Origin of the sequence: Mycobacterium sp. (assembly GCF_035697385.1) — a bacterium.
In the GTDB taxonomy this organism is placed as follows: domain Bacteria; phylum Actinomycetota; class Actinomycetes; order Mycobacteriales; family Mycobacteriaceae; genus Mycobacterium.
In genome coordinates this window covers 1-57671 of the sequence record NZ_DASSCY010000057.1, presented here as the reverse complement: position 1 = coordinate 57671, position 57671 = coordinate 1, and the positions used below count along the sequence as shown (strand labels likewise).

At 65.7% G+C, this 57671-nt stretch carries 52 protein-coding genes and 1 pseudogene (1 of these 53 running past the window's edge); 26 read left to right on the top strand and 27 right to left on the bottom strand.

Going from position 1 to position 57671, the window contains the following annotated elements:
- Window positions 1–92, top strand: the 3' end of a protein-coding gene (locus tag VFH65_RS05310) for an ATP-dependent Clp protease proteolytic subunit (RefSeq protein ID WP_353320103.1). The gene continues 556 nt to the left of window position 1, outside the view; 92 of the gene's 648 nt are visible here — the last part of the coding sequence; the start codon falls outside the window, past its left edge; it ends in the stop codon at window positions 90–92.
- A gap of 59 nt (window positions 93–151) precedes the next feature.
- On the opposite strand, the gene VFH65_RS05305 is transcribed toward VFH65_RS05310, so the two are convergent.
- Both VFH65_RS05305 and mmuM read right to left on the bottom strand, forming a co-directional pair.
- Entirely contained in the window at window positions 152–616 is a 465-nt protein-coding gene (locus VFH65_RS05305; protein ID WP_353320102.1) for a DUF4189 domain-containing protein, read from the bottom strand.
- Window positions 617–692: 76 nt separating this feature from the next.
- Window positions 693–1580, bottom strand: a complete 888-nt coding sequence (gene mmuM / locus VFH65_RS05300; RefSeq protein ID WP_353320101.1) for a homocysteine S-methyltransferase — start codon at window positions 1578–1580, stop codon at window positions 693–695.
- Window positions 1581–1843: 263 nt separating this feature from the next.
- Here mmuM and clpX point away from each other — a divergent pair, with 263 nt between their 5' ends.
- The gene (gene clpX / locus VFH65_RS05295) at window positions 1844–3124 is read left to right on the top strand and encodes an ATP-dependent Clp protease ATP-binding subunit ClpX (protein ID WP_353320100.1); all 1281 of its coding nucleotides are present in this window, start codon (window positions 1844–1846) and stop codon (window positions 3122–3124) included.
- A gap of 12 nt (window positions 3125–3136) precedes the next feature.
- Here the strand turns inward: clpX and VFH65_RS05290 are convergent, their stop codons facing one another.
- The 4 genes from VFH65_RS05290 to VFH65_RS05275 all read right to left on the bottom strand — a co-directional run bounded on the left by VFH65_RS05290 (window position 3137) and on the right by VFH65_RS05275 (window position 7027).
- Window positions 3137–3601: a DUF5994 family protein gene (locus VFH65_RS05290; protein ID WP_353320099.1), complete on the bottom strand. Its 465-nt coding sequence runs from the start codon at window positions 3599–3601 to the stop codon at window positions 3137–3139.
- 95 nt (window positions 3602–3696) lie between these two features.
- Window positions 3697–4956, bottom strand: coding sequence for a fatty acid desaturase family protein (locus VFH65_RS05285; RefSeq protein WP_353320098.1), 1260 nt, complete (start codon window positions 4954–4956; stop codon window positions 3697–3699).
- 228 nt (window positions 4957–5184) lie between these two features.
- The gene (locus VFH65_RS05280) at window positions 5185–5592 is read right to left on the bottom strand and encodes a hypothetical protein (protein ID WP_353320097.1); all 408 of its coding nucleotides are present in this window, start codon (window positions 5590–5592) and stop codon (window positions 5185–5187) included.
- Between the two features lie 133 nt (window positions 5593–5725).
- Window positions 5726–7027, bottom strand: coding sequence for a nucleotide disphospho-sugar-binding domain-containing protein (locus VFH65_RS05275; protein ID WP_353320096.1), 1302 nt, complete (start codon window positions 7025–7027; stop codon window positions 5726–5728).
- 177 nt (window positions 7028–7204) lie between these two features.
- On the opposite strand from VFH65_RS05275, the gene VFH65_RS05270 reads away from it, so the two are divergent.
- Window positions 7205–8164, top strand: a complete 960-nt coding sequence (locus VFH65_RS05270; RefSeq protein ID WP_353320095.1) for an alpha/beta fold hydrolase — start codon at window positions 7205–7207, stop codon at window positions 8162–8164.
- Window positions 8165–8171: 7 nt separating this feature from the next.
- On the opposite strand, the gene fdhD is transcribed toward VFH65_RS05270, so the two are convergent.
- Together fdhD and VFH65_RS05260 are read right to left on the bottom strand one after the other, a co-directional pair.
- Window positions 8172–8996 carry a formate dehydrogenase accessory sulfurtransferase FdhD gene (gene fdhD, locus VFH65_RS05265; protein ID WP_353320094.1) on the bottom strand — a complete coding sequence of 275 codons (825 nt, stop codon included), beginning with the start codon at window positions 8994–8996 and terminating at the stop codon, window positions 8172–8174.
- Window positions 8984–11317, bottom strand: a complete 2334-nt coding sequence (locus VFH65_RS05260) for an FdhF/YdeP family oxidoreductase (RefSeq protein WP_353320093.1) — start codon at window positions 11315–11317, stop codon at window positions 8984–8986. Before VFH65_RS05260 ends, fdhD begins: the two co-directional genes overlap by 13 nt.
- Window positions 11318–11461: 144 nt before the next feature.
- Here VFH65_RS05260 and VFH65_RS05255 point away from each other — a divergent pair, with 144 nt between their 5' ends.
- On the top strand, window positions 11462–13636 hold the full coding sequence (locus VFH65_RS05255) for a glutamine synthetase III (protein WP_353320092.1): 2175 nt from the start codon (window positions 11462–11464) through the stop codon (window positions 13634–13636).
- A gap of 90 nt (window positions 13637–13726) precedes the next feature.
- Here VFH65_RS05255 and VFH65_RS05250 read toward each other — a convergent pair whose 3' ends face one another.
- The 9 genes from VFH65_RS05250 to iolC form a co-directional block, all read right to left on the bottom strand.
- Window positions 13727–14818, bottom strand: a complete 1092-nt coding sequence (locus VFH65_RS05250) for a Gfo/Idh/MocA family protein (protein WP_353320091.1) — start codon at window positions 14816–14818, stop codon at window positions 13727–13729.
- Between the two features lie 97 nt (window positions 14819–14915).
- A complete protein-coding gene (locus VFH65_RS05245) occupies window positions 14916–16409 on the bottom strand; it encodes a CoA-acylating methylmalonate-semialdehyde dehydrogenase (protein WP_353320090.1) in 1494 nt (497 codons plus the stop codon).
- Window positions 16410–16420: 11 nt separating this feature from the next.
- Window positions 16421–17296: a sugar phosphate isomerase/epimerase family protein gene (locus VFH65_RS05240; RefSeq protein WP_353320089.1), complete on the bottom strand. Its 876-nt coding sequence runs from the start codon at window positions 17294–17296 to the stop codon at window positions 16421–16423.
- Entirely contained in the window at window positions 17296–18306 is a 1011-nt protein-coding gene (locus tag VFH65_RS05235) for a Gfo/Idh/MocA family protein (RefSeq protein ID WP_353320088.1), read from the bottom strand. Before VFH65_RS05235 ends, VFH65_RS05240 begins: the two co-directional genes overlap by 1 nt.
- 13 nt (window positions 18307–18319) lie before the next feature.
- Entirely contained in the window at window positions 18320–19237 is a 918-nt protein-coding gene (locus tag VFH65_RS05230; RefSeq protein ID WP_353320087.1) for a sugar phosphate isomerase/epimerase family protein, read from the bottom strand.
- Window positions 19234–21165, bottom strand: a complete 1932-nt coding sequence (iolD, locus tag VFH65_RS05225) for a 3D-(3,5/4)-trihydroxycyclohexane-1,2-dione acylhydrolase (decyclizing) (RefSeq protein ID WP_353320086.1) — start codon at window positions 21163–21165, stop codon at window positions 19234–19236. The genes VFH65_RS05230 and iolD overlap by 4 nt, the downstream gene beginning before the upstream one ends.
- A gap of 1 nt (window position 21166) precedes the next feature.
- On the bottom strand, window positions 21167–22057 hold the full coding sequence (gene iolB / locus VFH65_RS05220; RefSeq protein ID WP_353320105.1) for a 5-deoxy-glucuronate isomerase: 891 nt from the start codon (window positions 22055–22057) through the stop codon (window positions 21167–21169).
- Between the two features lie 2 nt (window positions 22058–22059).
- On the bottom strand, window positions 22060–22941 hold the full coding sequence (locus VFH65_RS05215; protein ID WP_353320085.1) for a Cgl0159 family (beta/alpha)8-fold protein: 882 nt from the start codon (window positions 22939–22941) through the stop codon (window positions 22060–22062).
- Window positions 22934–23905: a 5-dehydro-2-deoxygluconokinase gene (gene iolC / locus VFH65_RS05210; protein ID WP_353320084.1), complete on the bottom strand. Its 972-nt coding sequence runs from the start codon at window positions 23903–23905 to the stop codon at window positions 22934–22936. The genes VFH65_RS05215 and iolC overlap by 8 nt, the downstream gene beginning before the upstream one ends.
- A 154-nt stretch (window positions 23906–24059) precedes the next feature.
- Between iolC and VFH65_RS05205 the strand changes: the two genes are divergently transcribed.
- Window positions 24060–24791 carry a GntR family transcriptional regulator gene (locus VFH65_RS05205; RefSeq protein ID WP_353320083.1) on the top strand — a complete coding sequence of 244 codons (732 nt, stop codon included), beginning with the start codon at window positions 24060–24062 and terminating at the stop codon, window positions 24789–24791.
- Window positions 24792–24968: 177 nt separating this feature from the next.
- Here VFH65_RS05205 and VFH65_RS05200 read toward each other — a convergent pair whose 3' ends face one another.
- Window positions 24969–25745, bottom strand: a complete 777-nt coding sequence (locus tag VFH65_RS05200) for a TIM barrel protein (protein WP_353320082.1) — start codon at window positions 25743–25745, stop codon at window positions 24969–24971.
- 156 nt (window positions 25746–25901) lie between these two features.
- On the opposite strand from VFH65_RS05200, the gene VFH65_RS05195 reads away from it, so the two are divergent.
- From VFH65_RS05195 to VFH65_RS05180, 4 genes are all read left to right on the top strand, one after another.
- A complete protein-coding gene (locus tag VFH65_RS05195) occupies window positions 25902–26888 on the top strand; it encodes a substrate-binding domain-containing protein (protein WP_353320081.1) in 987 nt (328 codons plus the stop codon).
- 31 nt (window positions 26889–26919) lie between these two features.
- Window positions 26920–27972, top strand: coding sequence for an ABC transporter permease (locus VFH65_RS05190; protein ID WP_353320080.1), 1053 nt, complete (start codon window positions 26920–26922; stop codon window positions 27970–27972).
- Window positions 27973–27975: 3 nt separating this feature from the next.
- Window positions 27976–28800 carry an ATP-binding cassette domain-containing protein gene (locus VFH65_RS05185; RefSeq protein WP_353320079.1) on the top strand — a complete coding sequence of 275 codons (825 nt, stop codon included), beginning with the start codon at window positions 27976–27978 and terminating at the stop codon, window positions 28798–28800.
- Window positions 28801–28929: 129 nt separating this feature from the next.
- On the top strand, window positions 28930–29079 hold the full coding sequence (locus VFH65_RS05180) for a hypothetical protein (RefSeq protein WP_353320078.1): 150 nt from the start codon (window positions 28930–28932) through the stop codon (window positions 29077–29079).
- On the opposite strand, the gene VFH65_RS05175 is transcribed toward VFH65_RS05180, so the two are convergent.
- From VFH65_RS05175 to VFH65_RS05160, 4 genes are read right to left on the bottom strand one after another with little or no spacing between them, the layout of a single operon-like run.
- A complete protein-coding gene (locus VFH65_RS05175; protein ID WP_353320077.1) occupies window positions 29076–30038 on the bottom strand; it encodes a Gfo/Idh/MocA family protein in 963 nt (320 codons plus the stop codon). The genes VFH65_RS05180 and VFH65_RS05175 overlap by 4 nt on opposite strands.
- Window positions 30035–30910, bottom strand: a complete 876-nt coding sequence (locus tag VFH65_RS05170) for a sugar phosphate isomerase/epimerase family protein (RefSeq protein ID WP_353320076.1) — start codon at window positions 30908–30910, stop codon at window positions 30035–30037. The genes VFH65_RS05175 and VFH65_RS05170 overlap by 4 nt, the downstream gene beginning before the upstream one ends.
- Complete coding sequence (locus tag VFH65_RS05165; protein ID WP_353320075.1) at window positions 30907–31914, bottom strand: Gfo/Idh/MocA family protein; 1008 nt, start codon at window positions 31912–31914, stop codon at window positions 30907–30909. The genes VFH65_RS05170 and VFH65_RS05165 overlap by 4 nt, the downstream gene beginning before the upstream one ends.
- Complete coding sequence (locus VFH65_RS05160; RefSeq protein WP_353320074.1) at window positions 31911–33074, bottom strand: phytanoyl-CoA dioxygenase family protein; 1164 nt, start codon at window positions 33072–33074, stop codon at window positions 31911–31913. The genes VFH65_RS05165 and VFH65_RS05160 overlap by 4 nt, the downstream gene beginning before the upstream one ends.
- 89 nt (window positions 33075–33163) lie before the next feature.
- Here VFH65_RS05160 and VFH65_RS05155 point away from each other — a divergent pair, with 89 nt between their 5' ends.
- The 6 genes and pseudogenes from VFH65_RS05155 to VFH65_RS05130 all read left to right on the top strand — a co-directional run bounded on the left by VFH65_RS05155 (window position 33164) and on the right by VFH65_RS05130 (window position 40191).
- Entirely contained in the window at window positions 33164–34168 is a 1005-nt protein-coding gene (locus tag VFH65_RS05155; protein WP_353320073.1) for a LacI family DNA-binding transcriptional regulator, read from the top strand.
- Window positions 34169–34458: 290 nt separating this feature from the next.
- Window positions 34459–36405 carry a 2-oxoacid:acceptor oxidoreductase subunit alpha gene (locus tag VFH65_RS05150; protein WP_353320072.1) on the top strand — a complete coding sequence of 649 codons (1947 nt, stop codon included), beginning with the start codon at window positions 34459–34461 and terminating at the stop codon, window positions 36403–36405.
- Entirely contained in the window at window positions 36402–37478 is a 1077-nt protein-coding gene (locus VFH65_RS05145; RefSeq protein ID WP_353320071.1) for a 2-oxoacid:ferredoxin oxidoreductase subunit beta, read from the top strand. Before VFH65_RS05150 ends, VFH65_RS05145 begins: the two co-directional genes overlap by 4 nt.
- Before the next feature lie 10 nt (window positions 37479–37488).
- Entirely contained in the window at window positions 37489–38088 is a 600-nt protein-coding gene (gene mobA, locus VFH65_RS05140; RefSeq protein WP_353320070.1) for a molybdenum cofactor guanylyltransferase, read from the top strand.
- A gap of 1150 nt (window positions 38089–39238) precedes the next feature.
- Window positions 39239–39472 (top strand): annotated as a pseudogene (locus VFH65_RS05135) (transglycosylase family protein); the annotation flags it as partial.
- Between the two features lie 218 nt (window positions 39473–39690).
- Entirely contained in the window at window positions 39691–40191 is a 501-nt protein-coding gene (locus VFH65_RS05130; RefSeq protein WP_353320069.1) for a transglycosylase family protein, read from the top strand.
- On the opposite strand, the gene VFH65_RS05125 is transcribed toward VFH65_RS05130, so the two are convergent.
- Genes VFH65_RS05125 through VFH65_RS05110 form a run of 4 tightly spaced genes read right to left on the bottom strand, consistent with a single transcriptional unit; the run spans window position 40157 to window position 42921 of the window.
- Window positions 40157–40804 carry a VOC family protein gene (locus tag VFH65_RS05125; protein ID WP_353320068.1) on the bottom strand — a complete coding sequence of 216 codons (648 nt, stop codon included), beginning with the start codon at window positions 40802–40804 and terminating at the stop codon, window positions 40157–40159. The genes VFH65_RS05130 and VFH65_RS05125 overlap by 35 nt on opposite strands.
- Window positions 40801–41970, bottom strand: a complete 1170-nt coding sequence (locus VFH65_RS05120) for an FAD-dependent oxidoreductase (protein WP_353320067.1) — start codon at window positions 41968–41970, stop codon at window positions 40801–40803. The genes VFH65_RS05125 and VFH65_RS05120 overlap by 4 nt, the downstream gene beginning before the upstream one ends.
- 28 nt (window positions 41971–41998) lie before the next feature.
- Window positions 41999–42526, bottom strand: coding sequence for a PaaI family thioesterase (locus tag VFH65_RS05115; RefSeq protein ID WP_353320066.1), 528 nt, complete (start codon window positions 42524–42526; stop codon window positions 41999–42001).
- Window positions 42523–42921: a winged helix-turn-helix transcriptional regulator gene (locus VFH65_RS05110; protein ID WP_353320065.1), complete on the bottom strand. Its 399-nt coding sequence runs from the start codon at window positions 42919–42921 to the stop codon at window positions 42523–42525. Before VFH65_RS05110 ends, VFH65_RS05115 begins: the two co-directional genes overlap by 4 nt.
- A gap of 79 nt (window positions 42922–43000) precedes the next feature.
- On the opposite strand from VFH65_RS05110, the gene VFH65_RS05105 reads away from it, so the two are divergent.
- From VFH65_RS05105 to VFH65_RS05080, 6 genes are all read left to right on the top strand, one after another.
- A complete protein-coding gene (locus tag VFH65_RS05105) occupies window positions 43001–44971 on the top strand; it encodes a S9 family peptidase (RefSeq protein WP_353320064.1) in 1971 nt (656 codons plus the stop codon).
- Between the two features lie 10 nt (window positions 44972–44981).
- Complete coding sequence (locus VFH65_RS05100; RefSeq protein WP_353320063.1) at window positions 44982–46238, top strand: saccharopine dehydrogenase family protein; 1257 nt, start codon at window positions 44982–44984, stop codon at window positions 46236–46238.
- 93 nt (window positions 46239–46331) lie between these two features.
- On the top strand, window positions 46332–46952 hold the full coding sequence (locus VFH65_RS05095) for a DUF937 domain-containing protein (RefSeq protein WP_353320062.1): 621 nt from the start codon (window positions 46332–46334) through the stop codon (window positions 46950–46952).
- A 66-nt stretch (window positions 46953–47018) separates the two neighbouring features.
- Entirely contained in the window at window positions 47019–49664 is a 2646-nt protein-coding gene (locus VFH65_RS05090) for a valine--tRNA ligase (RefSeq protein ID WP_353320061.1), read from the top strand.
- Window positions 49661–51109 carry a bifunctional tetrahydrofolate synthase/dihydrofolate synthase gene (gene folC, locus VFH65_RS05085; RefSeq protein ID WP_353320060.1) on the top strand — a complete coding sequence of 483 codons (1449 nt, stop codon included), beginning with the start codon at window positions 49661–49663 and terminating at the stop codon, window positions 51107–51109. The genes VFH65_RS05090 and folC overlap by 4 nt, the downstream gene beginning before the upstream one ends.
- Complete coding sequence (locus tag VFH65_RS05080) at window positions 51106–51519, top strand: DUF4233 domain-containing protein (protein WP_353320059.1); 414 nt, start codon at window positions 51106–51108, stop codon at window positions 51517–51519. The genes folC and VFH65_RS05080 overlap by 4 nt, the downstream gene beginning before the upstream one ends.
- Here the strand turns inward: VFH65_RS05080 and VFH65_RS05075 are convergent.
- The gene (locus tag VFH65_RS05075) at window positions 51516–51968 is read right to left on the bottom strand and encodes a DUF4383 domain-containing protein (protein ID WP_353320058.1); all 453 of its coding nucleotides are present in this window, start codon (window positions 51966–51968) and stop codon (window positions 51516–51518) included. The two genes, VFH65_RS05080 and VFH65_RS05075, sit on opposite strands and share 4 nt — an antisense overlap.
- Before the next feature lie 108 nt (window positions 51969–52076).
- On the opposite strand from VFH65_RS05075, the gene ndk reads away from it, so the two are divergent.
- From ndk to obgE, 5 genes are all read left to right on the top strand, one after another.
- Window positions 52077–52487, top strand: a complete 411-nt coding sequence (gene ndk, locus VFH65_RS05070; protein ID WP_353320057.1) for a nucleoside-diphosphate kinase — start codon at window positions 52077–52079, stop codon at window positions 52485–52487.
- 297 nt (window positions 52488–52784) lie between these two features.
- Window positions 52785–55685 (top strand): translation initiation factor IF-2 N-terminal domain-containing protein, encoded by a 2901-nt coding sequence (locus VFH65_RS05065; protein ID WP_353320056.1) that lies wholly within the window; start codon window positions 52785–52787, stop codon window positions 55683–55685.
- A 150-nt stretch (window positions 55686–55835) separates the two neighbouring features.
- The gene (gene rplU, locus VFH65_RS05060; RefSeq protein WP_353320055.1) at window positions 55836–56147 is read left to right on the top strand and encodes a 50S ribosomal protein L21; all 312 of its coding nucleotides are present in this window, start codon (window positions 55836–55838) and stop codon (window positions 56145–56147) included.
- Window positions 56148–56159: 12 nt separating this feature from the next.
- The gene (gene rpmA / locus VFH65_RS05055) at window positions 56160–56426 is read left to right on the top strand and encodes a 50S ribosomal protein L27 (protein ID WP_353320054.1); all 267 of its coding nucleotides are present in this window, start codon (window positions 56160–56162) and stop codon (window positions 56424–56426) included.
- Between the two features lie 86 nt (window positions 56427–56512).
- Window positions 56513–57671 (top strand): GTPase ObgE (obgE, locus tag VFH65_RS05050; RefSeq protein WP_353320053.1); only part of this gene is annotated, 1159 nt, incomplete at its 3' end.

Genomic DNA, 57671 nt, shown 5'->3' with positions numbered 1-57671 from the left:
GCGACAAGATCCTCACGGCCGCCGAGGCCAAGGACTACGGCATCATCGACACGGTGCTGGAGTACCGCAAGCTCTCGGCTCAGACGGCCTAGGATCGGCGGACGGCGTCTCTGCCGCTATATGCCAGGCCCCCGGTGGCCGGGACTGTCTGTCACTGTTGCGCGGGGGCTGGCGGAGCCAATGTGAACGGCACCTTGCGCGGGGGAGCGGGTTGGCTGTTTTGCGCGCAACCCGACACCGCGATGCGACCGCCGGGCAGCTGAGCAAGGGCCTTCTGTTCGGCTATCCGTACATCCGGACCGGCTCCGGTGACCCACACCTCGTACTCATCGATTGCCAGCGCGGCGCACTCGTTTCTGAAACTGCCGTACCAGATGCAGTTGTTGCCGCCGTTGACATCTTGGCAATTCCTCAGCGCCGCGAATCTGGCGCTTTCGCTGTCCGGCTGGTTATTGGCGAAGCCGGGGACGCTGGTTTTCCACGACCAGGCGAGGGCAACGAAGAGGTCGGCGTTGGCGTCGGCTGGCGGGGTGCCCAGCGCCCCGGCGACTAGGGCGCCGGCGGCCAGCATGGTGGTCGCCGCGATCCGGCTCTTTGCGTGCGGTTTGTGCGTCATGGTGACTCCTTGGTTGGTATGTCTTGGTCACCTGACGGTCCTCGTTTGGGGCGTCTCGGCACATGAGGCATGTGCCTCAATTCGCGACAGCATCCTTGATCTGGCCGATATCCGATGGCCGTACCCGGCAGCATCCGCCGATGATGCGTGCTCCCGCGACCACCCATCGCGGCGCGAGTTCGGCAGACCAATGCGATCGTCCGATCCACGTTCGACGGGCGCCGTCCCATTCCTCGCCGCTGTTGGGGTAGACGACGACCGGCTTGCCGGTCACCTCCCGGGCCACTCCGACCGCATGCTCGACGTCTTGGGGTGCGCAGCAATTCACGCCCACCGCAACGACTTCCGGCACGTCGGCGGCGAGCGCGAAAGCGTCGGTGAGCGACTGCCCGGCGCGCGTCGACGCCCCTTCGATGGTGTAAGACAGCCAAGCCGGCACCCCGAACTCGCGCACCAGCGCGACCACCGCCTCGGCCTCGTCGATGTCGGGGATCGTTTCGACCGCCAGTACGTCGGGCCCGGCGTTGACGAGAACCTCCAGCCGCGGGCGGTGCCAGTCCATCAACTGTTTGACGGTCAGCCCATAGCGACCGACGTATTCCTCGCCGTTGGCCAGCGCAGCGCCGTACGGACCGACGGACGCGGCCACCCACCTTTCCCCGCCCACCTCGTCGCGGGCTGTCTTGGCCAGCTCGACGCTGCGTCGCAAGAGCCGAGCGGCGTCGTCACGTCCGATTCCGCGTTCCGCGAAACCGTCGAAGGAAGCCTGGTAACTCGCGGTCGTGGCGAATACCGCGCCCGCGCGGAAGAACGCTGCGTGTACTGCGACGATCTCCTCGGGAGCATCGACGAGTAGCCGAGCTGACCACAGGTCGTCGGACAGGTCGTGGCCGCGGGCCTCGAGCTCGGTTGCCAGGCCGCCGTCACTGATCAGCACGGTATCGTGGGGCAGAGCGAACACCACGGCGCAACTCTACGGCCGTTCGGGACTGCCCTCTCGGTCCGATAACGCTGGCGACACGCCAGGGACACGGTGGCGCGTCCGCGGGGTCATGGGGGGAGTCAGACGATATGTTCTGCGGAACACAGATAAATACCACCGACGCGATTCGGCTTTATCGGTCGCATCGCGCCGGAACAAGCGGGTAGCGTCGGGACCAAGTACCTGAGGTAACCCAAGAACGTACTGTTTACCGACTGCAAACAGGAAAGTAGGACCCCACCACCATGGCGCGCATTGGAGACGGCGGTGACCTGCTGAAGTGCTCGTTCTGCGGGAAGAGTCAAAAGCAGGTTAAGAAACTCATTGCGGGCCCCGGCGTCTATATCTGCGATGAATGCATTGATCTGTGCAACGAGATCATCGAAGAGGAACTTGCCGACGCCGACGACGTCAAGCTCGACGAGCTGCCCAAGCCGGTCGAAATCCGCGATTTCCTCGAGGGCTATGTAATTGGTCAGGACACCGCGAAGCGCACGCTGGCAGTGGCGGTCTACAACCACTACAAGCGCATCCAGGCCGGCGAGAAGATGCGCGACACCCGCGCCGAGCCGGTCGAGCTGTCCAAGTCCAACATCTTGATGCTCGGCCCGACGGGCTGCGGCAAGACTTACCTCGCGCAGACGCTGGCCAAGATGCTCAACGTCCCGTTCGCGATTGCTGACGCCACCGCCTTGACGGAGGCCGGCTATGTCGGCGAGGACGTCGAGAACATTTTGCTCAAGCTGATCCAGGCCGCCGACTATGACGTCAAGCGCGCCGAGACCGGGATCATCTACATCGACGAGGTCGACAAGATCGCCCGCAAGAGCGAGAACCCGTCGATCACCCGCGACGTGTCCGGCGAGGGCGTGCAGCAGGCGCTGCTGAAGATCCTCGAGGGGACGCAGGCGTCGGTGCCTCCGCAGGGCGGACGTAAGCACCCGCACCAGGAGTTCATTCAGATCGACACCACCAACGTGCTGTTCATCGTGGCGGGCGCGTTCGCCGGGCTGGAGAAGATCGTCTCGGACCGGGTGGGCAAACGCGGCCTGGGCTTCGGCGCCGAGGTGCACTCGAAGGCCGAGATCGATACCCAGGATCACTTCGCCGAGGTCATGCCCGAGGACCTGATCAAGTTCGGCCTGATTCCAGAGTTCATCGGCCGGCTGCCCGTGGTGGCGTCGGTGACCAACCTCGACAAGGAGTCGTTGGTCAAGATCCTGTCCGAGCCGAAGAACGCGTTGGTCAAGCAATACACCCGGCTGTTCGAGATGGACGGCGTGGAGCTCGAATTCACCGGCGACGCGCTGGAGTCGATCGCCGATCAGGCGATCCACCGCGGCACCGGCGCTCGAGGCCTGCGCGCCATCATGGAAGAAGTCCTGCTGCCGGTGATGTACGACATCCCCAGCCGCGACGATGTCGCCAAGGTCGTCGTGACCAAGGAAACGGTGGAGGACAACGTCCTGCCGACCATCGTGCCGCGCAAGCCTGCGCGTCCCGAGCGGCGCGACAAGAGCGCTTAAGTCTTCGCGGCCTCAGTTAGCCGCATCGGCGGCAGCGACCAGAAGCAAGCCGTCGACCGTGGCGTCATTGTTCGGAGCGGCAGCGGCCATCATCGTCGAGTGAGCCTGGTCCGGGTCAGTGTCGGGCGGGACGACCAGTAATACGATTCGCCCGCGGGTGGCGCCGAGTACCTCGAGGGTGTTGATCGGCTGACGCCGGTATCCGTCGAGCCGGACAGCGTTCTCGCCAACGACGGCCTTCCGCGGTGCCACTGCCCACTCGCCGAGGTTGTACATGACGCGCTCGATACGGCCGAGCCGAACCGATAGCACTGCAAGCAGATCTGGAAGCTCGCTCGTGAGATCGTCACTCCGCGGCCACCAGGCCCCGTCTACATATCCGCTTCGTGGCGCCTTCGGCTTCATTCGCAGACGCGGCGTGAAATCCGGCGGAGATGGGTGTCGACCGGCGGCGGTTTGGGATTCTTGTTGCGTCATGGCGACGCTCCTGTCCTAGCCGCGAAACCGGCCAGATTTGCGAATCGGCGACGACACAACCTCTGAACGGTCACATGCGAAGTGCCGCCGATACTTCATACGCTACGCGCCTTGATCCAGGCCGCGCGAAGCCGGCGTGAGGCGGTTCGCGGCCGACGCCGTTCCAGCGCAGCGCGCAACCCGCGACGCTCAATCCCTTGCGCGAATTCGACCGTCGTCGCGGTGTGACTACCGAACATGCGCTCCGACGCCGTCTCGGGTGCGTCGTCGGACGTGGCCGTCAGGAACCGGTCAGGGACGGCAAGCTTGTGAATCGTGCGCAGCGTCAGCAGATACTGACGTGGCAGTGAACCTGTGGTGTAGGGCAGGTCGTACTTGTCGCACAGTGCGCGCACTGCCACAGCGATTTCAGGCAGCCGATTGGCGGGAAGGTCGGGGAACAGATGATGCTCGATCTGGTAGCAGAGGTGTCCGCTCATAAAGGCCAATGCGCGTCCGGCATCGAAGTTCGCAGTGCCGAGCATCTGGCGTAGATACCATTCGGACTTCGTCTCGCGCTCGACCACGGCTGGATCGAATTTCTCTGCGCCGTCGGGGAAATGGCCGCAAAAGATCACTACATAGGCCCACAGGTTCCTGAGCAGATTGGCGGTGGCGTTGGCCGAAAGCGTCCTGCGCCATCGCCGTCCGCTCAGCGCGGGAAAGAGCAGATAATCCTTGGATACCTGGCGTGCGACCTTCGCGGCCAGCGCCTTTGACTCCACGGATCTCTGGGCGTCGTCCTCGGCCGCGCGGTCGTGCACCGAGTGCAGGCCATGCAGGGCGATACCCCATTCGAAAATCGCCGCGAGCAAGAAGTTTCTCAGCGGCTGGATCAGGTGGCTCGGCTGCCAGGGCTCGTCGCGGGTAATGCGCATGATGCCGAAACCCATGTCGTCGTCCATACCGAGGACGTTGGTGTACATGTGATGTGTGTAGTTGTGCGAATAGCGCCATTGGGAGGAGAGACCCGGCATGTCCCACTCCCACGTGCTGGAGTGGATCTCCGGGTCGTTCATCCAATCCCATTGGCCGTGACTGACATTGTGGGCGATTTCCATGTTCTCGATGCTCTTCGCAGCGGCGAGGGCGATCGTGCCGGCAAGCCAGCCCGTCCGCCTCCGGCTAACGCCGATGACCAGCCGTGCAGCGACGTCCAACGTCCGCTGGAACATGATCGTGCGGCGGATGTACGCGGCGTCCTTCGATCCGAGACTGTCGGTGATGTCGGTGCGGATGGCATCGAGTTCGCGCCCGAATGCTTCGACGTCCGCATCACTGAGGTGCGCATAGGCAGCGACCCGGCTAATAGCCACTTCGAATCCTTGAATCGATGGGATGGAGCGCGTCGTGTGGATGCGCCTGTGCTAATCCGTCCCATCCGTGGTCTGCACGCTGTGCCGAGCATCCACGATTCGGTGAAGATTCGGTTCACCTGCCGAGACCGGTGAACCCCTCGGACCGGCGGCCCGGGGCGGAATGTCGCTTCCTGTTTCGAGTCTACGGCAGCCGCGATCCGCTGGCCTTTCCGGAGAAAGCGACGGCTACGTGGTCTGGGCTTCCTGCCATGTGTCGGCCGACGGCGTCGCCGGAGCGATCGCCACCTGGTCGGACAGGAACACGAGAGTCGGTTGATCGGCCTCGGATGACATCCGCACGACGGCGAACTGGATGGCGTCGGTGCTGGGCTGTCGGGTTTGTTCCATCACGGTGTCGAGCAGCGCAGCTCGCGCCGTCAGGTCGAGCACCGGTTCGGGCCGCATCAGCCTCCGGTGATCTGCCGGGCTCAAGGCGAAGTACGCCTCCCGCCACCCGTCCCAGCCGTCGGGTCCGTGCTCCCGCCACACCAGCTGCGCTTGGTCTGGATCCAGCGCGAGCACGCCGCTCAGCGAGCTGACGAGACACCAGAGCAAGAAGGCCGCTATCGCGACGAACTGCAGTTCGGTAACCATGGTCCGAGACTTATCCGGAGCCTTGCGGTGCACACGAGTAGTCGACTACGCGACTTCGGGCGGTCTTCCCGCAGATTCACGCTCAACATCTCGATGGGCGGTCGGCCGAACGGATCGGCACACGGGTTCACAGCTAGCCCACCACACTGCGCTCGCTGATGACCTCATCGACGAGTGCCGCGATCTCGGCAACGCCGTTGCGACGGGCGAATGCGGCCTCGAGGTCACGTGCGCCGCGCAGGTAACGCCCGTCGTTGAGCACCTTGCGCACAGCGGCACGAATCGCGCCGGCGGTCGGCGTGCCCGTCTTCAGGTTGATGCCCGCACCGGTCCACGCCACCCGCGCGGCGACCTCCGGCTTGTCCTCCGTGTTTCCGGCAACCACCAGCGGCACCCCAGCCGCAAGCGCCCGCTGTACCGCGCCGTAGCCTCCGTTGGTGACCATCACGTCGATCTTGGGCAGCAGCACATCGTGCGGAATGTATTCGGCGACAAAGGTATTGGTCGGCAACGGCAGTCGGAGTTGGGAAAGGGGGCGCCCCCCTGTGGTCGCCACCACGATGACGTCCTCGCCACCCAGCGCTTCGATGGTCGGCTCCACCAGCCGGCCCAGGTCGGCGTTGTCGATGGTGCCCTGGGTGACGTGGACGACGGGACGGTCGCCGTCGAGTTGTGACCACCATGGTGGGCGGCGAAACCCCCGCGACGGCGTCGGGTGGACTGCGCCGACATAGCGCACGTTCGACGGCAAATCGCTGCGCGGATAGTCGAATTCGGGAACCGTCGGAGCGATGTAGCGGTCGGCCAACAACCCGGCATCCAGGAGGAACATGGGCAGCGGGCGGCTGTTCAGCCGGTTCAGCAGGTAGTTGGCTGCCTTCTGTGATTCACGCAGCAACACCTTCTGCGAAAAGACGGACAGCGCGCCGTTGCGCAGCCGCCCGAGCGCGCTTGACGACGGCGCCATGCCCAAGCCGCTGGGGGCGGTGTCGCGGCTGCTGATCATCAATGGCGTTGTGGTGTAGGACAATACCGGCGGGCGGGCGGCGCGATCGCCGAGCAGAAACGGCAGGATTCCGAAGAAGCCCGCGTCGACGATGACCGCGTCGAACTGCGTCTGCGCCATCAGCTGCGACAGCGCCTGTGCCTGATATGGCATCGGCTGCACGAACAGCCGGACGATGTCGAAGTTGACCCGCTTGATGCCGGATGTGTCGGCACGGCCGGGCAGGTCGATGTCCAGGCGGGTCATGTCGAAGTCGGCCTCGGCTGGTATCGCTTTCGGGAGGGCGCCGATCGCGCGGATCTTGGCGGCGTGGGCGGCTGACGTCAGCACGGTCACGCGGTCGCCGCGGTCAACCAAACCCTGGGCGACGTTCAACAGCGGTCCGATGTGCCCGAGCGGCGACAGCGAGGCGATGAGGATCTCTGGCATGCCACGATGCTCGGCGACCGCCCGCGCGCAAGCTTGGAGGTTTCGTGGAGATCGGGTGGAGATTGCAGGCAGGCCGCTAGCGGCTTACCTAGCGGATAGGAAACCGTTCCCTTTACGGAGCGGAATCTGGCTTCCCGACGATTACGGAACCACGACTCGATCAATGAGTATTCCGTCATGAGTACTTCAAGCACGGCCGACACCGAACGGACAGTCACCGTCCGCGACGGCGTGCGGCTCGCCGTGCGAGACCAAGACCCCCTTGACGCCGAGGTCACCGTCGTACTCCTGCACGGTTTGTGCCTTGAGCAGGGATCGTGGGCCGGCCAGATCCGTCACCTGACCCGGCAGTGGGGCAGTCGAATCCGGATCATCAGCTATGACCACCGCGGCCACGGCAGGTCGGATTCGGCCCCGACAAGCACCTACTTCATCGAGCAGCTCGCCGCCGACCTCGCCGACGTCCTGGCAGCACTCGACGTGACAGGCCCGCTCACCCTCGTGGGGCATTCGATGGGCGGGATGGTCGCCCTCGCCTACCTGGGCCTGCCTCCGGCCGATCGGCCCGTGGAGCCGCACGGAGTCGTCCTCGTCGCCACCGCGGCGGGCCGGCTCGCTGAGCACGGCGTCGCCCGACTTCTGGCCAGTCCCGCCACCGACGTGCTGTGCAAGTTCGCGACACGTGCACCTCAACGGGCAGTTCGCCTACTCACCAAGCCCGTGCGCGCCACACTCGCATTCCAGGTCGGCACACACGCGCGCGCCACGCTGGCATCGCTGTTCGATACGGCCATGGCCGCAGCATCCCTGACCACCGCCGTCGGGTTCCTCCCCGGTCTGCGGTCCTACGACCAATACGCCACCCTCGACTCGATTCGCGCTCGGACGACCATCATCAGCGGCGGAGCCGACTTCGTGACCCCACCGTCGCACTCCCGCAGCATGGCCGCCGCCATCCCCGGTGCCACACACGTGCACATCCCGAGGGCCGGGCACATGCTTCCTCACGAAGCCTCCCACGCAGTCACGGACGCCATCAGCCGCACGATCGATACGAGCATCGGCACCGACGCGGTGCCTACAGCGCAGGTTTATCCTGTCGGACAACGGCATTCGCAGCTCGCGAACGCAGCCTGACCTCGACCTACCGTTTGATGCGGTCGGGGCGGGTGTAGATGTTCATTGAGTCGCCCCTCAGGAAGGCCACCAGGGTAAGCCCGGACTGGCTGGCCAGGTCGACCGCCAGCGACGACGGCGCCGACACCGCGGCCAGTATCGGGATGCCCGCCATCACCGCCTTCTGGGTGAGTTCGAATGATGCCCGGCCGCTGACCAGCAGCACCGTCGCGGTGAGCGGTATCCGATCCTGCTCCAGCGCCCACCCGATCACTTTGTCGACGGCGTTGTGCCTGCCGATGTCTTCACGAACGACCAGCGTGGTGCCGTCGACATCGAACAGCGCCGCGCCGTGCAGGCCGCCCGTAGTGGCGAACACCTTCTGCGCCTGACGCAGCCGGTCCGGCATGGCGGACAGGGTTTCGGCGGCGACCATTGACGGATCGTCGCCAGGGCCGTGGCGACTGATCAGCTGCACGGCCTCCAGTGAGGCCTTGCCGCAGACTCCGCACGACGAGGTGGTGTAGAAGTTGCGGGTCACATCCACGTCGGGCATGGCCACGCCAGGCGCGAGCGTCACGTCGAGCACGTTGTAGGTGTTGAGGTTGTCCGGCCCCGCGCCCTTGCAGTACCGCACCGTGAGGACGTCATCGCGACAACCGATGACCCCCTCGGTGAGCAAGAAACCCTGCGCCAGTTCGATATCCGAGCCCGGCGTGCGCATGGTGACCGTGATCGGTGTGCCGTTGACGCGGATCTCCAACGGTTCCTCGACGACGAGCGTTTCCGGGCGTGCCACCGCGTCGTCGGCGGTGACGTGCTGCACCCGGCGTCGCGCCGTTACCCGCCCCATGCCCGCTCCAGTCTTATCACGATCGCCTTCGACACCGGCGTATTCGACTTGGCGGCAACGTGATCCAGGGCGACCAGCGGATTGGTCTCGGGATAGTAGGCCGCGGCGTTGCCTTGCGGAGTGGAATAGGCGACGACCCTGAAGTCCTTCGCGCGCCGCTCTTGCAGCTGTCCGTCGCCGTTAGTGAACTCGGACACCAGATCGACGCGGTCACCGTCTTTGAGGCCGAACGACTCGATGTCGGCCGGGTTGACGAACACCACCCGGCGGCCGCCCTTCACGCCGCGGTAGCGGTCGTCGAGCCCGTAGATGGTGGTGTTGTACTGGTCGTGGCTGCGCATGGTTTGCAGTATCAGGCGCCCGGGCGGTACGGGAACCCATTCCAGCGGGTTGACCGAGAAGTTGGCTTTGCCTGTGCTGGTAGGGAATTCGCGGGAGTCTCGTGGACCGTGTGGAAGCTGGAAGCCGTCGGGTGCGCGCACTTTGCGGTTGTAGTCGTCACACCCGGGAACCACGGCCGCGATCGCGTCGCGGACGGTGTCGTAGTCGCCGTTGAACCGCTCCCACGGCACCGGGTGATCGGGGCCGAGCAGAGTGCGGGCCAGCTGGCAGACAATCGCAACCTCACTGCGGACTTCGTCGCTGGGCGGGTGCAGGCTGCCGCGCGACAGGTGCACCATCGACATCGAATCCTCAACCGAAACCTGCTGTTTCACGCCGTTCTGGATGTCACGGTCGGTGCGGCCCAACGACGGCAGGATCAACGCGGTGGCCCCGTGCACCACATGACTGCGGTTCAGCTTCGTCGACACCTGCACCGTGAGCGAGCAGCTGCGAAGCGCTGCCTCGGTGACCACGGTGTCGGGGGTGGCCGTCGCGAAGTTGCCGCCCATGCCCATGAACACCTTGGCGCGGCCGTCGCGCATCGCGCGGATGGCGTCCACGGTGTCGACACCATGCTCGCGCGGGCTGACGATGCCGAACCGGGCGTCCAATGCTGCGAGGAACTTCTCGGGCATCTTCTCCCAGATGCCCATCGTGCGGTCGCCTTGGACGTTGGAATGCCCACGCACTGGGCACAATCCGGCGCCCGGCTTGCCGATCATGCCGCGCATCAGCAGCACGTTGGTGATCTCCGAAATGCTCGGCACGGCGTGCTTGTGCTGCGTAAGACCCATGGCCCAGCACACGATCGTGCGCTCTGAGGCGACCATCATCTTCGCCACCCGCTCCAGCTGCGCCCGCTCGATTCCGGTGGCTTCCAACACCGTGTCGATGTCGACCGCCCGCGTTCGGGCTTCGTACTCGGCGAAGCCCGCGCAATGCCCGTCGACGAAGTCACGGTCGACGACCGTGCCGGGGGCGGCATCGTCGGCCTCCAACAGCAGCCGGCCGAGTCCGGCGAACAGCGCCATATCGCCGCCGAGCCGGATCTGTACGAACTCATCGGCGATCGGGACGCCGTGCCCGATGACGCCGTGCACCTTCTGCGGATCCTTGAACCGGATCAGGCCGGCCTCGGGCAGCGGGTTGACCGCAATGATCTTGGCGCCGTTGGCCTTCGCCTTCTCCAGCACCGAGAGCATCCTGGGGTGGTTGGTGCCCGGGTTCTGGCCGGCGATGACGATCAGGTCTGCCGCGGTGACGTCCTCGACCGTGACCGAACCCTTGCCGATACCGATCGCTTCGATCAGCGCCGCGCCCGAGGACTCGTGGCACATGTTGGAACAGTCCGGCAGGTTGTTGGTGCCGAAGCTGCGGACCATCAACTGGTACAGAAACGCGGCCTCGTTGCTGGTGCGTCCGGACGTGTAGAACACCGCCTCGTTCGGGCTGGCCAGCGCGCGCAGTTCGTCGGCGATCAACTGGTAGGCGTCGTCCCACTCGATCGGCCGGTAATGGGTGTCGCCGGGCCGTAGCACCATCGGATGCGTCAGCCGCCCCTGCTGCGAGAGCCAGTACTCCGGCCTGCCCTCCAGATCGGCGACCGAATGGCGCGCGAAGAACTCGGGCGTCACGACGCGCTTGGTGGCCTCCTCGGCGACGGCCTTGGCCCCGTTCTCACAGAACTCGGCGAACTTGCGGCCGCCATGTTCCTCTGGCCACGCGCAGCCGGGGCAGTCGAAGCCTTTGCGCTGGTTGAGTCGGAGCAGCGCGGCGGCGGTGCGGACCGCGCCCATGGACTCCAGCCCGCGTTGCAGTGACACCATCACCGCTTTGACGCCGGCGGCCTCGTGCTCGGCGCCGGTGGTGATGACCGAGTGTTCGTCGTAGGCGACGCCGATGTCACGTGTGGTGTCGCGCCTTCTGCCCAACTGCATGGGACCAGCCTATGACGCCACCGCGATAGCAAACGCATTCTGGCGTTGACGGCGACGTAACAAGTTTGCCATCGGACGTCCCTAGGGTTGGCCGGTCAACCGTCCGTCGAGAAGAAGCGGACGACAGCAGCGATAGGAACTCAGTTGAGCGGAAATGCCGTCCGTTTGCAGGCGATCAACAACGTCGAGGCGTACGTGCCTCCAGCCATCAGCTTCGTGCCGGGCGAGGAGCCGGGTGCCATCTTCGGCTCCAACGTCTTCACCATGGCAGAGATGCGGCTGCGGTTGCCCAAGGCGGTGTACAAGTCCGTGGTCGCCACCATCGAGAAGGGCGCCAAGCTGGATCCGGCGGTCGCCGACTCGGTCGCCTCGGCCATGAAGGACTGGGCGCTGTCGAAGGGGGCCACGCACTACGCGCACGTCTTCTATCCGATGACAGGGCTGACTGCTGAGAAGCACGACAGCTTCCTAGAGCCGGTCTCCGATGGCCAGACGCTGGCCGAGTTTGCGGGCAAAACGCTGATCCAGGGCGAACCCGACGCGTCCAGCTTCCCTTCCGGTGGTCTGCGCAGCACGTTCGAGGCGCGCGGCTACACCGGTTGGGACGTCACCAGCCCGGCGTACATCCTCGAGAACCCCAACGGCAACACCCTGTGCATTCCGACGGTGTTCGTGTCGATGACCGGTGAGGCGCTGGACTACAAGACGCCGCTGCTGCGCAGCCAGCAGGCGATGGGCACCCACGCCGAGCGGATCCTGAAGCTGTTCGGCCACGACAACCTGGCGAAGATCGTCGCGTTCTGCGGGCCGGAGCAGGAGTACTTCCTGGTCGACCGCCACTTCTTCCTGGCCCGTCCCGATCTGATCAACGCTGGTCGCACCTTGTTCGGCGCGAAGCCGCCCAAGGGGCAGGAATTCGACGACCACTACTTCGGTGCGGTGCCCGAGCGGGTGCTGGGCTTCATGATGGATACCGAGCGTGAGCTGTTCAAGCTCGGCATCCCGGCCAAGACCCGTCACAACGAGGTCGCGCCGGGTCAGTTCGAGATCGCCCCGATGTTCGAGCGCGGCAACATCGCCTCAGACCACCAGCAGCTGTTGATGACGGTCTTCAAGACGATCGCCAAGAAGCACGGCATGGAGTGCCTGTTCCACGAGAAGCCGTTCGCCGGTGTCAACGGGTCAGGTAAGCACGTCAACTTCTCGATGGGCAACGCGGAGCTCGGGTCCCTGCTGGTGCCCGGCGACACGCCGCACGAAAACGCGCAATTCCTGGTGTTCTGCGCCGCGGTGATCCGCGCCGTCCACAAATATGCTGGGCTGCTGCGGGTTTCGGTGGCTTCGGCCACCAACGACCACCGCCTCGGCGCGAACGAGGCACCGCCGGCGATCATTTCGATCTTCCTCGGTGATCAGCTGGCCGACGTGTTCGAGCAGATTGCCAAGGGTGCGGCGACGTCGTCAAAGGGCAAGGGCAGCATGATCATCGGCGTTGACACGTTGCCGGTCCTGCCGACCGACCCTGGCGACCGCAACCGCACCAGCCCTTTCGCGTTCACCGGCAACCGGTTCGAGTTCCGCGCGCCCGGCTCGGGGCAGACCGTTGCGGTCCCGATGATCATGCTCAACACGATCATGGCCGAGGCACTGGATTACATGGCCACCATCCTGGAGAAGGCCGTGGAGGACGGCGAGGACTTCGACGAGGCCGTCCAGAAGCTGCTGACGGACATCATCACCGAGCATGGCGCTGTGGTGTTCAACGGTGACGGCTACTCGGAGAACTGGCAGGTCGAGGCCGCCGAGCGGGGCCTGCCGAACCTTAAGACCACGCTGGATGCGCTGCCAGAGCTGATCAAGCCCGAATCCATTGAGCTGTTCGAAAAGTACTGCGTCTTCAACGAGCGAGAACTGCACAGCCGGTACGAGGTCCGCCTGGAGATGTACGCGCTGACCATCGGTGTCGAGGCCAAACTGGCTCTGGAACTGGGGTCGACGGTGATCCTGCCCGCAGCGGTCCGGTATCAGACCGAATTGGCGCAGAACGTGGCGGCGCTCAAGAAGGCGGGTGTGGCGCCCGATATGACGCTGCTGGAGACAGTAAGCACCCCGATCTCCGAGCTGACCGCTGCGCTGGCGGCGCTGAAGGCGGGCCTTGCCGAACACGGTGGAGACTCCGCCGCCGAGGAAGCCGCCCACGCACAGAGCCTGTTGCCGAAGATGGATGCGGTCCGTGCCGCCGCCGACACGCTGGAAGGCATTGTGGCCGATGATCTTTGGCCCTTGCCGACCTACCAGGAGATGCTGTACATCCTGTAGACCGAGCCGTCGCCGGGTGTGGGGGTCGTGCCCACAAGATGTGGGCATTGGTAGACCCGCAGCCCCCACACTCGGCGGCTAAGTGGAGCGCTACAGAAGAGCCACCCAGGCGGCGTCCTGGTCGTGTGAGGCCACCGCGGCTTCGACGAACCGGACGCCGAGGAGGCCGTCGATGCCGGTGGGGATCGACAGGTCGCGGCCAGGGCCGCCGCGCAGTAGGTCGGCGAGGTCGAGGTAGAAGTTGGCGAACGCCTCGATGAAACCTTCAGGATGTCCGAAGCCGACGCGGGTCAGGCGGGCGGCGTCGTCGGACAGCGTGCCCATGCCGTGCGCGAGAATCGTTGCGCCGCCGGACGGGTCGCGCACGATGAGGTGTTGAGGATCCTCGTGGCGCCACTCCAGGCTCGCGTCGTCTCCGAACACCCGGATGCGCAGGCCATGCTCATGACCGGTGGCAGCCATGGTTGCCCACACCGTTGCAGGCGCGCCGTTGGACAGCGTCAGCCGCACGGTCGCGTTGTCGAAGACCCGTCGTCCGGGGACAAGGGTGCTCAGGTCCGCGGAGATGCGGGTGGCTTCCAGGCCGGTGATGTAGCGCAGCAGGTGGTACGCGTGGGTGCCGACGTCGGCGACGGCGCTGGCCGCGCCACCGAGGGCGGGGTCCATCCGCCACTGGTCGATCGGCGCTGACGCCCACCCGGACGCGTGTTCGGCCGCGACGAACCTGATCCGGCCCAGGTCACCGTTGCGGACCATGCGAGCGGCGTGTCTGACCATCGCGTACGCCGAATAGATATGGGGCACAGCAAGGATCGCATTGTTCGTTTCGGCGATTGCGACGAGTTCGGCCGCCGTGTTGGAGTCGTTCGTCAGGGGCTTTTCGCAGACCACCGAAATGCCCCGTTCGAGGAACGCCTTGGTTATCTCGTAGTGGGTGTCGTTCGGCGTGACGACCGCGACAAGGTCGAGGCTGACTTCGCGTTCGGCCATCTGCCGGTAGTCGTCGTAGACCCGCGGTACGCCGATGCTGTTGGCGAACTCGGCCGACGCCGCCGCGTCACGCCCGAAAACTCCGGCGGCCAGGACGTATTGGTTGTCGAGCCACATGGCGTGGCGGTGAGCGGCACCGATCATCGCGCCGGCGCCGCCGCCGACCATGCCTGCGATCAGCCGATCTGTCATGGCTCAATCTTGCGCGAGCGACCGCTGTTGTACGTCAATTGTCGGCGTGTTGCGTACAAACACGGCCACTCGCGAGGAGGTGAGCTCGGGAGGTGGGCTACTTGTTTTGGGGGAAGCCGAGTTCGATGCCGCCGTGGCTGGGGTCGAGCCAGCGGCTGGTGATCGCCTTGCCGCGGGTGAAGAACTGCACGCCTTCGGTGCCGTGGGCGTGGCTGTCGCCGAACAGCGAGGCCTTCCAGCCGCCGAAGCTGTAGTAGGCCATCGGCACGGGGATGGGCACGTTGATGCCGACCATGCCGACTTCGACCTCGTTCTGGAAGCGCCGTGCGGCGCCGCCGTCGTTGGTGAAGATCGCGGTGCCGTTGCCGTACGGGTTGTCGTTCACCAGTTGCAGGGCGTCGTCGTAGGTCTCGACGCGCAGCACCGACAGCACGGGGCCGAAGATCTCGTCGGTGTAGACGCTCATTTCGGGTGTGACGTTGTCGATCAGGGTGGGGCCCAACCAGAAGCCCTCTTCGCCACCGTCGGCGGTGACGTTGCGCCCGTCGACCACGATCTTGGCGCCGTCGGCCTCACCAGCGTCGATGTAGGAGGCGACCTTGTCGCGGTGGGCCTTGGTGACCAGCGGGCCCATGTCGGCGTCACGTGTGCCGTCACCGGTCTTGATGCTCTGTGCACGTTCGGCGATCTTGGCGACCAGATCGTCGGCGATCGGGCCGACGGCCACGCACGCGCTGATGGCCATGCAGCGTTCGCCTGCCGAGCCGAACCCGGCGTTGACCATCGCATCGGCGGCCAGGTCGAGGTCGGCGTCGGGAAGGATCACCGCGTGGTTCTTCGCCCCGCCAAGGGCCTGCACGCGCTTACCGGCGGCGGTGCCGGTTTGATAGACGTAGGAGGCGATCGGGGTGGAGCCGACGAACGACACCGACTTGATCGCGGGGTTGGTGAGCAGTTCGTCGACGGCAGTCTTGTCGCCTTGCAGCACGTTGAACACCCCGGGCGGCAGCCCGGCTTCGGCCCACAGTTCGGCCAGCCACAGCGACGCCGACGGGTCCTTCTCGGAAGGCTTGAGCACCACGGTGTTTCCTGTGGCGATCGCGATCGGGAAGAACCACATCGGCACCATGGCCGGGAAGTTGAACGGGCTGATGATGCCGACGGGCCCGAGCGGCTGGCGGATGGAGTAGACGTCGACCTTGGTGGAGGCGTTTTCGGTGAACCCGCCCTTGAGCAGATGTGGGATACCGCAGGCGAATTCGACGACCTCTTGGCCGCGGCTGACCTCACCCAAGGCATCGGAGACGACCTTGCCGTGCTCGCTGGTGATGATCTCGGCCAGCTCGCCCTTGCGGGCGTTGAGCAACTCACGAAACGCAAACAGGATCGTCGTGCGTTTGGCCAGCGACGTGTCGCGCCACGCCGGGAACGCGTCGGTGGCCGCGTCGATCGCCGCGCGGGCGTCCTCGAGGCTGGCCAGCGCCACCTCACCGGTGACCTTGCCAGTCGCCGGATTGGTCACCGGTGACGTGTTGTTGCCGGTGCCCGCGTAGGGCTCGTTGTTGATCCAGTGGGGGATGGTGTTGGTCATGTGTGTTGTTCCTATTTGCGGTATTTGGATACGTAGTCGGACATGGTGGTCAGTTGGTAGCGCGAGACCTCGTTTGCGTCCTCGTTCTCGGCGAACACGGATGACACCATGACCGTGTCGGGCCGGTCGTAGAAGTCGATCTCGGCGAGCCCGCCGAAGAACTCGTCCCAATCGACATCGCCATCGCCGATCTTGAGGTGCTGATGCACCCGTGCCGCGTTGCCGGGCGGGTTGGTGATGTAGCGCAGCCCATGGCTGCGCCGGTGATCCATCGTGTCGGCGACGTGCACGAGGCGTAACCTGTTGCCCGCGGCGCGGATGATCTCAGTCATGTTGCCGCCCATGTGAAAAGTGTGGCAAGCGACGTAGACCATGCCGACGTTGGGCGAGTTCAGACCGCGGATGATGCGCAGCGCCTCCATCCCGTCCTCGACGAAATCGTCTGGGTGCGGGTCGATTCGAACGTCGATGCCCTCTCGCTCGAAGATCGGCAGCAGCTCCTCCATCGAGCGGAAGAACGCCCGTTCGGACTCCTCGGCCCGCTCGGGCCGTCCGGAGAACTCGGTGTTGATGACGTTGACGCCGAGGTCGACGGTGATCTGAATGACACGCTTCCAGTTGCGCATCGCCGCCTCGCGGGCATCCTCGTCGGGCCCTGACCACCGCAGCACGGGCAGCACCGACGCGATCCCGACGCCCGCGTCTGCGCATGCCTTGCGGAACTGGGCGACCAGTTCGTCGTCGGCGCGCGGGTGGTTGAAGAACGGGATGAAGTCGCGATGCGGCGTCAGCTGCAGGTACTCGTAGCCCAAGTCCGCGACGACGCGCGGGAAGTCGAGCAGGGCATGATCGTGGTGGAACGGCGTGGGGTCCAGGGCGATCTTCATCAGACGCTAACCCTTTCGGCGAGCTCGACATTGACGCGCTCGCCGGTTTCCATTGACCGAACACCCGCTTCGCACACCGCCGCTGCGGCGTAACCGTCCCACGCCGTAGGCCCGTCGACATTGACGCCGGACCTCACCGCGTCGACCCAGCGCTGCACCTCGATGTCGTATGCGGTGCCGAACCGTTCCCGGAAGCCCGGCGTGATCCGGCCACCCCATGTTCCAGGGGCCGACTTGCGGATCAATCCGATATCGAGACCGATTGTGGCGCTGCCCAGTTCACCGACGACCTCGGTGCGCACCTCATAGGCGACGCCAGTGGTGACGAAGACCTCGACGTCGACATGCCGGCCGCTGACGGTCTGGAAGATCGCGATCTGGGGATCCTGCAAACCCCGCGGTGCGCCGCGGTTCGGCGTCGGCTTGATGATCTGTATCGAGGCGATCTCCTCGCCCAGCAGGAAGCGCGCCACGTCGACCTCGTGCACCAGCGAGTCCCTGACCACCATCGCGGAGTCGAAACTCGGTCGCACCGCGGGGTTTCGGTGAACGCAATGCATCACCAGCGGCTGGCCCAGCTCGCCACCGTCGATGAGCGCCTTCAGCTGTTGGTACTCCGGGTCGAAGCGACGCATGAAGCCCACCTGAATCAGCGGTGTGCCCAGCGCCGCCTCTCGGCGCGCCACCTCAAGAGAGGACGCCGAATCGGTGGTCAGCGGCTTCTCGCACAGCACGGGCTTGCCTTGTTCGAGGCACGCCAGGAGTTGTTTCTCATGCGTCGGGCCCGGTGTGGCGAGCAGTATCGCGTCGACATCGTCGTCCGCGATGGCGTCAAACGGATCGTTGGCCACGCGAGCCCCTGGGACCGCGGCCGCGACTTCGGCCGCCTTCTCCTGCATGTAGTCATTGACGACGGCTACCTGTGCGCCGCTGATTCGACTGGTGATGCGTGCGACATGGTCGGCACCCATCATGCCGACACCCAGCACAGCAATACGTAAGTCTGACATGGTGTTTGGTCTCCTAGAACTTCACCGACGGCACACCGCACGACCCGAGGTAGCGGCGGGTGCGCTGCGCGATGGGTAGCGGCTGGTCGGGATCACACGGGTACATGTCCTGCTCGACGATCGCGAACACGTCGATGCCGAGCTTTTCGATGGCATCCAGCAGCGGCGGCATCTCGGGAATGCCGCGCGGCGGTTCGGTCATCGCACCGAGCTTCACCGCCTCGCCGAACGGCAGGTCTTCGGCCTCGACCTTGGCGCGCACCTCGGGATCGACCTGCTTGAGATGCAAGTACCCGATGCGGTCGGGGGCACGGTTGATGATCGCGAGGTTGTCGCCGCCGCAGTAGCTGATGTGACCGGTGTCCAGGCACAGGTTCACGAAGTCGGGATCCGTGCCGTCGAGGAAGCGGTAGACGTTCTCTTCGGTGTCGACGTGACTGTCCGCGTGCGGATGGTATTGCGCTCGCACACCGTACCTTTCGAACATCGCCTTACCGAGGTCGTTCATGCCGCCGGTCTTCTTCTTCCACTGCTCGGCGGTGAGACTGCGGTCCTCGAGCACCTGCCCGGTCGATGGGTCGCGCCACATCTCGGGAATGACCACGACGTGCTTACCGCCGACTGCGGCGGTCAACTTCGCGACGTCCTCGATCTGCTTCCACACTGTGTTCCATGCGCCGGCCGCACCGACTCCGTCCCGATGCAGATGCTCGAACACCGTTCCCGCGGACAGCTTCAGGTTGCGCGCCGCCAGTTCGTCGGACAACTTCTGCGGGTCGGTGGGCAGATAGCCGTACGGCCCCAGCTCGATCCACTGATAGCCAGAGTCGGCCACCTCGTCCAGAAAGCGGGTGTACGGCGTCTGGTTCGGATCGTCGGGGAACCACACGCCCCACGAGTCGGGCGCCGAGCCGACGCGAATAGTGCTCATTCGGATGGCCTTACGTACGCGCGCTGAACCTTCTTCCACTCGGCGTACGTCTCGTACGCCTCGCGGGTGGAGTCCAGAGCGGATACCTGACTGACCGGAACGTCCCACCAGGATTCGCTGTCCGGCGCATAGACCCGTGGGTCGGTTTCGACGTGGATGACCGTGGTGTGCTCGTTGGCCTTGGCCACTTTGACGGCATCGGTGAACTCGGCGGCGGTCGCCACGCGGATCACCTCGGCGCCCAGGCTGGCAGCGTTGGCTGCCAGGTCGACGGGCAGCTTGTCGCCCTGCAGGCGACCGGAGTCATCGCGGTAACGGTATGACGTACCAAACCGCTGCGAGCCCAACGACTCCGAGAGCGACCCGATCGACGCGAAACCGTGGTTCTGCACGAGCACGACGATGACCTTCACGCCCTCTTGAACCGCGGTGACCAACTCGGTCGCCATCATCAAATACGAGCCGTCGCCGACCATGACGAAGACGTCGCGGTCGGGGCTGGCCATCCTGATACCGATGCCGCCGGCCACCTCGTATCCCATACACGAGTAGCCGTATTCGACGTGATAGCCCTTGCGGTCGCGGGTACGCCACAGCTTGTGCAGATCGCCCGGCATCGAACCGGCAGCGCACACGACCACGTCGCGCGGATCGGACAACGTGTTCGCCAGCCCGATCACCTGGCTCTGATTCAGGGCGCTGCCATCGTCATCCACGCGGTATGCGGCTGAGACCGTAGCGTCCCAGTCCTTGGCGAGTTCAGCTGTGCGCGCACGATATTCGTCGCTCACCGAATAATCGCTCAGCGCATCCGACAGCGCGTCGAGCGCCTCGCGGGCGTCGGCCACAACCGACATCCCACCCTGTTTGACGGCGTCGAACGAGGCGACGTTGATGTTGACGAACCGCACGTGTGGGTCGTTGAACGCCGTCCGCGATGCGCTGGTGAAGTCGCTGTAGCGGGTGCCGATGCCGATCACCACATCGGCCTCGGCGGCCAGTGCGTTGGCTGCTGTGGTGCCAGTCGAACCGATCGCCCCGACAGACTGCCGGTGGTCATAGGGCAGCGATCCCTTGCCGGCCTGCGTCTCTGATACCGGGATGCCGGTCTTCTCGGCGAACGCCGCCAATGCGTCGTTGGCGCCGGAGTAGATGACGCCACCGCCTGCCACAATCAACGGCCGTTGCGCAGAGCGGATCACGTTGGCGGCCCTGGCGATCACCGCGCGCTCGGGCAGCGGTCGGGCGATGTGCCAAGTTCGTTCGGCGAACAGCGATTCCGGCCAGTCGAACGCCTCGGCCTGGACATCCTGGGGTAAGGCGACGGTCGCTGCCCCTGTTTCAATGGGATCGGTGAGCACGCGCATCGCGCCCAGCAGCGCGGCGGGCAGCTGTTCGGGGCGCCACACCCGGTCGAAGAATCGCGACAGCGGCTTGAACGCGTCGTTGACGGTGATCTCACCGTCATGAGGTAGCTCGAGCTGCTGCAACACGGGCGCGCTGGCGCGGGTGGCGAAGGTGTCCGACGGCAGCAGCAATACCGGCAGCCGGTTGATCGTGGCCAGCGCCGCCCCGGTCAACATGTTCGTCGAGCCAGGGCCGATGCTCGCGGTCACCGCCCACGCCTGCAACCGGTCCTTCTGGCGCGCATAGGCTGCCGCGGAATGCACCATCGCTTGCTCGTTGCGGCCCAACACATATCGCAGCTTGGGTTCGTTCTCGTCGACCTCGGCCTGCAGCAGCGCCTGGCCGATGCCAGCCACATTCCCGTGGCCGAAGATGCCGAAGCAACCGGCGAAGAACTTGCCGCGCTCACCGTCACGCTCGACGTACTGGTTGGCGAGGAACCGGATTGTGGCCTGGGCGACGGTGAGTCGAACGGTCGGCTCGGCGTCCGGAGTCTTGAAGACAGATGCTTTGGAGACCACGTCACACTCCTCGTGAACGCAGGGGCAGGCGGGGGTCGACGTCCTGGTGCTCCCAGGTGCCGCGCAGCCAGGCGTGTTCGGGATCGTCGACGATCTTCCAGGCCCGCTCGTCACCCGGGCCGGCCATCACATTCAGGTAGTACATGTGGTACCCGGGCGCCGCGACGGACGGGCCGTGGAAGCCGTGGGGGACCAACACGACGTCACCGCTGCGGACTTCCTCGAGCACCTCGATGGGGCGGTCGGGGGTGCCGTAGACGCGGTGGTACCCGAAGCCGCGGGAATCTGCCGGAGCGCCCCCGGGCGCGACATCGGGTCCACGCCCCGCATCGATTTCGAAGTAGTAGATCTCCTCGAGGGCGGATTCGACGGGAGTGTTCTCGTCATGCTTGTGCGCGGGATAGCTCGACCAGTTACCGCCGGGTGTGATGACTTCGCAGGCGATCAACGAGTCGGCCTCGAAAACCCCTGCGGCGCCGAAGTTGTGCACCTGGCGACTGCAGTTGCCCGTGCCACGCAACTCCACTGGCACGTCGACCGCGGCGACCCGGCGATTCGCCAGCTGACGCTTGGCCCGGGCCCCGCAGATTGCGAACCGTCCTTCACCGGAGAGCGTGTAGGTGTTGCGGGTGCCGATGTACACCATGTCGGCGGGCCCGTCGAAAACCGATGCGCGCGGGGACAGTTCGAATGCCTCGCCGTCGGACTCGACACTGCCTTGGCCCGCTAGCGGCAGGATCATCACCTCGGTGTCGCCCGTCGCCAGCGTGAGCGCCGACTCCAACTCCACCACCTTCAGGCTGGACTCGGTCCAGCCGGCCGACTCCGGTGTGACGTCGACGGTGTACGGGGCAGCGGCGCTGCGCGCGGGGATGTAGTACTTGCTATGCATGCTCACCTCACCATCGAGACAGCGGTCGCGACCGCGGAGCTGACATCGTCGTCGGCCGGATAGAGGAGCGTGCGGCCGACAATGAGGCCGCGCACCGACGGCAACCCAAGGGCCTTCTCCCAACTGGCGAAAGCCTCGTCGGGATCGGCGGGATCGCCGCCGAGCAGCAGTGTCGGCAGGGTCGTGGCCTCCATCACCCGGTCCATCTCGTCGACCACCGGCAGCTTCATCCACGTGTACGCCGACGTCGAGCCGAGGCCCTGGCCGATGTGGATCGACTTGATCACCGCGTCGGGGGACAGGTCGTTGCGTACCTTGCCGTCGACGCGCGTCGACATGAACGGCTCGACCATCGCGATCAGCCCGTGTGACGCAAGCTCGTCGACCGCCCGTGCGCACGCCTCAAGAGTGGTGACCGTGCCGGGATCGTCGAGATCGATGCGGCACAACATCTTTCCGCCGTTCATGCGTGCGGTGGCGGTGGCGGTTGCGGTGGCCGCGGTCATCCTGTCGTCGAGCTCGAATCGCGCACCGGCGAGGCCGCCGCGGTTCATCGACGAGAACACGACCTTGTCCTCGAGTGCGCCGAGCAACAGCAGGTCGTCGAGGATGTCGGCAGTGGCCAGTACGCCGTCGACGCCGGGATCTGCGAGCGCGGCCCTCAGCCGGTCGAGCAGATCGGTGCGACTATTCATCGCGGTGGGCCGCGAGCCGACCGCCAGCGCCCCGCGGGCAGGATGGTCGGCCGCGACGATCATCAGCCTGCCGTTGCCGCGCGTGGTCGGTCTGGTGGTGCGGTTCTGCCAAGCGCGGCCGATCGCGCCGGGATCGGTTGCCCGAAGTTCGGTGATCTCGGTGTAATCGGTGCACATCGCGTTAGACATTGACGGCCTCCACCGCGGCTTGCTCGGCGAGTTCGGCCACTTCCGCGGCTGTCGGCATCGCGGTCGAGCACTCCAGCCGCGAAGCAACGATGGCGCCGGCGGCGTTGGCGTACCGCAGCGTCTTCTCCAGCGGCCAGCCGTGCAGCAGTCCGTGGCAGAGGCTGCCGCCGAATGCGTCACCAGCCCCAAGGCCGTTGACCACGTCGACGTCGTTGGGCGCCACCATCACCGACGAGTGCCGCGTCTTGCCGAGGACTCCGCGGGGGCCCTGCTTGACGATCGCCAGCTCGACGCCGAGGTCGAGCAGCGCGTCGGCGGCCTTGCGCGGGTTGTGTTCACCGACTGCGATCTCGCATTCTTCGCGATTGCCCACGGCCACCGTCACGTGCTGCAGGGCGCGCTGAACCTGTTCGGTTGCGGCGGCAGGAGATTCCCAGAACATCGGCCGGTAGTCCAGGTCGAGCACGGTGAACTGCTTGCGCTGCCGAGTCTCCCAAGCCGCGAAATGTGCGCTGCGGCTTGGCTCTTCGGACAGCCCGGTGACCGTGGACCAGTACAACCTGGCATCGCGGACGGTATCGGAATCTATGTCGTCGGCGCAGACCTGCAGATCGGGCGCGCTGGGCCGACGATAGAAGTACAGCGGAAAGTTGTCCGGTGGAAAGATCTCGCAGAACGTGATGGGTGTCGGGTACTCGCCGTGCGTGGCGACGTAACGGTTGTCGACTCCGAGGTCGGCCAACTCGCGGCGGACAAAGGTGCCGAACGGGTCGTCGCCCACGCCGGAGATCAAGGCCGCGCGGTTGCCCAGCCGTGCCGCGGCCACGGTCACGTTGGCGGCGCTGCCGCCAAGGAACTTGCCGAAGGTGGTGACATCCTCCAGTCCGACACCGATCTGAAGGGGATAGATGTCGACGCCGCAGCGCCCGATGGCGAGGACGTCAAACGGCTGTGTCGTACTCAAAGTCAGCCTTCCAAGAAGTAGGTGATGGCTCGTATCGAGAGTGCCCCGCGTCACTCCGTGCTGTCAATACTTTGTCCTGACATTCTATCTTTTGATCATGCGATGTTAGGATGCAGCTACTGTTCATCTGGTCCCGCACGAGATCGGAGACGACGTGCCCCTGACGGTGGAGCTCGACAGATCCAGCCCTGTTCCTCTCTACTATCAGCTCGCCCAGGCCATCGAGGCCGCGATCCGCGACGGCGATCTGGCGCCCGGCGATCGCTTCGAAAACGAACTGGCGCTGGCAAAGCGGCTGACCCTGTCGCGGCCGACCACTCGACGCGCCATTCAGGAACTCGTCGACAAGGGCCTGCTGGTGCGCAAGCGGGGAGTTGGCACGCAGGTTGTGCAGAATCCCGTTCACCGTCGCGTCGAGTTGACGAGCCTGTTCGACGATCTGGTCCGCGCGGGCCAGGAACCCACGACGCAGCTGCTGGACTATCGCGTCGGGCCGCCGGACGAAGAGGTGGCGCGCGAACTGAGCCTGGCCGCCGACCGCGAGGTGGTGTCGATTTACCGGCTGCGATGCGCCAACGGCGAGCCGCTTGCGGTGATGACCAATCATCTGCCAGCCGAGATCGCACCGGATGCCGACGAGTTGGAGAGCAACGGGCTGTACCAGTCGCTGCGGGCGCGCGGTGTTCACATACGACTCGCGCGCCAGCGCATCGGCGCGCGTGGCGCGACCCGCTCGGAGGCTCGGCTGCTCGACGAGAAACCCAACGCGCCCTTGCTGACGATGTCGCGAACCGCGTTCGACGACTCCGGTAGCGCGGTCGAGTTCGGCATCCATTGCTATCGCGCTTCGCGTTACTACTTCGACACCACGCTGGTGGACCGCTAACGCGGCGTCTCTCTCGAAAATGGGCCATATGCCCTGGTGGACGTCTGTGCGGTGGCGGGGCATCGCGAGAGTAGGGAATATGACGGAATCCGCCCACCGGATCCCGTCATCTTTCCTACTCTCGGCGCGATTTTCTTCCTGGACCGCGGAGCGAAGCTCCCCTGGCTGCTGCTCGCGCTAAGAAGTGAACGCGCTGCGGAACGCTTCCAGCGCCGAGACGCTGTCGCCGGAAGCCCAGGCCTCCATGCCGATCGTCCCGGCAAAGTCGATGTCGCGCAACGCTTTCGCAATCGCGGGGTAGTTGATCTCGCCGGTGCCCGGTTCGCAGCGGCCTGGCACATCGGCGACCTGAATTTCGCCGATCGCATCGCCGCAGCGCCGGACCAGCTCGATGAGATTCCCTTCGCCGATCTGCGCGTGATACAGGTCGAGCATCATTTTCACGTTGGGATGGTCGACGGCTTCCACCAAGGCCAGCGTGTCCTTCGCCCGGGCCAGCGGGACGCCGGGGTGGTCGACGATCGTGTTGAGGTTCTCCACGCAGAACGTCACGCCGGCCGCCGCGCCGCGTTCGCCTATGCGCTCGAGTGTGCGCACCGCGGTCAGCCACATGTCGCCGGTGGCGCGATATCGAGGCCGGGCCGCTTGACCGTCGACCAGCTCTGCGGTGTGAAGGTTAAGGCGCGTAACGCCAAGCGTCTCAGCGGCTTTGATGGACAACTCGGCCGTCCGCAGAACCTCGTCGGCGGTTTGCGGGTCGATCAGATCACCGTGCAGGTAGCCGGTCATCGACGTGAATCGGGCGCCGGTAGCTGCCAGTGCCTGCAGGTCCTTGTCGTGCCAGCTCCAGATCTCGACCGCGAAGCCCATGTGATGGATGCGCCGCACACGGTCGATGATGGGCAGGTCCGTGAAGACCATCTCGGAACAGACTGCGAGCTCAAAGCCGCTCATGACCTTGTCACCTCCCACACGCTGACCAGCATGGACGCACCCTAACATTTGACCTGCAGTCCTAATGTCCGAACAAACTGTTGACTTTCGGGTGTGAGCCGTATTACATCGAGCTTTACAGGCGTGTCACGTCGTTCTCGAGAGCAAGGAGAAACAATGAGGTTCAGTCGGCTCGCTGCAATCGCCGGGGCGGGCGTGCTCGTTTTGGGTATCGCGTCATGTTCCGGTACCGGGGGAAAACCCGAGGAGTCGAACGGCGGCGGAGGCGGCGGCACCGTCGACACACCGCGGATGACGATCGCAATGATCACGCACGAAGTGCCCGGTGACTCCTTCTGGGATCTGATCCGCAAGGGCGCCGAGGCCGCGGCCAAGAAGGACAACATCGAGTTGCGGTACTCCAACGATCCCGAGGCGCCCAACCAAGCCAATCTGGTGCAGACCGCAATCGACAGTGGCGTCAAGGGCATCGCGGTGACGCTGGCCAAGCCCGACGCGATGAAAGCCGCGGTGCAGGCCGCCGAAGCCAAGGGGATCCCGGTGGTGGCGTTCAACGCCGGCCAGGATGCGTGGCAGGCAATGGGCGTCACGGAGTATTTCGGCCAGGACGGCTACGTGGCCGGCCAGGGTGCCGGCGACCGGCTGAAGACAGAGGGCGCCAAGAAGGCGATCTGCGTAATCCAGGAGCAGGGCCACGTTGACCTCGAGGCCCGCTGCGCCGGTGTGAAGAACACCTTCCCCGCGACCGAGAACCTCAACGTCAACGGCAAGGACATGCCTTCGGTCGAGTCGACGATCACCGCGAAGCTGCAACAGGATCCGAGCATCGACTACATCGTGACGCTGGGCGCGCCGTTCGCATTGACCGCCGTGCAGTCGGCAAAGAACGCGGGCAGTTCAGCCAAGGTGGGCACCTTCGACACGAATGCCGCCCTGGTAGATGCCATCGAGGCCGGCGACGTGCAGTGGGCGGTCGACCAACAGCCGTTCCTGCAGGGCTACCTTGCCGTCGACTCGCTGTGGCTCTACCTGACCAACGGCAACGTGATCGGCGGCGGCAAGCCGGTGCTGACTGGTCCGTCGTTCATCGACAAGTCGAACATCGAGGCGGTGGCGGAATACGCGAAGAACGGCACCCGCTGATGAGCGGTTGCGTGACGAAGGAAGAATGCTGATGAGTACAGGTGTTGACCTGTCTGAACGCAAGGTCGTTCACGACGAGCGGGTCAAGGAACGAAACCGTGTTCAGCGCTTGCTGATTCGGCCGGAAATGGGTGCGCTGATAGGCGCGGTCGTAATCTTCTTCGTCTTTACAATCGTGGCCCCGCCCTTCCGCACCCCCGACGCGCTGGCGAACGTGCTCTACGGAAGTTCGACCATCGGGATCATGGCGTGCGCGGTCGCATTGCTGATGATCGGCGGCGAATTCGATCTGTCGGCGGGTGTGGCCGTCACGACGAGTTCGCTCGCCGCGTCGATGCTCGCCTTCAACCTGCACCTCAACCTGTGGGTGGGCGCAGCATTGGCCCTCGTCCTGTCATTGGCGATTGGATTCTTCAACGGGTATCTGGTGATGAAGACCAAGATCCCGAGCTTCTTGATCACGCTGGGCACGCTTCTGATGCTTACCGGCGCCAATATCGCTGTGACCAAACTAGTTTCGGGACAGGTTGCCACGGCCAGCGTGAGCGATATGCAGGGCTGGGATTCGGCGCGAGCCGTGTTCGCGTCGACGCTGACGGTGTTTGGCGTGCAAGTGCGCATCACCGTGCTGTGGTGGGTGCTCTTCACCATCGTGGCGACTTATGTGTTGTTCAAGACGCGAATCGGCAACTGGATCTTCGCCGTCGGCGGTGACGAGGAGAGTGCTCGTGCGGTCGGCGTTCCGGTGACGAAGGTCAAGATCGGCCTGTTCATGTTCGTCGGATTTACGGCCTGGTTCGTCGGCATGCATCTGCTATTCACCTACAACACGGTGCAGTCCGGTCAAGGTCAAGGCCAAGAGTTCATCTACATCATCGCCGCGGTCATCGGCGGCTGCCTGCTCACCGGCGGATACGGAACGGCGATCGGCGCTGCGATCGGCGCGTTCATCTTCGGCATGGTCGAAAAGGGCATTGTCTACGCGGGCTGGGAACCTGACTGGTTCAAGTTCTTCATGGGCGGGATGCTGCTCTTTGCGGTGATCGCCAACAACGCATTCCGTAACTACGCCGCGAAGAGGTGACCCGTGACCACAACTGTTGATCGTCGAGTGGAAGAGGCCCCGTCTGGGGGCAAGGTGCCGCTGGTCGAGATGAAGGACATGGGCAAGTCGTACGGAAATATCGTTGCCCTTCAGGGCATTTCGTTGCGGGTGCATGCCGGCGAAGTGACGGCCATTCTTGGCGACAATGGCGCAGGAAAGTCGACGCTGATCAAGATCATCGCCGGATATCACCCGCAGACAGAAGGTGAGCTCCTGGTCGACGGTGAGTCGGTGAAGTTCAACTCACCAAAGGATGCGCTGGGCAAGGGTATAGCGACGGTTTACCAGAACCTCGCCGTCGTGCCGTTGATGCCGGTGTGGCGAAACTTCTTCCTGGGTCAGGAGATTCGGAAGAAGATCTTCCCATTCCCGTTGGACTCCAACGCGATGCGGGCCACCACGTTGACCGAGCTGTCCAAGATGGGCATCGACCTGCCCGACGTCGACGTGCCGATCGGTTCGCTGTCCGGCGGTCAGCGTCAGTGTGTGGCGATCGCGCGGGCGGTGTTCTTCGGTGCGCGCGTGCTGATTCTGGACGAGCCGACGGCTGCGCTGGGCGTCAAGCAGTCCGGCGTCGTGCTGAAGTACATCACCGCGGCCAAGGAGGCAGGGTTCGGCGTGGTGTTCATCACACACAATCCGCACCACGCGCACATGGTCGGCGACCATTTCGTGCTGCTCAACCGGGGTCGTCAGAAGCTGGACTGCACGTATGACGAAATCACACTCGAGCACCTGACGCAGGAGATGGCCGGCGGCGACGAGCTCGAGGCGCTGTCTCACGAATTGCGAGGTAAAGGCGCATAAACGAAGCCAGCGGGCCCCGCCGACCGAACAGGCCGGTGGGGCCTTGCTCGTGCAGTATTCGACAGGCGTTCACCTTGACGGCAGCGTGCCAGCTACGCCTATATCCCGCCGGCATTGCACAATGGGCGCATGGACTCGGATCGCGAACCGACGGCGCACACGCCAGTCTGGCGTGACCCGCTGTCGGCGGGCTGGCGGGCACACCGTGGATTGCTGTTGCTGCGGCTGCGCTGGCACGAACGCCGCCGCGAAACGCCAGCCAACGACCGGCAGCCCTAGCGCGGGGACATTCCTGCTGCCCGGTACGCGGCGTCGACGTACGCCATGTTCTCCACGGCATCAGCGGTGTCGAGGGGAAGCGGCGCGCCGTTCAGCACATGCGCGGCGAACGCTTCCAGCTGATAGGTGTACGACGGATGGGTGCCCAACCGCTCGACCGTGGTGCCTTCCGGTGTACGGACCGTGAGCCTGTCGTCGTCGTGCGGCCTGATGAAGTTGTGCGCCAGCACATCTCCCTTGGCGCCCACGATGCGCAGGGTGAACGCATAGTCGTCGGCCACCATCGAGTTGGCGCTCAATCCTGTTGCCCCGCTGGGAAACGCAAGGTCGACGTCGCACCAGGCATCGACGCCCGGGCTGCGTTGCTCGGCATGGGCCCGAATGACTGACGGGTGGCCCAACCGTCGCATGACGTGCAGCCCGTAGCAGCCGAGATCCATCAGCGCGCCACCGGCCAGCTCGAACGACCACCTCGGATCGCCGCCTTCCGGCGCAGGCATGGCCATCCTCACCTCGACATGGACCAGGTCACCCAGCGTGCCGTCCCGCGCCAGCTCTAACGCGCGCCGCGTCACCGGATGGAACAGGTAGTGAAAGCCCTCCATCACCGTGATTCCCTCGACGTCGGCGGCATCGGCAACGCGCTGCGCCTCCGCGCGATTGCGCGCGAACGGCTTTTCGGTCAGCACCGGCTTCCCGGCTTCTACAGCCGCCAGATTCCACGGCGCATGCAGCGAGTTCGCCAGCGGGTTGTATACGACGTCAACCTCGGGATCATTGATCACCTCGGCGTAGGACGTCAAAACCCGTTCCACGCCCTGCTTTTCGGCGAACGCGTGCGCGCGTTGCGGGTCGCGTGCGGCCACCGCGACAAGCCGGTGCCCCAGATCCCGGGCGGGCCCGACTATGGCCAGTTCGGCGATGCGCGACGCACCAAGCACGCCGATTCGCAGACTCACGCTGGAACGCACACGTCCCGCATGAACGCCACGCTGGTCCGTACGTCGCGGACTGGGCCCTCGTCGGTGGGCTCGCCGGCGAGGATCGTGTCCTGCTCCATCACGAACCAGCCGTCAAACCCGTTGCTGCGCAATGCCTTCACAATTCCAGCAATGTCCACATCGCCCGATCCGAGCGGCGTGTACATGCCCTGGCGCACCGCCTCGGTGTAGGTGAGCTCACCGGCCTGCACCCGGGCTGCCATGGCCGCGTCGACATCCTTCAGATGCGTATGAGCGATGCGATCGGGCATCTCGCGCGCCAGCTGCAGTGGATCCGTCCCCCCGATCAGCAGATGGCCCGTGTCGAGGCACAGCTGGATCTCCGATCCGTTCAGCACACGCTCTACGTCTTCGCGGGTTTCCACCATCGTGCCGACGTGCGGATGCAGCACGGCCAGCACGCCGCGTTCTGCCGCCGCCGCGGCCAGCATGTCCAAATTGTCGAGCAGCGTGGCCCATTGGTCGTCGTCGAGCGTCGGCCGTGAATCGTATCCGTCGGTACCGGTGGCCGCAGCGAGCACCAGAACATTCGCCCGGCATGCCACCAAGGCGTCAAGCGCACCCGCAACGTCGGGCAGCGGATCGTGCTCGGCATCGTGCAGCAGCACGGGAGCGAACGTGCCCACGCAACTCAGCCCGCTCGCGTTCAGTAACGCGTTGAGCTCCTCGGGGTTGGTCGGCAGGAAGCCTTCGGGCCCGAGCTCCGTGGCAGACAAGCCGACGTCGCGCATTTCGGCGAGTACGCGGTCAGGCGCGAGCTGGTAGCCCCAGCCGGGAACCTCGCACACGCCCCAAGAGATCGGTGCACCAGCGATTTTCAGGGATTTCACAGTGATCTCACTTCTTCGATCCGGACCGGGGCGCCGCGCTTGAACGACTCGGTGGCCGCCTCGGCCAGCCACGCAACTTCGACCGCGTCGGCCACCGTGCATGCCGGCGCGGCCTTGCCGTTGACCACATCGACGAACGCCGCCAATTCAGCACGGAACGCGTCGGTGAAGCGATCCATGAAGAAATGGTGCGCAGGACCGGCCGGAAACTCGTTGTCAGGATCCATATTTCGGACCGGTGCGCCCTGGTCCCAGCCGGCAACCACGGTGTCGTTAAAGCCATGAACCTCGAGTCGGCAGTCGTAGCCCCGACCGTTGTAGCGGGCGGCAGACACCACGCCGAGCGTGCCTCCTTCGAAGGTCACCACCACCGCCGCGGTGTCGACGTCGCCGTACTCCGCGAACCGCGGGTCGCCCTGCACGCTGCCGGTCGCATACACCTCGACCGCCTGCTGGCCGGTGATCCAGCGGATGACATCGAAATCGTGCACCGCGCAGTCGCGAAAGATGCCGCCGGAACCCGCGATGTACTCCATCGGCGGGGGAGCGGGATCCATCGTCGTACTGCGCACGGTGTGCAGCGCTCCCAGCGAACCGTTGTCCGCCGCACGCTTGGCGGCGGCGAACGCGGCGTCGAACCGCCGCTGATACCCCACCTGCACCGGCACACCGGAGCGGGCGATCACCTCGGCCACCCTGGCACTGTCGGTGGCCGTCGCGGCGATGGGCTTCTCACAGAAAGTGGGGAGGCCCCGCTCCACCGCCGCAAGCGTGAGCTCGGCGTGCGCGGGAGTCGCGGCAGACACCACGACGCCGTCCACTCCGGACGTCAGCAGTGCCTCGACCGAATCCACTGGTTTGGCACCATGTTTGGCCGCGACGGCGGCGACCACGTCGGGCCGCTCGTCGGTGACAACCAACCCGTCGATGCCGTCGAGCGCAGTGAGGGTGTCGGTGTGGAACGCGCCGATGCGTCCCAGCCCGATCACGCCGAGTGTTGTCATGGAACTCTCCGTTCGTCTTGGTCGCGCAGTGCGACCTCGAGTTCTTGCGGGCTGAGGTTGTCGGCCAGCGCTGCCAGCACCGTGTCGACCTGAGTTGGCGGCGCCAGACTGCCGATAGGTTGATCGCTGTCGAGGTTGGTGGGAAACGCGTACCCCTCGGCGGTCGCCACCACCGCGTTGACCACGTCTTGTTCCGGGCGGCCGGCGGCCTTCATCGCGAGCAGATGCGGGTAGACGGCGCGCACCATCGCGGTGCGGTCGAGCGCCTCCATCGCCCGCCCGAACGGCGAAGAGATCTGCAGCAGGTTGGCCATCCGATGGATGGCGGCCGAATTGTTCGACCCCGCACCGTGATACAGCGCCGGGTTGAAGAACGCCGCATCGCCCTTGCGCAGCGGCACCTGAACGTGGTGCTCGGCGAAGAAGTCCACGAACTCCGGCTGATTGAAGGCGATGTAGCCGCCGTCGAACCGCTGCGAGTATGGCAGCAGCATCGTCGGACCACTTTCCACCGGCATGTCGCAGTGGGCGACAGCGCCCTGGAGTGTCAGGACTGCTGACGCGCGGTGCAGGTGCGCCGGATACTGCGCAAGATGGTCGGCAGCGACGAAGCCCAGGTGATAATCGCGATGTGGAACCTGCTGCGTCCCACCGGGATTGACGACGTTGACTTGTGACGTGACCTGGTAACGCGGGCCGAGCCACGCTTGGCAGATGAGCGCAAGCGCGTCGTTCGCGTAGTACTCGGCGAACACGTCGGGCGCATGCAGCGCCAGCTTCTGCGCGGCGTTCCAGATACGGTCGTTGGCGCCCGGCTTGCCGAAGTGATCACCGGCGGCCGCGCCTGCGGCGTGCTGCGCGACGATGATGTCGAAGAACGCCTCGCTGGCCCGGTCGACGATGTCGGGGGAAAAGGCCCCCTCGAAGACCACGACACCTGGCCCGTCGGCCAGCGCCCGGATCAGCTCGGACTGCAGCGCGCGCCGATCGGACGGGTGCACCGCGTCGGCCACGTACACCAGGACGTTGCTGCGCACATCGTCGGCCAACGGGTAGTCGGCCAGAGCGGTATCGCGCAGCACCTGCGCGCGAAAGTCGTCGAGCCGGCAATCCGACTCATCGATCCATGGCTGGCGTGTGGTGCGCAGTGGTCCGGCCATGGCAGTTAGTCTTGCTGTGATTGCGACCGCATTCAACGCCAGAAACCCATCAAAAACCCCTCAGGACGGCGAGCAGAGAAAGCGAGCCCATGCCGCACCGCTACAAGGTTCGTGAGATCGCTCAGCAGTCCGGGTTGAGCGAGGCCACCGTCGACCGTGTCCTCAACGACCGCCCGGGGGTGCGGCACAACACCAGGGCCGAGGTGATGCAGGCGATCGCCGACCTTGACAAGCAGCGCGCGCAGTTACGCCTCAACGGCCGCCGCTACCTGATCGACGTCGTGATGCAAACCCCGCAGCGGTTCTCCGACGCCTTCCGCGCCGCGATCGAGGCCGAGCTGCCCGCCTTCGCGCCCGCCATGCTGCGGGCCCGCTTCCACTTGTGGGAGTCGGGGTCGACGGCGCAGATGGTCGATGCGCTGAGCCGCATCCGCGGCAGTCACGGCGTGGTGCTCAAGGCGCAAGACGAACCAGAGGTGGCAGAGGCCGTCGATCGCCTCGTGGAGGCCGGCGTCCCGGTGGTGACGTATACGACCGACGTCCCCGGCAGCGCCCGCTGCGGCTACGTCGGCATCGACAACCACGGAGCCGGGGTCACGGCCGCCTATCTGATGCGGCAATGGCTCGGCTCCGCGCCGTCGGATGTGCTGATCACGCTCAGTCGGACGGTGTTCCGCGGTGAGGGGGAGCGCGAAGTCGGTTTCCGGTCGGCGCTGCGCAGCTCCGGCCGCACGATCGTCGAGGTCAGTGACAGCGACGGCATCGACGCGACGAACGAACGCCTGGTGTTCGAAGCGCTCGAGCAGCACCCCGGCGTAGAGGCCGCTTACTCCGTCGGCGGCGGCAACACGGCCACGGTCGCGGCGTTCGACCGACTCGGCCGCGATTGTCGGGTTTTTATTGCGCACGACCTCGACGCTGATAACAGGCGGCTGCTGCGCGAAGGCCGGATCTCGGTCGTCCTGCACAACGACCTGCGCGCCGACGCGCGGCTGGCGATGCGGCTGATCCTGCAGGAACGCGGCGCGTTGCCCGTCGAACCGGCACGCCCGGCGCCGATCCAGGTCATCACGCCCTACAACCTGCCCGGCTAGCGCTAGCGGGCGGCTACCGATCGGTAACAATTTCCTTAGGAATGACGTTCCCGTTGACGTGACGAAAACCACACTTCTGTCTCATCCTGCCCGTCTCCACATCGGCTGAGCTGTGCGTTCGACCGGTCGTCACATGCGCGTTGCCAGCGAGTCGGGTAAAGGCCTACCTAAGAGAAGTGCAATAATCGGTACTGGCAGTGACATCAAAACTCCTGCGGACGTCCACTGACGGCGCGTCGGTCTGACCGCGACTCGGAGGACTTCGCTCACAACGCTCGAAAGGCAGGCGCGTGGGGGCCAACGGCAACGGGGCCAGTACAGGGTCGCGACAGAAGCTCGAAAAGGTCGTCATCCGCTTTGCTGGCGACTCCGGCGACGGCATGCAGCTCACCGGTGACCGATTCACTTCCGAAGCCGCGCTGTTCGGCAATGACCTTGCCACGCAACCGAATTACCCCGCCGAGATCCGGGCACCGCAGGGCACGCTTCCTGGCGTTTCCTCGTTCCAGATTCAGATTGCCGACTACGACATCCTCACCGCGGGGGACCGGCCCGATGTGCTCGTCGCGATGAACCCCGCCGCGCTGAAGGCCAATGTCTCCGATCTGCCTCGGGGCGGCCTGATCATCGCCAACTCCGACGAGTTCACCAAGCGGAATCTGGCGAAGGTGGGCTACGAAGCCAACCCGCTGGAGAGCGAAGAGCTGTCCGACTATGTCGTGCAGGCCATCCCGATGACCACGCTGACGCTTGGCGCCGTCGAGTCGATCGGTGCGACGAAGAAGGACGGCCAGCGCGCCAAGAACATGTTCGCGCTCGGACTGCTGTCGTGGATGTATGGCCGCGAACTCGAGCACAGCGAGGCGTTCATCCGCGAGAAGTTCGCTCGCAAGCCCGATATCGCCGAGGCCAACGTGCTGGCGCTGAAGGCCGGCTGGAACTACGGAGAAACCACCGAGGCGTTCGCCGTCACCTACGAGGTGTCGCCGGCCAAGCTCAAGACCGGCGAGTACCGGCAGATCTCCGGAAACACCGCGCTCGCCTACGGCCTCGTCACGGCCGGCCATCTCGGTGACCTGCAGCTGGTTCTCGGCACCTACCCGATCACCCCGGCGTCGGACATCCTGCACGAATTGTCCAAGCACAAGAACTTCAACGTCCTCACCTTCCAGGCCGAGGATGAGATCGCCGGCATCGGCGCGGCCATCGGCGCTTCCTACGGCGGGGCTCTCGGCGTCACCAGCACCTCAGGGCCCGGCATCTCGCTGAAATCGGAGGCCATGGGCCTGGCCGTGATGACCGAGCTTCCGCTGATCGTCATCGACGTTCAGCGCGGCGGCCCGTCGACCGGTCTGCCGACCAAGACCGAGCAGGCCGACCTACTGCAGGTGCTTTACGGGCGTAATGGCGAATCGCCGCTTGCGGTGCTGGCGCCGCGGTCGCCGTCGGACTGCTTCGACGTTGCCGTCGAAGCCGCACGAATCGCGGTCACGTATCACACGCCCGTCGTCATCCTTTCCGACGGCGCGATCGCCAATGGCTCTGAGCCGTGGCGGATTCCCGATGTCAGCAGCTACGCACCCATCGAGCACACGTTCGCGAAGTCCGGTGAGCCGTTCCAGCCGTATGCCCGCGACCCGGAGACGCTGGCCCGGCAATTCGCCATCCCCGGCACTGCCGGTCTGGAGCACCGCATCGGCGGCCTCGAGGCGGCCAACGGCTCCGGCAACATCTCATACGAGCCCAAGAACCACGACCTGATGGTGCGGCTGCGTCAGGAGAAGATCGACGGGATCAACGTTCCGGACCTCGAGGTCGACGATCCGAGCGGTGAAGCCGAACTGCTATTGCTCGGGTGGGGCAGCTCCTACGGCCCCATCGGCGAGGCGTGCCGGCGCGCGCGGCGCAAGGGCATCAACGTCGCCCACGCACATATCCGCCACCTCAGTCCGTTCCCGGCCAACCTCGGTGATGTCCTTGCGCGTTACCCGAAGGTCGTGCTGCCGGAGATGAACCTGGGACAGCTCGCACTGCTGCTGCGCGGCAAGTTCCTCGTAGACGTGCAATCGGTGACGAAGGTGGAAGGCATGGCGTTCCTGGCCGACGAGGTCGAGGGCATCATCGATGCCGCCCTGGACGGAACGCTGGGCGAAAAGGAAATGGACAAGGCCAAGTTCGCACGGTTGGCGGCCGCAACGGTCGAAACCGGCGTGACTGGCGTGGGAGTAAACGCATGACTGACGTGATCGGCGCCGATCTGGGACTGACCCCACTGTCGAAGATCAGTGGGGTGCCCACCACCGACGAACCCCAGAAGTCCAAGGACTTCACCAGCGACCAAGAGGTGCGCTGGTGCCCGGGCTGCGGTGACTACGTCATCCTCAACACGATCCGCAACTTCCTGCCCGAGCTCGGGCTACGGCGGGAGAACATCGCGTTCGTGTCCGGTATCGGATGCTCGAGCCGGTTCCCGTACTACCTGGAAACGTATGGCTTCCATTCGATTCACGGCCGCGCGCCGACCATCGCCACCGGCTTGGCGCTGGCCCGCGAAGACCTGTCGGTATGGGTTGTCACCGGCGACGGCGATGCACTGTCGATCGGCGGAAACCACCTGATCCATGCACTGCGCCGCAACATCAACCTCACGATCCTGTTGTTCAACAACCGGATCTACGGGCTGACCAAGGGCCAGTACTCGCCGACGTCGGAGGTCGGCAAGATCACCAAGTCCACCCCGATGGGTTCGTTGGACTATCCGTTCAATCCGGTGTCGCTCGCGCTGGGCGCCGAGGCGACGTTCGTCGGTCGCGCGTTGGACTCCGACCGCAAGGGCCTCTCGGAGGTACTCCGTGGCGCCGCCCAGCACCGTGGCGCCGCGCTGGTCGAGATCATGCAGGACTGCCCGATCTTCAACGACGGTTCCTTCGACGCGCTGCGCAAGGAAGGCGCCGAGGAGCGCCTGATCAACATCGTTCACGGCGAGCCGATCACCTTCGGCGCCGACGGCGAGTACTGCGTGATCAAGTCCGGCTTCGGGCTGGAGGTCGCCAAGACCGCCGATGTGTCCGCCGACGAGATCGTCGTGCACGACGCGCAGATCGACGACCCGGCGTACGCGTTCGCGCTGTCGAGGCTTTCCGAGCAGAACCTCGAGCACATGGTGATGGGCATCTTCCGTCAGGTCAGCAGGCCCACCTACGACGACGCAGCGCGTCAGCAGCTGGTCGCCGCGCGTGACGCCAAGGCGCACGACACGGCGGCACTGCAATCGCTGCTGCGGGGTAAAGACACCTGGACCGTCGACTAACGTCACCGGCGTGACAACTTCGATTCCGCTGGCCGCCGTTGTGCTGGCGGGCGGGGCCTCGCGCCGGATGGGTCGCGACAAGGCCACGGTGATTTTTGAAGGCCCCACGGGGGCTAAGACCTTCGTCGAGCACATGGTGTCGGTCGTCAGCCCTCGCTGTTCCCCGGTATTCGTGATCGCCGCTCCGGGACAAGCCCTTCCGAGCCTGCAGGCCGAGGTGCTGCGCGACGAGGTGCGCGGCGTCGGGCCGCTGCTGGCCACCGGCCGCGGACTGCGAGCGGCCGCCGAAGCCGGGGTCGAGTTGGCGTTCGTATGCGCGGTGGATATGCCGCTGCTATCCACCGATCTGATCGATGAACTCGCCGGGCCCGCCGTGCGTCTCGGCGCCGACGTGGTGCTGCCATGGGATGGCCGCGATCACTACCTTGCCGGGGTCTACCGGACGTCGCTGGCCGACCACGTCGATGCCCTGGTCGCTGCGGGTGAGCGCAGCATGCGAGCGCTGGTTGAGACGGTCGATACCCAACGGATCGTGATGCCTGAGCAGCCGTCGTTGACGAACGTGAACACTGCTGCCGATCTGACGGCGATCCCGCCACGTATTGGCTAGCAAATTTCCCGATAAAGGCACTTTGAATTTCACCTTTTAGTGTCTGTTATTCATTGGCACTAATTGTGACGCTTAACGTCGTGATAAACACCACCTAGCCGTGACATGCGCCGTCGGAATACGGCGCAGACGCTCGCGATAGGCGTCCCGAAATCTCGTACACGGCAAGTATTTTGAGACACGTCAGTCGGGATGTGCGGCAATTCGAGCACATTTCGTGCGGGACTTTGGATCTCACGCTGTCGTCGGCCAAGAGCCGGGCGCTGCGTCGACGGCGGAAACGGCCGGCGGAGCCGCGCTTGTGCGTGCCGATGCCGCAGGGGCCCGAGCATGTGCGCTCAAGCAGGGCGGCACCACTAAGTTCAAATACGTTGTTCTGCAGTAGGATTCACCGCCATAGCTGGCCACGAACACGCGAAAATCCTGAACGTGCACTCAATGTTCGAGCCTTGCCGAACGACATGAAAACTCTGCGCTCGTAACTGATTTCGCCATCTCCAGGTGCCCGCAGGTCTGCAGGCCCTCCTAGCGAACCCCAGTGTGAAAGGTGGGGCGTGAGTGGCCCTGACCTGCGATTTTCGTGTCCGCGGTGGACATTCGGGTGCCTAGTACGCGGTTCAAACATCGAAATGCCGTGTTCCAGCTCACAAAATCATGGTGATTTGGCTCACCACGACACGCGCGCGCAGCCAATTCCGCGCACCCGTCAAACTCACAGCTGACCTGCATAGACGTTTCTCAGGTTCGGTCGTGATCATCTCGTGATCTGTCCGCGACACGCGCTTCGGCGGATATGACTAATCGCCGTCGGCTTTGTACGGTCCAAGCAGCTTCAACGGAGCAAATAATTCAAAACCCACGAACCTGCGTGTGAGTGGGGCTGCGGGAGGCGGGATCGCCTTCAGCAGCCGCCGGGCCTGACGCCCGGTGAGGCACTTCTTGCCTCCCCTGTCGCGTCTGACCGAGACGGCGCGACCCAACTCTCTTGCCTGTGTACAGGCAGCTACGCCCGTGCCCTAAGCGCGGGTGTTGATGGCGCGCGCTTGGCGAAAGGAACGAAGTGAAGAACATCCGCAAGACGTTTGGTCTGGCCACCATTGCCGGTGCGCTTGCTGTGGCACCGATGGCGCTGGCGACCGGCACCGCGAATGCGGACAGCGTGAACTGGGACGCTGTCGCGGCCTGCGAGTCCGGCGGCAACTGGGCGATCAACACCGGTAACGGCTACTACGGCGGCCTGCAGTTCACCATGGGAACCTGGCGCTCCAACGGCGGCAGCGGTTCACCCCACAATGCGAGCCGTGAGGAGCAGATCCGCGTCGCCGAGAACGTGCTGCGGTCACAGGGCATCGGCGCGTGGCCGACCTGCGGCGGGCGCGGCTAGCACCCGATCGACGATTAGGAGGCGGTGCTGGGCGGTGAGCCCGGCGCCGCCTCTTCTTTCTCAGAGGCCTCTTACGCCAGATAAGTAACGATTAAAACTTTTGACGCTTACGTAACACGTGATGTTCCTCACTCGAAACACCTGATAGCCGCAGCGTGAGTGCGCACAACTCCTCACTTGCGGGCCTTGTGTCAAACGGTCGGGGAAGGACCGCAGTGATGAATATCCGTAATGCAGTGATCAAGGGCCTGTTGGCCACCGCTATCTCCGGGACGCTCGCAGTCGTCCCGATGGCCCTGTCGACGGCCACCGCCAACGCCGACTCCGTGAACTGGGACGCCATCGCGCAGTGCGAGTCGGGTGGCAATTGGGCCACCAACACCGGCAACGGCCATTTCGGCGGACTTCAGTTCAAGCCGGCGACCTGGGCCTCCAACGGCGGTGTGGGCAACCCCGCAACCGCGTCGCGCGCCGAGCAGATCCGCGTGGCCGAGAACGTCCTGCGCACCCAGGGCATCAAGGCCTGGCCCAAGTGCGGCCCCCGAGGCGCCACCCCCGCGGTCTGGACCAACGCCGGTGTGCCGGCCGCTCCCGCCGCCCCGGCCACGGCCGGCGGATGCGCCGCTATGCCCACCAGTGGCTTGCTCGGCTTCATCAACCCCCGGCAGATGTGCACCGCACTGCTCAACCCGCTGGGTACGTTCGCGGCGCCACGCTGAACTCGTTGCCCTGCGGGTCGATGAGCGCGCCATCCGGCGACCGCCGGACGCCAAGCTCCGAGGGGTCGGCCCGCAGGGTCCATTGCCAGCGATTGGGCACCACGCGCTCGTCGTTGCCGTCCGCTCTTCGCGCAAGCGGCTCATCGACAACGCGGACGAACTTCCAGATCAACCCCTCCCAGCCGGCGCAGCCGTACAGCCAGCGCGGCGTGCCGTCCGGCCCATCGCGGACCTCCGCACCGACCAGGCCGGCCCACCACGCCGCGAGTTCCTCCGGCTTGTCGCTGTCCGTGCACACGGCGAACACCCGGGCAGGCGGTCGATCGTCGGCTGCAGGGTCGGCGAACGCACAGAACTCATTGCCCTCGATATCGGCGAGGGTCACCCGTTGGGCGTGCCGAGCCAGCACCCGCGCGCCGAGATCCAGCAGCGGCGCGATGTCGCGCGCGTAGACGTCCAGATGCACCCGGTTCTTCACCGTCTTCGGGCGCTGTTCCTGACGAAACGACACAAGCGCCCGCTGTGCGGGCACGCCCAGCGCCGCAGCCCAGAATGATTCGACGGCCACCGGGTCGACGGCTTCGACGAGGAGAGGGCCTAGTCGCACGGTCATGCCGGCTCGACGTCGCGCTCGGTCGGCATGGCGAAGGCCGACCGCGACGCCACGGTCGCCAGATGCCGGGATACCAGCGCTTCGGGCCCCAGCACCGAAGCCCGCATGGCCAGTGCGCTGAGAAACGCCGGCCGCAGGTTCACGATCCGTCCGATCAGTGCCGATTCGCGCACGAGCGAGAGCACCCTGGGCCTGCGAAACGCTGCGAACCGTGCGAATGCCGTCGCAAGGTTGCTATCTGCGTCGAGGAACCTGGCCAGGATCGCGGCGTCCTCCAGCCCCTGACAGCCGCCCTGGCCGAGGTGCGGTCGCATCGGGTGGGCCGCGTCGCCGACGACGACTATCGGGCCACGCGACCAGTGGCGTGCCTGGTCGCGGTCGTAGAGATCGTTGTGCAGGACGTCTTCGGGGTCGGTCGCGGCCAGCACGGCCGGGATGGGGTCGGCCCACGAGGCGAATCGGGACTTCAGGTAGGTCAGCTCGCCTTGCGGGGCGACCCTGCCCTCGGGCACGCGTTCGGTGGCGAACCAGTAGGTGCGGTCCGGCCCGAGGGGGACATGGCCGAACTCGATGCACGGCCCCATCACCTCGCCAGCGACGTCGGGGTCCAGGCTGTAGTCGGCCACCCCGCGCCACGCGGTGTAGCCGACGTATCGGTCGGTCAGCGCTCCGTTGAGGTGACGAGCCACGACCGAACGCGTGCCGTCGGCGCCGACGACACTGTCGGCCTCCAGCGTCGACGAGTCCGACAGCCTCACGCGGATGCCGTCGGCGGTGGCTGTGAGTTCGCGTGCGGACAGGCCGCGATGAATAGTGCCTTCGGCGACCGCGTCGGCCAACACTCTGGTCAGCTCTGACCGGCGAATCACCACCAGCGGCTCGCCGAGCGCCTTGACCAACCGCTCGTGCGCTGGATGGCGCAGCCAGGCGCCGTCGCGCCAGCGCAGCGCGCCCGCGGTCACCCTGCCGCCGGCATCGCGGACCGCGTCGCCGAGGCCGATCTCGTCCAGAGCGGCCAGCGCATTGGGCCAAATGCTGATGCCCGCACCGGACGAGGCGTCGGTGCGCTCCTCGATAACGGTGACATCGTGGCCGCGGCGCTGCAGCGCGACGGCCGTCGCAAGGCCCGTGATGCCCGCCCCGATCACCAGGATCTGCCGCGCCATCCGTCGAAGGTAGCGCGACGGCGGCGGATTACAGGTCGAAGATCAACAGCGTGCTGGTCGCGGTCGCGACGGCAGCACCGCTGCGGTCGGTCACCACACCTTCGGCGAAGCCGACGCGCGAGCCGGACTTCACCACCGTGCCGGTGGCAGTGAGCAGACCGCTGGACAGCCTTACGGCTTTCAAGTAATTCACCTTGATCTCGACCGACGTATAGCCCTTACCTTGCGGCAGTGTGCTGTGGACGGCGCATCCGGTCACGGAATCCAGCAGTGTGCAGACGAGCCCGCCATGAATCGCACCGATCGGGTTGTACGCGGATTCGTCGGGCTGGCAAGTGAATACGACACGTCCCGGCTCGGCGGAAATTACGCCGAACTGAAGGAGCCCGGAAATCGGCGCAGGCGATAACTCGCCGTCGATGATCGCCCGCAGATAGTCGATGCCCGCCATCGTGAGGCCCTTGGCAGTGCTGGGCGCGGGGTCGTGCCACGTCACGGTGCGTGAGCGCGGCGCGCCCCAGTCGGCACGGGGGGTGTCGGCTAGTTCTGCGGTCATCGTGATTCCTTGAGCTCAGTGATAGGTGGGTATTTGCGTTGCCGATCGGGGTCGTCGGGCATGACGGCGTTGGCCTTGCCCCATGTCAACAGGGCATCGAGGACCGGAATGAGCGCCTCACCGGATTGCGTGAGCCGGTACTCGTAACGCAGGGGAGCGCTTTGGTATTGCGAGCGAACCACGACGCCCGCGCTCTCCAGCGCCTTCAACCGGGCCGCGATCCGGTCACGGGGTGCGCCGGTTCCCCGGACGATATCGCTGAAGTGAGTGGCTCCGAGCACGATCTCTCGAACGACGAGCAGCGACCACCGCTCACCGACGAGTTCCAGCGCCGCGGCGATCGGGCAGGGCCGCCCTGGCAGTTCTGCCAACGGCGCGACGGACGCGGAAGTCATGACGTCAGCCTGCCAGTTGTGAGTTTGAAAATCAAACTCACAACTCAGACTCGCTTGCGGCGTGTGCTACCAAGGGGACATGCCGACACCGTTCGATGACCTCGACGCCTACTTCGCGCTGCCGCGGGTTTCCGGCCTTGCAGTCTCGCCCGACGGGTCGCGGGTGGTGACGACCGTCGCCGAGCTCAACGACAAGCGCACCGAATACCTCAGCGCCATTTGGGAACTCGACCCTGCGGGCCGAATGCCCGCGCGCCGGTTGACCCGCGGCGCCAAAGGAGAGTCGTCGCCGGCCTTTACCGCCGCCGGCGATCTGTTGTTCGTCGCGTCCAGGCCGACCGAGGACGACGACAAGCCCCCCGCCTCCTTATGGCGGTTACCGGTCGCGGGAGGTGAGGCGGTCGAGGAGCTGGCGCTGCCCGGCGGTATCGCGGGTGTACGCACCGCACGCGCCACCCCGACGACGGTCGTTGTGGCCAAACTGCTGCGATCAGCATCCGATGTCGACGACGACAAGCGCCTGCGGACACTGCGCAAGGACAACAAGATCTCGGCGGTGCTGCACACCGGCTATCCGGTTCGGCACTGGGATCACGACCTTGGCCCGGATCAACCGCATCTGCTCGACACCGCTGGGCCGCGGGATCTGACGCCGCAACCCGGTGACGCGTTGCGCGACGCGGACTTCGATGTGAGTCCCGACGGCTCCTTCGTCGTCACGACGTGGCATGTGCCCGCCCCGGGTGCGGCCATCCGCAGCATCCTGGTCCGTATCGACATGGCCACCCGCGAATGGACCACCATCGCCGACGATGCCGACGCCGACCTCGCGATTCCGGCGATCTCACCTGATGGCACGTCGGTCGCATTCACTCGCGAAACGTTCTCCACGCCCGAGAAGGCACCGCGAATCACGCTGTGCCACATGAAATTCGGTAAACTATTTTCCGAACTGGCAGTCGAAGGGGACCGCTGGCCCACGTCCGTGTCCTGGTCATCTGACGGCTCGGCCCTGATCGTCACCGCCGACGACAACGGACGTGGTCCGGTCTTCGCGGTCGCCCCCGACAGCGGGGCGGTATCTCGGCTCACCGATGACGACTACACCTACTCCGACGTGCGTCCGGCGCCGGGCGGAGTCATCTTCGCAATGCGCAGTTCCTACGCCTCACCGCCCCAACCGGTGCGCATCGATCCCGATGGCACGGTTGCGGTGCTGCCCTGTGTGGAGGCGCCACAGCTGCCCGGCGCCCTGACCGAGGTGACCGCGACGGCCGACGACGGTCAGCCGGTCCGGTCCTGGCTGGCGCTGCCGGCAGGCAGTGAACCGGCACCGCTGGTCTTGTGGGTGCATGGCGGACCGCTGGCCAGCTGGAATACCTGGCACTGGCGGTGGAATCCGTGGCTGCTCGTCGCGCAGGGCTACGCCGTCTTGATGCCGGATCCGGCGCTTTCCACCGGCTACGGGCAGGACTTCATTCAGCGTGGTTGGGGCGCATGGGGTTTCGCACCGTACACCGACCTCATCGCGGCCACCGATGCGGCGTGCGCCCATCCGCGGGTCGACGAGACGCGGACGGCCGCGATGGGCGGTTCGTTCGGCGGTTACATGGCGAACTGGATCGCCGGGCACACCGATCGGTTCGACGCGATCGTCACCCACGCCAGCTTGTGGGCGCTTGACCAGTTCGGAGCCACCACTGACGGCGCGTACTGGTGGGCGCGCGAGATGACTCCGGAGATGGCCGAACAGAACTCCCCGCATCGGTTCGTCGAGCAGATCCGCACACCGATGTTGGTCATCCACGGCGACAAGGACTATCGCGTGCCGATCGGGGAGGCGCTGCGGCTGTGGTACGAGCTGCTGAGCGAGTCCGGACTGCCCGCGGCCGATGACGGCAGCAGCCCCCATCAGTTTCTCTACTTTCCGTCGGAGAACCACTGGGTGCTCAGTCCTGCGCACGCCAAGATCTGGTACCAGGTGGTGACCGCATTTCTGGCACGCCACGTGCTCGGTCAGGACGTCGAACTGCCTGAGGAGCTGGGGTAGCGTCGCCGATATGGGCTCACCAGAGCGTGAATTCGACACCGTCCTCTACGGCGCGACCGGTTTCGTCGGCAAGCTGACCGCCGAATACCTGGCCAAGGCGGCCGGCGATGCCCGCATCGCGCTCGCCGGCCGGTCCCAAGACAAGCTGCAAGCCGTGCGCGAGACGTTGGGGGAGACCGCACAGTCCTGGCCGCTGATCACGGCCGACGCCTCGCAGCCGTCGACATTGAACGCGATGGCGGCCCGTACCCAGGTCGTGGTGACGACCGTCGGCCCGTATTTGCGGTACGGGTTGCCGCTGGTGGCTGCGTGCGCTGCGGCCGGAACCGACTACGCCGACCTCACGGGCGAATCGCTATTCGTCCGCGAGAGCATCGACCTGTACCACAAACAGGCCATCGACACCGGCGCGCGCATTGTGCATTCGTGTGGATTCGATTCCATCCCTTCGGATCTCACCGTTTACGCGCTACACCGGCGTGCCGAGGAAGACCAAGCCGGCGAACTCGGCGACACCAACCTGGTGGTTCGGTCCTTCGCAGGTGGAGTATCCGGCGGCACCGTCGCCTCGATGTTGGAGCTCATGCGGCTGGCATCCACCGACCCCGAGGCGCGCCGGCTGATGAACGATCCGTACACGCTGACCCCCGACCGCGGCGCGGAGCCCGAACTCGGCGCACAACCCGATCTGCGGTGGCGTCGGGGGCGCGACATCGCACCCGAACTCGACGGGTACTGGGTCGGCGCATTCGTGATGGCCGCCGCTAACACCCGAATTGTCCGGCGTAGCAACGCATTACTCAACTATGGTTACGGGCGTCGGTTCGAGTACGCCGAACAAATGAGCCTCGGCCGCTCGATCGTCGCACCGGTGGCGGCGGCGATGGCTACCGGCGGCAACGCTGCGACGATGGCTCTAGGCAGCCGCTACTTCGACCGGCTGCCCTCGAAGCTCGTCGAACGGATCGCACCGAAACCGGGCACCGGCCCCAGCGCGCGGGCCCGCGAACAAGGCCATTACACGGTCGAGACCTACACCACCACAACAACCGGGGCCCGGTATCGAGCCACCATGTCGCAGAAGGGCGATCCCGGTTACAAGGCGACGTCGGTGCTGCTCGGCGAGAGCGGCTTGGCGCTGGCGCTCGACCGCGACCGGCTCTCGGGCCTGCGCGGAGTGCTGACACCCGCAGCGGCGATGGGTGACGCGTTGCTCGCCCGATTCCCTGCTGCCGGTGTGTCACTGGAGACGTCGCGCCTGAATTAATCGGGCGTACCCGAACACCTGCTTACCAAGATCAACTGGACTAGTGTCGTCACCGCGGTTGTGCAACATCCCAGCAACGAAGGTGGACATGCCATGGCTGGTCTCGACGAGCTGTTCAATCAGATTCCTGTTAAAGACATTGCGAGCAAGGTCGGCGCAGATGAAGGCGAGGTGAACAACGCGATCCGCACGCTGGTACCTGCGCTCGTCGGCGGGCTCGCAGAGAACGTCCAGGCCAACGAGATCGACTCGAGCGAACTCGAGTCCGCCGTCGCCCAGCAAGGCGCCAGCGGTTTGCTCGATGGCGGAGTCAGCGTCGACCAGATCGATGCGAAACAGGGCGATCAGCACGTCGCGCGTATCTTCGGCGGCAACGACAGCAACGCAGTCGCGTCGGCGTTGGCGGGAACCGGCGCCGGTAGTGGCGATCTGATCAAGAAACTGCTGCCGATCCTGGCGCCCATCGTGCTGGCGTACATCGGCAAGCAGCTCTCCCAGAAGAGCGCGGCCCCGGCCGAGACACAAGCCCAGCAGGCACCTGCTGGCGGTGGCGGCCTCGGCGATGTGCTCGGCAGCATCTTGGGCGGCGCGGGTGGCGGCGGCGGCAACAACCCGCTCGGCAGCATCCTCGGTAGCGTGCTCGGCGGCGGCGGCGGAGGCCAGAACAATCCGATCGGCGACATCCTTGGCGGGCTGCTCGGCGGCAAGAAGTAGCCACCGAGCCTGAGCCAAGGAAGACCGTCCCGGCGGGCAGATCACCGCACTTCATAGAATGGCGCGGTGACCGCCAGCCCTGCACCCGACGCCCTGCCCAAGTCCTGGGACCCGGGCGCAGTGGAGGCGCAGCTCTACGAGGGCTGGGTCAACGCCGGCTACTTCAAGGCGGACGCGTCCAGCGGCAAGCCTGGTTACTCGATTGTGCTGCCACCGCCCAATGTGACCGGCAGCCTGCACATGGGTCACGCGCTCGACCACACGCTGATGGACGCGCTGACCCGGCGCAGGCGCATGCAGGGCTACGAGGTGCTCTGGCTGCCCGGTATGGATCACGCGGGGATCGCCACCCAGACCGTGGTGGAAAAGCAGCTCGCCGTTGACGGCAAGACGAAAGAAGACTTCGGCCGCGAGCTGTTCATAGACAAGGTGTGGGACTGGAAGCACGAATCCGGCGGCACCATCGCCGGTCAGATGCGCCGCCTCGGCGACGGCGTTGACTGGAGCCGCGACCGGTTCACCATGGACGACGGCCTGTCCCGCGCGGTCCGGACCATCTTCAAGCGGCTCTTCGACGCGGGCTTGATCTACCGTGCCGAGCGGCTGGTCAACTGGTCACCGGTGCTGCAGACCGCGGTCTCCGACCTCGAGGTCAAGTATGAAGACGTCGAGGGCGAGCTGGTGTCGTTCCGCTACGGCTCGCTGCGCGACGACGAACCGCACATCGTGGTCGCCACCACGCGTGTCGAGACGATGCTTGGTGACACCGCGATCGCGGTGCATCCCGACGACGATCGCTACCGTGATCTCGTCGGCAAGTCGCTGCCCCATCCGTTCCTCGACCGTCAGATTGTCATCGTGGCCGACGAGCACGTCGACCCCGAATTCGGCACGGGGGCAGTCAAGGTCACGCCAGCGCATGATCCGAATGACTTCGAGATCGGCCTTCGGCACAGTCTGCCTATGCCGTCGATGCTCGACACCAAGGCCCGGATCATCGACACGGGAACAGTTTTCGACGGCCTCGACCGCTTCGAGGCGCGGGTCAAGGTGCGTGAGGCGCTGGCCGAGCAGGGCCGCATCGTCGAGGAGAAGCGACCGTACCTGCACAGCGTCGGCCATTCCGAGCGCAGCGGTGAGGTCATCGAACCGCGGCTGTCGCTGCAGTGGTGGGTCAAGGTCGAGTCGCTGGCCAAGGCCGCCGGTGACGCTGTCCGTAACGGCGACACCGTGATTCACCCGCCGAGCCTGGAGCCGCGCTGGTTCGACTGGGTCGACAATATGCACGACTGGTGCATTTCCCGCCAGCTGTGGTGGGGCCACCGCATCCCGATTTGGCACGGCCCTGGCGGCGAGACGGTCTGCGTCGGTCCCGACGAAACCCCGCCGGAGGGCTGGGAGCAGGACCCCGACGTGCTGGACACCTGGTTCTCGTCGGCGCTGTGGCCGTTCTCGACCATGGGCTGGCCGGACCACACTGCCGAACTGGCGAAGTTCTATCCGACCACGGTGCTGGTGACCGGTTACGACATCCTGTTCTTCTGGGTGGCCCGGATGATGATGTTCGGCACATTCGTTGCCGACGATCCCGCGATCACCGCCGATGGGCAGCGTGAAGCGCCGGTGCCGTTCCGGAATGTCTTCCTGCACGGGCTGATTCGCGACGAGTTCGGCCGCAAGATGAGCAAGTCGCGGGGCAACGGCGTCGACCCGCTTGACTGGGTGGAGCAGTTCGGCGCCGACGCGCTGCGGTTCACACTGGCCCGCGGGGCAAGCCCCGGTGGCGACCTGTCGATCGGCGAGGACCATGCCCGCGCGTCGCGCAACTTCGCCACCAAGTTGTTCAACGCCACCCGGTTCGCGCTGATGAACGGGGCCAGCCCGGCGCCTCTGCCCGACGCCGCTGAGCTGACCGATGCCGATCGATGGATCCTCGGCCGGCTCGAAGAGGTGCGGGCCGAGGTGGATTCGGCGTTCGACAGCTATGAGTTCAGCCGCGCGTGCGAGGCGCTGTACCACTTCGCATGGGATGAGTTCTGCGACTGGTACGTCGAGCTAGCGAAAGTGCAACTGGCTCAGGGACTGTCGGGCACGACTGCAGTACTGGCCACTGTGCTGGACACGCTACTCAAGCTGCTGCATCCGGTGATGCCGTTCGTCACCGAGGTGCTGTGGAAGCAGTTGACCGGTGGCGCGTCACTGGTGATCGCCGACTGGCCGCAATCGTCCGGATTCGCGCTGGATTCGGTTGCCGCGCAACGCATCGCGGATATGCAAAAGTTGATCACGGAGATCCGGCGGTTCCGCAGCGACCAGGGACTTGCCGACCGGCAGAAGGTGCCTGCGCGACTGTCCGACACCGCGAAAGCCGACGTCGACGGTCAGATCCCTGCGGTCACATCGCTGGCGTGGCTGACCGACGCCGGGAACGGCTTCACGCCGTCGGCTGCGGTCGAGGTTCGGCTGAGCCAGGCCACGGTGGTGGTCGAGCTCGACACGTCGGGCACCGTCGACGTCGCGGCCGAGCGCCGCAGGCTGGAGAAGGACCTCGCCGCGGCGGAGAAGGAATTGGCGGGCACCGCAGGCAAGCTCGGCAACGAGGCCTTTCTGGCCAAGGCTCCAGCGGATGTGGTCGAGAAGATTCGCGCCCGCCAACAGGTGGCCCGCGAAGAGGTCGACCGGATCACGTCCCGCCTGGCCGGCCTCCGATGACTGAGCCCGAGCCGTTCGACGGGCGACTTGCCGACGAGGTCCCGACACCAGACGAGATCGCCGCACTGCTCCAGGTCGAGCACCTGCTGGACCAGCGCTGGCCGGAAACCAAGATCGAGCCCAGCACCGCGAGGATCTCTGCGCTGATGGAGCTGCTCGGCTCGCCGCAGCGCGGCTACCCGTCGATTCACATCGCAGGCACCAACGGCAAGACGTCGGTGGCACGGATGGTCGACGCCCTGCTGACCGCGCTGCATCGCCGCACCGGCCGCACCACCAGCCCGCACCTGCAGTCCGCGGTGGAGCGCATCTCGATCGACGGAAAGCCCATCAGCCCAGCGCAGTACGTCGCGACCTATCGCGAGGTTGAACCGTTCGTGCAGCTGGTCGATCAGCAGTCACAGGCTGGGCTTTTCGGGGGGGAGGGCCCGCGTTTGAGCAAGTTCGAAGTCGTCACCGCGATGGCCTTCGCCGCGTTCGCGGATGCGCCCGTCGACATCGCGGTCGTCGAGGTTGGTCTGGGCGGACGGTGGGACGCCACCAATATCGTCAACGCGCCCGTCGCCGTCATCACACCGATCGGCGTAGACCATGCTGATTACCTCGGCGACACCATTGCCGAGATCGCCGCCGAGAAGGCGGGCATCATCACGAAACAGGACGACGACCTCGTGCCGACCGACACCGTGGCGGTGATCGGGCGACAGACGCCGGAGGCCATGGAAGTCCTCCTGGCGCAAGCAGTTACGGCCGACGCTGCCGTCGCCCGCCAGGATTCGGAGTTCGCGGTGCTCGGCAGGCAGGTCGCCGTCGGTGGTCAGCTGCTCGAATTGCAGGGCCTCGGCGGGGTGTACTCCGAAATCTTCCTGCCGCTGCACGGCGAGCATCAGGCCCACAACGCCGCACTCGCCCTTGCCGCTGTCGAGGCCTTCTTCGGCGCAGGTGCGCAGCGACAACTCGACATCGACGCGGTGCGCGCCGGCTTCGCGGCCGTCACCAGCCCCGGCCGACTGGAACGGTTACGCAGCGCCCCAACCGTATTCATCGACGCCGCGCACAACCCCGCAGGCGCCGCTGCGCTGGCGCAGTCCCTGCAGGAGGAATTCGACTTCCGCACTCTCGTCGGCGTCGTCTCGGTGATGGCCGACAAGGACGTCGACGGCATCCTTGCCGCACTGGAGCCGGCCTTCGACCAAATCGTGGTGACGCACAACGGCTCGCCGCGTGCGCTTGAGGTCGACGCGCTGGCACTGCGCGCCGAGGAGCGGTTCGGCCCGGAGCGGGTGATCACCGCGTCCACGCTGCCCGACGCCATCGAGACGGCTACGGCGCTGGTCGAGGAATCCGGTGGCGGGGAGGGTCTCGGCGGCAGCGGCATGGTGATCACCGGCTCGGTCGTCACCGCGGGGGCGGCGCGAACGCTGTTCGGAAGGGATCCGGCATGACGGAGGAGCCGCAGCGCGATGACGCAGGCCAGGCGGCTCGGGATCCATGGAAGAGCTTCCGCGGCGTCATGGCCGGCACGCTGATCCTGGAGGCCATCGTCGTACTGCTGGCCCTGCCGGTGGTCGCGCGCGCCGACGGCGGCGGCCTGACCGCGGGCAGCGGCGGTTACCTCATCGGGTTCGCGGTCGTGCTTGTGCTGCTGGCCGGTGTGCAGGGCAGACCGTGGGCGATCTGGGTGAACCTCGCGATCCAGCTGGTGCTGATCGCGGGCGTCGTCGTGCACGGTGCGATCGGCTTCATCGGCGTTGTCTTCCTCGGGGTGTGGGCGTTCATCGCCTACCTGCGTGCCGAGGTGCTGCGCCGGCAGAAACGCGGACTCCTGCCGGGGCAGCAGCCTCCTCCCGACTAGGCGGTGCGGCGACGGCGGCCGAGCACGACTCCCAGCACGAGCATCGCGACGGCCAGCACCAGGTGCAGCCAGTTGTCGGCTGCGTTGACCGGTACGAAGTTGGCCGGGCTTTCGTGGTCGATCACCAGACCGAACAGCGTCAACACCAGATAGATCGCACCGGAGCCGAGCAAGAACCCGCGCGCGCCGCTGAACGTGCGCGCCAGCGCAAGGCCGGCGACGCCGAATGCCAGGTGGACGACGTTGTGCAGCACCGAAACCTCAAACAGCCCAAGCAGTTTCGCGCCGGAGTGGTGACCGGCGAAGCTGAGCATGTCGAAGTTGGTCGTGATGCCGGGAATGAAGCCCAGCAGGCCGGTGAGCAGGAACGCTGCGCCGACTACAAGCGCCGCTATCTGCACCGGAGCCCAGCGGGTCGAGGTCGCTCCTCCGGATTGTTGTGTCGCCATCGTTTCGCCTTTCTCATGTGACGCCGACATCGGACAAACCCGGCCGGCCATCCACCATTCGTTGCCGCTGCGCTCGTGGATGGGTTGAACCCCGCTAGGCTGTCGGCCGTGACTGAGCGGACCCTCGTGTTGATCAAGCCCGACGGCGTTAAGCGACGTCTAGTTGGGGAAATCCTGCGCAGAATCGAAAGCAAGGGCCTGACCTTTGCGGCCCTCGAACTCAAGGACGTCAGCGACGACCTTGCCCGCCGGCACTACGCCGAACACGAGGGCAAGCCGTTCTTCCCGTCCCTGCTGGAGTTCATTACCTCGGGGCCTGTCGTGGCAGCCATTGTGGAAGGCCCGCGCGCTGTTGCCGCGTTTCGCCAGATCGCGGGTGCGACCGATCCCGTCGAGAAGGCCACGCCCGGCACCATCCGCGGTGACCTGGCACTTGTCACTCAGGACAACCTCGTTCACGGCTCGGATTCGCCCGAGTCGGCCGCCCGCGAGATCGAGCTCTGGTTCCCCGGCGCTTAGCCAGCTTCCGCAGCCTGGTCGGGTTGGCGTGCGTGATGTGGGATACTAGAGCCGGGTAGCCGGCCGTATACCAGGGTCGGTCGCCCGAATGAAGACTTCGACGAGCGCGACCATCGCCAACCGCGGTGCGGCGCCGACCGTCCAGCCATCATTCAGACAGGCACCGAGATGGTTCCAATAGTGGGCCGCTCGGGGCGAGACCATGACAAGCCCGGGTGCGTTTGCCCGGGTCCATAGCGGAAGCCCTCGCGTGGCCGCGTCTAAGCACGACGCGCCCGGGGGCTTAGAGGAGACTACGTGGCCGAGGATGCCCCAACCGAAGACCTATCAGCAGAGACACAGGGCGAACAGGAAGCGGCCGCCGGCGGCGGAGAACCGCAGCCGGAGAAGCTGAGGGTCCATTCGCTAGCGCGAGTGCTGGGCACCACCAGCAAGCGCGTGCTCGATGCGCTGGCCGAACTCGATGGCCGGGCGCGTAGCGCGCACTCCACCGTCGACCAGGACGAAGCCGAGCGCGTGCGTGAAGCGCTGGCCGCCCCTGACGATTCGACTTCTGACGATTCGGGTCCCGACGCGCCCGGCGATTCCGTCGATGCGGGCGCCGACGTTTCGAGTCCCGACCCTGACGGCGCCGGCGACGAGCCGGAGTCGCGACTGATCCTCGAACCCGCCCCGCAGACGGCGCCGCCCGCCTACCTGCCGCTTTTCATGGCGCCGCAACCTGTCGAAATCCACGTGGTCGCAGACGACGAGGACGACGACAGCGATGACAGCGACGACGGAGAAGAGGACTCGGACGAGGAGCAGGCCGAGCGTCCCGCTGCCCGGCGTCGTCGCCGTGGGCGTCGCGGACGTGGTCGTGGACGTGGCGAGCAGAACGGTGACGACGGCGATGCCGACTCCGATGCCGAGGGCGACGATCAGGATTCTGACGACGAGTCCGACGAATCGGACGAAGACTCCGGTGACGACGACAGCGCAGGCGCAGACGGCGGCACCCGCCGTCGCCGCCGTCGTCGTCGCCGCAAGTCCGGCTCCGGTGACGACAACGCCGCCGGTCTGGCCCCAGACGATCCGCCCAACACCGTCGTCCATGAGCGCGCGCCGCGCAGCAACAAGGACAAAGATAAGGACAACGGCAACGGCGAGATCCAGGGCATCAGCGGATCGACCCGGCTGGAAGCCAAGAGGCAACGCCGTCGCGATGGCCGCGATGCGGGCCGTCGCCGTCCGCCCATTCTGAGCGAGGCCGAATTCCTGGCCCGACGCGAGGCCGTCGAGCGCACGATGATCGTGCGCGACAAGGTCCGCAGCGAGCCGCCGCACGAAGGTGCCCGCTACACGCAGATCGCGGTGATGGAAGACGGCGTCGTCGTCGAGCATTTCGTCACGTCGGCGGCCCAGACGTCGCTGGTCGGCAACATCTACCTCGGCATCGTGCAGAACGTGCTGCCGTCGATGGAGGCGGCGTTCGTCGACATCGGCCGTGGCCGCAACGGCGTGCTCTACGCCGGCGAGGTGAACTGGGAGGCCGCAGGCCTCGGCGGCGCGCAGCGCAAGATCGAGCAGGCGCTCAAGCCCGGCGACTATGTCGTGGTCCAGGTCAGCAAGGACCCGGTCGGGCACAAGGGCGCGAGATTGACCACCCAGGTGTCGCTGGCCGGCCGTTATTTGGTCTACGTGCCCGGTGCGTCGTCGACGGGCATCAGCCGCAAGCTGCCCGACACCGAACGGCAGCGGCTAAAGGAGATCCTTCGCGAGGTCGTCCCGTCGGACGCCGGCGTGATCATCCGCACCGCCTCAGAGGGCGTCAAGGAAGAAGACATCCGCACCGACGTCAACCGGCTGCAGGAACGTTGGACGTCGATCGAGGCCAAGGCCGCCGAGACCAAGAAAAAGGCTGCGGGCGCGGCGGTCGCGCTGTACGAAGAGCCCGACGTGCTGGTGAAGGTCATTCGCGACCTGTTCAACGAGGACTTCTCCGGGTTGATCGTCGCGGGTGACGACGCATGGAACACCATCAACGAGTACGTGAGTTCTGTTGCCCCCGAGCTTCTTCCGCGGATGACGAAGTATGAGCCCGCTGCGGACGGACCGGACGTGTTTGCCGTGCACCGCATCGACGAGCAGCTGACCAAGGCCATGGACCGCAAGGTCTGGTTGCCGTCGGGCGGCACGCTGGTCATCGACCGCACCGAGGCCATGACGGTGGTCGACGTCAACACCGGCAAGTTCACCGGTTCTGGCGGCAACCTGGAACAGACCGTCACCAGGAACAACCTGGAGGCCGCCGAGGAGATCGTGCGTCAGCTGCGGCTGCGCGATATCGGCGGCATCGTGGTCATCGACTTCATCGACATGGTGCTGGAATCCAACAGGGATCTGGTGCTGCGCCGGCTGACCGAGGCGCTGGCCCGCGACCGCACCCGTCATCAGGTGTCGGAGGTGACGTCGCTGGGATTGGTGCAGCTCACCCGAAAGCGGTTGGGCACCGGACTGCTTGAGGCATTTTCGACTCCGTGTCCGCACTGCGCCGGGCGGGGCATCCTCTTACACGGCGATCCCGTCGATTCCACGTCGGCGACCTCTCGCAAGTCCGAGTCCGGTGGCAGGCGCGGTAAGCGCGGCAAGCGCGGCGGCAAGCCCGAGGACGTCGAGATTCCCAAGGTGCCTGAACATCCCGCGGGCGAACATCCGATGTTCAAGGCGATGGCCGCCGCCAACGGTCGCCACGAAGACGATGAGGAGGGCGAGGGCGAGGAGACGACGGCCGCAAAGGAAGTCGCAGAACTCGACCCCGAGACCATCCGCGAGGCCGTTGTCGATTCCGCCGACGAAGAACTCGAAGACGAGGACTTCGACGAATCGGATGAGGACTCAGACGAGGACGAGTCGGACGAGGACGAGATCGACCTCGACGCCGACGACGAAGACGACGACGAGATCGACGACGACATCGAGGTCATCGACGACGACTCCGAAAACGACGACTCCGAAGACGACGACTCCGAAGACGACGACTCGGATGAGGACTCGGATGAGGACGACTCCGACGACGACGATTCGGATGAGGACGAGTCGGACGAGGACGACGCCGCCGAGGACGTCGGCGAGCCGGCCTCGGTGCGTCCTCCGGCCGGCAGGCATCGCCGTCGAGCAGCCGCCCGACCTGCGGGACCGCCTGCACATGGGAGTTGAGCCGTGACCTGCGGTGATTTGACCCTGTAGACGCCCCTCACGTAACCTTGAGCAGTTGTCGCCAGGCCAGGCCGGCGGCAGTCGGAGAACCCAGACACGCGTAGCACCTGTAGCGCGCTGTCAAAGAAACGACGTAGGAGTGACAGCACGATGGCGACTTACGCAATCGTCAAGACCGGCGGCAAGCAGTACAAGGTCGCCGTCGGAGACGTGGTCAAGGTCGAGAAGCTCGACTCTGAGCCCGGAGCCAAGGTCTCGCTGCCCGTCGCCCTCGTCGTCGACGGCGCGAAGGTCACCAGCGACGCCAAGGCGCTGGAAAAGGTCGCGGTGACGGGCGAGGTGCTCGAGCACACCAAGGGCCCCAAGATCCGTATCCACAAGTTCAAGAACAAGACCGGCTATCACAAGCGGCAGGGACATCGTCAGCCGCTGACGGTCCTCAAGGTCACCGGCATCAAGTAGGAGGCGTTCGACATGGCACACAAAAAGGGCGCTTCCAGCTCTCGCAACGGTCGTGACTCCGCCGCGCAGCGGCTCGGCGTCAAGCGTTTCGGCGGTCAGATCGTCAAGGCCGGCGAGATCATCGTCCGGCAGCGCGGCACGCACTTCCACCCCGGCGTCAATGTCGGGCGCGGTGGCGACGACACCTTGTTCGCCAAGGCTCCTGGCTCCGTCGAGTTCGGCGTCAAGCGTGGCCGCAAGACGGTCAACATCGTCCGCGCCACGCGACCGGAGGCTTAACCTTCTGCCGCGAATGTGACGCTACTGCGAGTTCTCGGCTGAATTTCCGCAGTAGCTTCACACTCGTTGGTTAGTTAGGGAGTCCAATGCCTCGGTTTGTCGACCGCGTCGTGATCCACGCGCGGGCGGGCAACGGCGGTAACGGCTGCGCCTCGGTTCACCGCGAGAAGTTCAAACCGCTCGGCGGCCCCGATGGCGGCAACGGCGGTCGCGGCGGCAGCGTCGTCCTGGTCGTCGATCCGCAGGTCCACACGCTGCTCGATTTCCACTTTCATCCGCATGTCGTAGCCCCGTCGGGCAAGCAGGGCGCGGGAAGCAACCGCGACGGCGCTGCAGGCGCCGACCTCGAAGTCAAGGTTCCCGACGGCACCGTCGTGCTCGACGAGGACGGGCGCTTGCTCGCGGACCTGGTCGGCGCGGGTACTCGATTCGAAGCCGCCGCCGGCGGACGGGGCGGACTGGGCAACGCCGCACTCGCATCGCGGGCGCGCAGGGCGCCCGGTTTCGCGCTCCTCGGCGAGCAGGGTCAGGTCCGCGACCTCACGCTGGAACTCAAGACCGTGGCAGACGTCGGCTTGGTCGGGTTCCCGTCCGCTGGCAAGTCCTCGCTGGTGTCGGCCATTTCGGCGGCCAAGCCGAAGATCGCGGACTACCCATTCACTACGCTGGCGCCCAATCTGGGTGTGGTGTCGGCGGGGGAGCACACCTTCACCGTCGCCGATGTCCCCGGCCTGATCCCCGGCGCGTCGCAAGGCCGCGGGCTGGGCCTTGATTTTCTACGCCATATCGAGCGATGCGCCGTGCTGGTACACGTCGTCGATTGCGCGACGCTGGAGCCGGGCCGCGACCCGGTCTCCGACATCGAGGTGCTGGAAGCCGAGCTCGCCGCGTATACCCCGACGCTGCAAGGCGATTCGACGTTGGGTGACCTGGCGGATCGGCCCAGGGCGGTGGTGCTGAACAAGATCGACGTGCCTGAAGCGCGTGAGCTGGCGGAGTTCGTTCGCGACGAGGTCGCCCGGCGGTTCGGCTGGCCCGTGCACGAGGTGTCGACGGTTGCACGCGAAGGCTTGCGGCCGTTGACGTTCGCCCTCTGGGACATGGTGTCGGCGTACCGTGCGTCGCAGCCGGAGATCGTGCCGCGACGGCCGGTCATCCGCCCGATTCCGGTCGACGAGAGCGGTTTCACCGTCGAGGCCGACGGGCAGGGCGGATTCGTGGTTCGCGGGACACGGCCCGAACGCT

What these genes read in the sequence shown, in the direction of transcription:
- VFH65_RS05160 (WP_353320074.1), bottom strand. Translation starts at nt 33,074, where the DNA reads ATGGCCGGACCACTGCGCACCACACGCCAGCCATGGATCGATGAGTCG.
- VFH65_RS05245 (WP_353320090.1), bottom strand. Translation starts at nt 16,409, where the DNA reads ATGACCAACACCATCCCCCACTGGATCAACAACGAGCCCTACGCGGGC.
- rpmA (WP_353320054.1), top strand. Translation starts at nt 56,160, where the DNA reads ATGGCACACAAAAAGGGCGCTTCCAGCTCTCGCAACGGTCGTGACTCC.
- VFH65_RS05115 (WP_353320066.1), bottom strand. Translation starts at nt 42,526, where the DNA reads ATGACCGCAGAACTAGCCGACACCCCCCGTGCCGACTGGGGCGCGCCG.
- VFH65_RS05240 (WP_353320089.1), bottom strand. Translation starts at nt 17,296, where the DNA reads ATGAAGATCGCCCTGGACCCCACGCCGTTCCACCACGATCATGCCCTG.
- VFH65_RS05100 (WP_353320063.1), top strand. Translation starts at nt 44,982, where the DNA reads ATGGGCTCACCAGAGCGTGAATTCGACACCGTCCTCTACGGCGCGACC.
- VFH65_RS05305 (WP_353320102.1), bottom strand. Translation starts at nt 616, where the DNA reads ATGACGCACAAACCGCACGCAAAGAGCCGGATCGCGGCGACCACCATG.
- VFH65_RS05125 (WP_353320068.1), bottom strand. Translation starts at nt 40,804, where the DNA reads ATGACCGTGCGACTAGGCCCTCTCCTCGTCGAAGCCGTCGACCCGGTG.
- VFH65_RS05230 (WP_353320087.1), bottom strand. Translation starts at nt 19,237, where the DNA reads ATGAGCACTATTCGCGTCGGCTCGGCGCCCGACTCGTGGGGCGTGTGG.
- VFH65_RS05190 (WP_353320080.1), top strand. Translation starts at nt 26,920, where the DNA reads ATGAGTACAGGTGTTGACCTGTCTGAACGCAAGGTCGTTCACGACGAG.
- VFH65_RS05105 (WP_353320064.1), top strand. Translation starts at nt 43,001, where the DNA reads ATGCCGACACCGTTCGATGACCTCGACGCCTACTTCGCGCTGCCGCGG.
- VFH65_RS05180 (WP_353320078.1), top strand. Translation starts at nt 28,930, where the DNA reads ATGGACTCGGATCGCGAACCGACGGCGCACACGCCAGTCTGGCGTGAC.
- fdhD (WP_353320094.1), bottom strand. Translation starts at nt 8,996, where the DNA reads ATGGGGCGGGTAACGGCGCGACGCCGGGTGCAGCACGTCACCGCCGAC.
- VFH65_RS05195 (WP_353320081.1), top strand. Translation starts at nt 25,902, where the DNA reads ATGAGGTTCAGTCGGCTCGCTGCAATCGCCGGGGCGGGCGTGCTCGTT.
- VFH65_RS05130 (WP_353320069.1), top strand. Translation starts at nt 39,691, where the DNA reads ATGAATATCCGTAATGCAGTGATCAAGGGCCTGTTGGCCACCGCTATC.
- folC (WP_353320060.1), top strand. Translation starts at nt 49,661, where the DNA reads ATGACTGAGCCCGAGCCGTTCGACGGGCGACTTGCCGACGAGGTCCCG.
- VFH65_RS05275 (WP_353320096.1), bottom strand. Translation starts at nt 7,027, where the DNA reads ATGCCAGAGATCCTCATCGCCTCGCTGTCGCCGCTCGGGCACATCGGA.
- VFH65_RS05120 (WP_353320067.1), bottom strand. Translation starts at nt 41,970, where the DNA reads ATGGCGCGGCAGATCCTGGTGATCGGGGCGGGCATCACGGGCCTTGCG.
- VFH65_RS05200 (WP_353320082.1), bottom strand. Translation starts at nt 25,745, where the DNA reads ATGAGCGGCTTTGAGCTCGCAGTCTGTTCCGAGATGGTCTTCACGGAC.
- VFH65_RS05260 (WP_353320093.1), bottom strand. Translation starts at nt 11,317, where the DNA reads ATGCAGTTGGGCAGAAGGCGCGACACCACACGTGACATCGGCGTCGCC.
- VFH65_RS05095 (WP_353320062.1), top strand. Translation starts at nt 46,332, where the DNA reads ATGGCTGGTCTCGACGAGCTGTTCAATCAGATTCCTGTTAAAGACATT.
- VFH65_RS05235 (WP_353320088.1), bottom strand. Translation starts at nt 18,306, where the DNA reads ATGTCAGACTTACGTATTGCTGTGCTGGGTGTCGGCATGATGGGTGCC.
- VFH65_RS05270 (WP_353320095.1), top strand. Translation starts at nt 7,205, where the DNA reads ATGAGTACTTCAAGCACGGCCGACACCGAACGGACAGTCACCGTCCGC.
- VFH65_RS05080 (WP_353320059.1), top strand. Translation starts at nt 51,106, where the DNA reads ATGACGGAGGAGCCGCAGCGCGATGACGCAGGCCAGGCGGCTCGGGAT.
- VFH65_RS05165 (WP_353320075.1), bottom strand. Translation starts at nt 31,914, where the DNA reads ATGACAACACTCGGCGTGATCGGGCTGGGACGCATCGGCGCGTTCCAC.
- VFH65_RS05155 (WP_353320073.1), top strand. Translation starts at nt 33,164, where the DNA reads ATGCCGCACCGCTACAAGGTTCGTGAGATCGCTCAGCAGTCCGGGTTG.
- VFH65_RS05110 (WP_353320065.1), bottom strand. Translation starts at nt 42,921, where the DNA reads ATGACTTCCGCGTCCGTCGCGCCGTTGGCAGAACTGCCAGGGCGGCCC.
- VFH65_RS05075 (WP_353320058.1), bottom strand. Translation starts at nt 51,968, where the DNA reads ATGGCGACACAACAATCCGGAGGAGCGACCTCGACCCGCTGGGCTCCG.
- VFH65_RS05280 (WP_353320097.1), bottom strand. Translation starts at nt 5,592, where the DNA reads ATGGTTACCGAACTGCAGTTCGTCGCGATAGCGGCCTTCTTGCTCTGG.
- VFH65_RS05290 (WP_353320099.1), bottom strand. Translation starts at nt 3,601, where the DNA reads ATGACGCAACAAGAATCCCAAACCGCCGCCGGTCGACACCCATCTCCG.
- rplU (WP_353320055.1), top strand. Translation starts at nt 55,836, where the DNA reads ATGGCGACTTACGCAATCGTCAAGACCGGCGGCAAGCAGTACAAGGTC.
- iolB (WP_353320105.1), bottom strand. Translation starts at nt 22,057, where the DNA reads ATGCATAGCAAGTACTACATCCCCGCGCGCAGCGCCGCTGCCCCGTAC.
- clpX (WP_353320100.1), top strand. Translation starts at nt 1,844, where the DNA reads ATGGCGCGCATTGGAGACGGCGGTGACCTGCTGAAGTGCTCGTTCTGC.
- VFH65_RS05250 (WP_353320091.1), bottom strand. Translation starts at nt 14,818, where the DNA reads ATGACAGATCGGCTGATCGCAGGCATGGTCGGCGGCGGCGCCGGCGCG.
- VFH65_RS05145 (WP_353320071.1), top strand. Translation starts at nt 36,402, where the DNA reads ATGACTGACGTGATCGGCGCCGATCTGGGACTGACCCCACTGTCGAAG.
- VFH65_RS05215 (WP_353320085.1), bottom strand. Translation starts at nt 22,941, where the DNA reads ATGTCTAACGCGATGTGCACCGATTACACCGAGATCACCGAACTTCGG.